General features: G+C 45.3%; 35 protein-coding genes. 22 read left to right on the top strand and 13 right to left on the bottom strand.

Annotated features, from left to right (window positions below):
• Positions 1 to 212 precede the first annotated feature (212 nt).
• From deoA to deoD, 3 genes are all read left to right on the top strand, one after another.
• Complete coding sequence (gene deoA / locus L2755_RS16020) at positions 213 to 1,544, top strand: thymidine phosphorylase (RefSeq protein ID WP_248981684.1); 1,332 nt, start codon at positions 213 to 215, stop codon at positions 1,542 to 1,544.
• Positions 1,545 to 1,557: 13 nt separating this feature from the next.
• A complete protein-coding gene (locus L2755_RS16025) occupies positions 1,558 to 2,778 on the top strand; it encodes a phosphopentomutase (protein ID WP_248981685.1) in 1,221 nt (406 codons plus the stop codon).
• 98 nt (positions 2,779 to 2,876) lie between these two features.
• Positions 2,877 to 3,587 carry a purine-nucleoside phosphorylase gene (gene deoD / locus L2755_RS16030; RefSeq protein WP_248981686.1) on the top strand — a complete coding sequence of 237 codons (711 nt, stop codon included), beginning with the start codon at positions 2,877 to 2,879 and terminating at the stop codon, positions 3,585 to 3,587.
• Positions 3,588 to 3,711: 124 nt separating this feature from the next.
• Here deoD and L2755_RS16035 read toward each other — a convergent pair whose 3' ends face one another.
• Complete coding sequence (locus L2755_RS16035) at positions 3,712 to 4,419, bottom strand: YtjB family periplasmic protein (RefSeq protein ID WP_248981687.1); 708 nt, start codon at positions 4,417 to 4,419, stop codon at positions 3,712 to 3,714.
• A gap of 78 nt (positions 4,420 to 4,497) precedes the next feature.
• On the opposite strand from L2755_RS16035, the gene serB reads away from it, so the two are divergent.
• Positions 4,498 to 5,469 carry a phosphoserine phosphatase SerB gene (gene serB, locus L2755_RS16040; RefSeq protein ID WP_248981688.1) on the top strand — a complete coding sequence of 324 codons (972 nt, stop codon included), beginning with the start codon at positions 4,498 to 4,500 and terminating at the stop codon, positions 5,467 to 5,469.
• Between the two features lie 274 nt (positions 5,470 to 5,743).
• A complete protein-coding gene (locus L2755_RS16045; protein ID WP_248981689.1) occupies positions 5,744 to 6,652 on the top strand; it encodes an alpha/beta fold hydrolase in 909 nt (302 codons plus the stop codon).
• Between the two features lie 100 nt (positions 6,653 to 6,752).
• Here L2755_RS16045 and L2755_RS16050 read toward each other — a convergent pair whose 3' ends face one another.
• Entirely contained in the window at positions 6,753 to 7,361 is a 609-nt protein-coding gene (locus tag L2755_RS16050) for a response regulator transcription factor (protein ID WP_248981690.1), read from the bottom strand.
• Between the two features lie 198 nt (positions 7,362 to 7,559).
• Between L2755_RS16050 and L2755_RS16055 the strand changes: the two genes are divergently transcribed.
• The 4 genes from L2755_RS16055 to nrfD all read left to right on the top strand — a co-directional run bounded on the left by L2755_RS16055 (position 7,560) and on the right by nrfD (position 13,462).
• On the top strand, positions 7,560 to 9,368 hold the full coding sequence (locus tag L2755_RS16055) for a sensor histidine kinase (RefSeq protein ID WP_248981691.1): 1,809 nt from the start codon (positions 7,560 to 7,562) through the stop codon (positions 9,366 to 9,368).
• Between the two features lie 288 nt (positions 9,369 to 9,656).
• Positions 9,657 to 11,933, top strand: coding sequence for a thiosulfate reductase PhsA (gene phsA, locus L2755_RS16060; RefSeq protein ID WP_248981692.1), 2,277 nt, complete (start codon positions 9,657 to 9,659; stop codon positions 11,931 to 11,933).
• 12 nt (positions 11,934 to 11,945) lie between these two features.
• On the top strand, positions 11,946 to 12,518 hold the full coding sequence (locus L2755_RS16065) for a 4Fe-4S dicluster domain-containing protein (protein ID WP_248981693.1): 573 nt from the start codon (positions 11,946 to 11,948) through the stop codon (positions 12,516 to 12,518).
• On the top strand, positions 12,515 to 13,462 hold the full coding sequence (gene nrfD, locus L2755_RS16070; protein ID WP_248981694.1) for an NrfD/PsrC family molybdoenzyme membrane anchor subunit: 948 nt from the start codon (positions 12,515 to 12,517) through the stop codon (positions 13,460 to 13,462). The genes L2755_RS16065 and nrfD overlap by 4 nt, the downstream gene beginning before the upstream one ends.
• Before the next feature lie 130 nt (positions 13,463 to 13,592).
• On the opposite strand, the gene L2755_RS16075 is transcribed toward nrfD, so the two are convergent.
• Positions 13,593 to 16,004 (bottom strand): PilZ domain-containing protein, encoded by a 2,412-nt coding sequence (locus L2755_RS16075; RefSeq protein ID WP_248981695.1) that lies wholly within the window; start codon positions 16,002 to 16,004, stop codon positions 13,593 to 13,595.
• Positions 16,005 to 16,164: 160 nt separating this feature from the next.
• Between L2755_RS16075 and radA the strand changes: the two genes are divergently transcribed.
• On the top strand, positions 16,165 to 17,538 hold the full coding sequence (radA, locus tag L2755_RS16080; protein ID WP_248981696.1) for a DNA repair protein RadA: 1,374 nt from the start codon (positions 16,165 to 16,167) through the stop codon (positions 17,536 to 17,538).
• Between the two features lie 57 nt (positions 17,539 to 17,595).
• Here the strand turns inward: radA and L2755_RS16085 are convergent, their stop codons facing one another.
• Positions 17,596 to 17,967 carry a PilZ domain-containing protein gene (locus tag L2755_RS16085; RefSeq protein ID WP_248981697.1) on the bottom strand — a complete coding sequence of 124 codons (372 nt, stop codon included), beginning with the start codon at positions 17,965 to 17,967 and terminating at the stop codon, positions 17,596 to 17,598.
• A gap of 158 nt (positions 17,968 to 18,125) precedes the next feature.
• A complete protein-coding gene (locus L2755_RS16090) occupies positions 18,126 to 18,671 on the bottom strand; it encodes a YgjV family protein (protein WP_248981698.1) in 546 nt (181 codons plus the stop codon).
• Between the two features lie 639 nt (positions 18,672 to 19,310).
• Between L2755_RS16090 and L2755_RS16095 the strand changes: the two genes are divergently transcribed.
• Positions 19,311 to 20,543 carry a DEAD/DEAH box helicase gene (locus L2755_RS16095; protein WP_248981699.1) on the top strand — a complete coding sequence of 411 codons (1,233 nt, stop codon included), beginning with the start codon at positions 19,311 to 19,313 and terminating at the stop codon, positions 20,541 to 20,543.
• 99 nt (positions 20,544 to 20,642) lie between these two features.
• On the opposite strand, the gene L2755_RS16100 is transcribed toward L2755_RS16095, so the two are convergent.
• The gene (locus L2755_RS16100; protein WP_248981700.1) at positions 20,643 to 21,338 is read right to left on the bottom strand and encodes a 2OG-Fe(II) oxygenase; all 696 of its coding nucleotides are present in this window, start codon (positions 21,336 to 21,338) and stop codon (positions 20,643 to 20,645) included.
• Between the two features lie 316 nt (positions 21,339 to 21,654).
• On the opposite strand from L2755_RS16100, the gene L2755_RS16105 reads away from it, so the two are divergent.
• The 4 genes from L2755_RS16105 (at position 21,655) to L2755_RS16120 (ending at position 29,260) form a co-directional block, all read left to right on the top strand.
• Positions 21,655 to 22,881 (top strand): efflux RND transporter periplasmic adaptor subunit, encoded by a 1,227-nt coding sequence (locus L2755_RS16105; RefSeq protein ID WP_248981701.1) that lies wholly within the window; start codon positions 21,655 to 21,657, stop codon positions 22,879 to 22,881.
• Positions 22,881 to 26,015 carry an efflux RND transporter permease subunit gene (locus L2755_RS16110; RefSeq protein ID WP_248981702.1) on the top strand — a complete coding sequence of 1,045 codons (3,135 nt, stop codon included), beginning with the start codon at positions 22,881 to 22,883 and terminating at the stop codon, positions 26,013 to 26,015. Before L2755_RS16105 ends, L2755_RS16110 begins: the two co-directional genes overlap by 1 nt.
• On the top strand, positions 26,008 to 27,522 hold the full coding sequence (locus L2755_RS16115; RefSeq protein ID WP_248981703.1) for an efflux transporter outer membrane subunit: 1,515 nt from the start codon (positions 26,008 to 26,010) through the stop codon (positions 27,520 to 27,522). The genes L2755_RS16110 and L2755_RS16115 overlap by 8 nt, the downstream gene beginning before the upstream one ends.
• 379 nt (positions 27,523 to 27,901) lie before the next feature.
• Positions 27,902 to 29,260: an NCS2 family permease gene (locus L2755_RS16120; RefSeq protein WP_248981704.1), complete on the top strand. Its 1,359-nt coding sequence runs from the start codon at positions 27,902 to 27,904 to the stop codon at positions 29,258 to 29,260.
• Positions 29,261 to 29,454: 194 nt separating this feature from the next.
• Here L2755_RS16120 and L2755_RS16125 read toward each other — a convergent pair whose 3' ends face one another.
• Positions 29,455 to 30,732, bottom strand: a complete 1,278-nt coding sequence (locus L2755_RS16125) for a YjiH family protein (protein ID WP_428847807.1) — start codon at positions 30,730 to 30,732, stop codon at positions 29,455 to 29,457.
• 431 nt (positions 30,733 to 31,163) lie between these two features.
• Positions 31,164 to 32,708, bottom strand: a complete 1,545-nt coding sequence (locus L2755_RS16130; RefSeq protein WP_248981706.1) for a methyl-accepting chemotaxis protein — start codon at positions 32,706 to 32,708, stop codon at positions 31,164 to 31,166.
• A gap of 334 nt (positions 32,709 to 33,042) precedes the next feature.
• On the opposite strand from L2755_RS16130, the gene L2755_RS16135 reads away from it, so the two are divergent.
• Positions 33,043 to 33,726, top strand: coding sequence for a DUF998 domain-containing protein (locus L2755_RS16135; RefSeq protein ID WP_248981707.1), 684 nt, complete (start codon positions 33,043 to 33,045; stop codon positions 33,724 to 33,726).
• 9 nt (positions 33,727 to 33,735) lie between these two features.
• On the opposite strand, the gene L2755_RS16140 is transcribed toward L2755_RS16135, so the two are convergent.
• Both L2755_RS16140 and ubiU read right to left on the bottom strand, forming a co-directional pair.
• Complete coding sequence (locus L2755_RS16140) at positions 33,736 to 34,599, bottom strand: U32 family peptidase (RefSeq protein WP_248981708.1); 864 nt, start codon at positions 34,597 to 34,599, stop codon at positions 33,736 to 33,738.
• A 29-nt stretch (positions 34,600 to 34,628) separates the two neighbouring features.
• Positions 34,629 to 35,630 (bottom strand): ubiquinone anaerobic biosynthesis protein UbiU, encoded by a 1,002-nt coding sequence (ubiU, locus tag L2755_RS16145; RefSeq protein WP_248981709.1) that lies wholly within the window; start codon positions 35,628 to 35,630, stop codon positions 34,629 to 34,631.
• Between the two features lie 133 nt (positions 35,631 to 35,763).
• Here ubiU and ubiT point away from each other — a divergent pair, with 133 nt between their 5' ends.
• Positions 35,764 to 36,276, top strand: a complete 513-nt coding sequence (gene ubiT / locus L2755_RS16150) for a ubiquinone anaerobic biosynthesis accessory factor UbiT (protein ID WP_248981710.1) — start codon at positions 35,764 to 35,766, stop codon at positions 36,274 to 36,276.
• Positions 36,277 to 36,367: 91 nt separating this feature from the next.
• Here ubiT and L2755_RS16155 read toward each other — a convergent pair whose 3' ends face one another.
• Together L2755_RS16155 and trhP are read right to left on the bottom strand one after the other, a co-directional pair.
• Positions 36,368 to 36,622: a YfhL family 4Fe-4S dicluster ferredoxin gene (locus L2755_RS16155; RefSeq protein ID WP_248981711.1), complete on the bottom strand. Its 255-nt coding sequence runs from the start codon at positions 36,620 to 36,622 to the stop codon at positions 36,368 to 36,370.
• Between the two features lie 57 nt (positions 36,623 to 36,679).
• Positions 36,680 to 38,059 carry a prephenate-dependent tRNA uridine(34) hydroxylase TrhP gene (gene trhP / locus L2755_RS16160; protein WP_248981712.1) on the bottom strand — a complete coding sequence of 460 codons (1,380 nt, stop codon included), beginning with the start codon at positions 38,057 to 38,059 and terminating at the stop codon, positions 36,680 to 36,682.
• Positions 38,060 to 38,346: 287 nt separating this feature from the next.
• Between trhP and L2755_RS16165 the strand changes: the two genes are divergently transcribed.
• Together L2755_RS16165 and L2755_RS16170 are read left to right on the top strand one after the other, a co-directional pair.
• Positions 38,347 to 39,189 (top strand): HDOD domain-containing protein, encoded by an 843-nt coding sequence (locus L2755_RS16165; RefSeq protein WP_248981713.1) that lies wholly within the window; start codon positions 38,347 to 38,349, stop codon positions 39,187 to 39,189.
• Positions 39,190 to 39,335: 146 nt separating this feature from the next.
• Positions 39,336 to 40,829 (top strand): putative bifunctional diguanylate cyclase/phosphodiesterase, encoded by a 1,494-nt coding sequence (locus L2755_RS16170; protein ID WP_248981714.1) that lies wholly within the window; start codon positions 39,336 to 39,338, stop codon positions 40,827 to 40,829.
• Here L2755_RS16170 and L2755_RS16175 read toward each other — a convergent pair.
• Complete coding sequence (locus L2755_RS16175) at positions 40,826 to 41,272, bottom strand: thioesterase family protein (protein WP_248981715.1); 447 nt, start codon at positions 41,270 to 41,272, stop codon at positions 40,826 to 40,828. The genes L2755_RS16170 and L2755_RS16175 overlap by 4 nt on opposite strands.
• A gap of 190 nt (positions 41,273 to 41,462) precedes the next feature.
• Between L2755_RS16175 and L2755_RS16180 the strand changes: the two genes are divergently transcribed.
• The 3 genes from L2755_RS16180 to L2755_RS16190 all read left to right on the top strand — a co-directional run bounded on the left by L2755_RS16180 (position 41,463) and on the right by L2755_RS16190 (position 46,819).
• Positions 41,463 to 41,903 carry an OsmC family protein gene (locus L2755_RS16180; protein WP_248981716.1) on the top strand — a complete coding sequence of 147 codons (441 nt, stop codon included), beginning with the start codon at positions 41,463 to 41,465 and terminating at the stop codon, positions 41,901 to 41,903.
• 336 nt (positions 41,904 to 42,239) lie between these two features.
• Positions 42,240 to 45,335 carry an EAL domain-containing protein gene (locus L2755_RS16185; RefSeq protein WP_248981717.1) on the top strand — a complete coding sequence of 1,032 codons (3,096 nt, stop codon included), beginning with the start codon at positions 42,240 to 42,242 and terminating at the stop codon, positions 45,333 to 45,335.
• Between the two features lie 158 nt (positions 45,336 to 45,493).
• The gene (locus L2755_RS16190; protein ID WP_248981718.1) at positions 45,494 to 46,819 is read left to right on the top strand and encodes a DEAD/DEAH box helicase; all 1,326 of its coding nucleotides are present in this window, start codon (positions 45,494 to 45,496) and stop codon (positions 46,817 to 46,819) included.
• The last annotated feature ends 352 nt before the right edge of the window (positions 46,820 to 47,171 follow it).

The raw sequence follows: 47,171 nt of genomic DNA on the forward strand, positions 1-47,171 counted from the left end.
TGCATACGCTTGAGCTAGGTGATGTAGCAAAAGGACCACAAGGTTACTAATCTTTACTGATTAAACTTGTTGTTAAGTGTGATCTAAATCTAATTAGGTGTATCAAAAGTCCGTTAGTATGTAACTATATTACGACTTTTGATTCCCTTTAGCAGGTTGTTAACTGAAAACATCTAAAAATGGGAATTCAGTTACACTCTTGGAGGTAGTACATGTTTTTAGCTCAAGAAATTATTCGTAAAAAACGTAATGCTGAAGTTCTTTCAACTGAAGAGATCCAATTCTTCGTTAACGGCATCACCAATAACACTGTTTCAGAAGGTCAAATAGCGGCGTTTGGCATGGCTGTTTACTTCAACGATATGAATATGGACGAGCGTATCGCGCTGACCACTTCAATGCGTGATTCTGGTACCGTTCTAGATTGGAAATCTCTCGATCTTAACGGTCCTATTATTGATAAGCACTCAACTGGCGGTGTGGGGGATGTCATTAGTTTGATGTTAGGCCCAATGGCTGCAGCTTGTGGTGGTTATGTACCGATGATTTCAGGTCGTGGACTGGGTCATACCGGTGGCACACTCGATAAGTTTGACGCTATTCCTGGTTACAACACCGAACCCGATAGTGCACTGTTTCGTAAAGTTGTAAAAGAAGCTGGCGTGGCAATTATTGGTCAGACTGGCGACCTTGTTCCTGCCGATAAACGTTTTTATTCTATTCGAGATAACACCGCTACTGTCGAATCTATCTCGCTTATTACTGCTTCTATTCTTTCCAAAAAGCTAGCTGCTGGTCTTGATGCTCTTGCAATGGACGTTAAAGTTGGTACTGGCGCGTTCATGCCAACTTACGAAGCCTCTGAAGAGCTAGCGCGCAGTATCACTGCAGTCGCCAACGGCGCTGGTACTAAGACTACCGCGTTATTGACCGACATGAACCAAGTCTTGGCTTCTTGTGCGGGTAATGCCGTTGAAGTAAAAGAAGCGGTCGACTTTATGACCGGCGCATACCGTAACCCACGTCTTTACGAAGTTACCATGGGCCTTTGTGCCGAAATGCTGATTCTCGGTGGTATTGCCAGTAACGAAGCTGAAGCACGCGCTAAGTTGAACCAAGTACTGGATAACGGTAAAGCGGCAGAAATATTTGGCCGTATGGTGTCAGGTCTTGGTGGCCCGACAGACTTTGTCGAGAACTACGGTAAATACTTGCCAGACTCAAAGATTATTCGTCCTATTTATGCTGACCAAGCAGGTTTTGCTACGGGCATGGATACACGTGAGCTAGGCCTTGCTGTTGTGACTTTAGGCGGCGGACGTCGCAAGCCCGGTGATGAGCTTGATTACAGCGTAGGTCTTACCAAAGTGTGTGCACTCGGCGATGAAATTAGCGCTGACAAGCCAATTGCATTTATACACGCTCAATCTGAAGACGCCTTTGCTGAAGCGGCAGCTGCAGTTAAAAAAGCGATTCATATTGGCGATACCAAGCCAGAGAAAACTCCCGAGATATATCGTTATATCCGCGAGTCAGATCTGTAACGGAGCACAGTTTATGAAACGTACTATAATCATGATGCTTGATTCATTTGGCGTCGGAGCAGCGCAAGATGCTGCAGCCTTTGGCGACGTTGGATCTGATACCTTCGGGCATATTGCACAAGCATGTGCTGAAGGTAAAGCAAATGATGGTCGTGAAGGACCACTAAAATTACCTAACTTGGCGCGTCTAGGCCTAGGTCATGCATCTAAAGAGAGCACGGGCGAATTCCCTGCTGGATTTGGCGATGACGTTGAGATCATCGGTGCTTATGGCCATGCAGATGAATTAAGCACTGGCAAAGATACCCCTAGTGGGCATTGGGAAATGGCGGGTGTACCTGTTTTGTATGAATGGGGCTACTTTAGCGATTTAACCAACTCTTTTCCCCAGGAGCTTACAGACAAAATTCTTGCTCGAGCGGGTCTGACTGAGTTTATGGGCAACTGCCACTCTTCAGGAACTGTGATCTTAGAGCAGCTTGGCGAAGAGCATATGCGCACGGGTAAGCCAATTTTCTATACCTCTGCCGACTCAGTGTTCCAAATTGCTTGTCATGAAGAGAGCTTTGGTCTTGAGAAGCTTTATGAGCTTTGCATTATCGCTCGTGAAGAACTTAGCGACTACAACATTGGCCGCGTTATTGCGCGTCCATTTGTGGGTACTGGCCCAAGTGATTTTGAGCGAACTGGTAATCGTCGTGACTATGCGGTTGAGCCACCAGCACCAACGGTGCTCGATAAGCTCAAAGCCGCCGGCGGTGAAGTGGTCAGTGTCGGTAAGATTGCTGATATTTATGCCCATTGCGGTATTACTAAAAAAGTAAAGGCAACAGGGCTTGAAGCACTGTTTGACGCGACATTAGAGCAGGTTAAGCAAGCGGGTAATAATACGATAGTATTTACCAACTTCGTTGATTTTGACTCGCATTTTGGCCATCGCCGTGATGTCGCAGGTTACGCACGTAGCCTAGAATACTTCGATTCACGTTTACCTGAAATTCTAGCCTTGCTAGATGAAGATGATTTCTTACTGCTAACCGCAGATCACGGTTGTGATCCAACTTGGCCAGGTAGTGATCATACGCGTGAAAGAGTACCCGTTCTTGCTTATGGCGCAGGTTTAGCGCCTGGATCGCTTGGACTACGTAGTAGCTTTGCCGATATGGGCCAATCAATTGCGAGTTATTTCGAGCTTGAACCTATGGATTATGGCGAATCATTTATTCGCTCGTAAACCAACAAATTCTGAATTTTGCGGCTCAATTTGGGCCGCTTGCAAACAAAGACTCTAGTATTAACGACGGTCTGAAAAATATAAATAGGGGTTTTCTGATGGCTACACCACATATTAATGCCGTAGACGGTGCATTTGGCGATACAGTTCTATTTCCTGGCGATCCACTACGCGCTAAATATATTGCTGAAACGTTTCTAGAAGACGTTGTGCAAGTTACCGATGTTCGTAACATGCTAGGCTTCACTGGTACTTATAAAGGTACTCGCATTTCAGTTATGGGTTCAGGTATGGGTATCCCATCTTGTTCAATTTATGCAACTGAATTGATTAGAGATTATGGCGTTAAAAACCTAATCCGTGTTGGTACTTGTGGTGCGGTTAGCACTGACGTTAAAGTACGTGACGTGATTATCGGTATGGGCGCCTGTACTGATTCTCAAGTGAACCGTCTACGTTTTAAAGGTCAAGACTTCGCTGCTATCGCTGATTACGGCCTACTTAGCGCCGTGGTTAAAGCCGCTGAAGCTAAAGGCACTAAATTCCGCGTTGGTAACGTTTTCTCTGCTGATCTGTTCTACACGCCAGATCCAGAGATGTTTGACGTTATGGAAAAGATGAACATCTTGGGTGTCGAAATGGAAGCTGCTGGCCTTTACGGTGTTGCTGCTGAGTTCGGTGCTAAAGCATTGTGTGTTTGTACTGTATCTGATCATATCCGTACGGGTGAAAAGACCTCTTCTGATGAGCGTCAAACCACCTTTAACGAAATGATCGAAATGACACTTGAAGCTGCAATCACTCTTTAATGAGTGATGCTGTAACGTGAATAGACCTGCTTGACAGTTCTATTGGTCATAAAAAAGCGGACATATTGCTGTCCGCTTTTTTGTATCTATAGCTTTTTGTATATAACGACTAACCGATAATGAATTACTCTTTCTTCGGCTCATTGTCGGTCGATGTCACCGTTTCATCGTCTTGGTTATTTGTCTCTTCTTGCCGGTGTTTTGCATTTCGTTTACTGAGTAGTTGCCGTAGTTTTACTTTGGCTTTGCGTCTATCAAAATCGGCACGCTTGAACGACAGTGCCCGTGATAACAACATGCCTATCAGCCCAGCAATGACAAGCATCATCTGCTGTTGTTCCATGTTGATTTGATGGGCTTCTTTAATTTCGTTAAAAAAGTATTTTGGCTCCAGTCTCACTTCCACATAACCCAAGTTTTTCCCATCTTGAGAAACGGATTCGACATAGGGTGGATATTGCTCAAGCAGCAGAGTCATCTCCTCTGAATCGGCTTCATAGTCCTCTTGGGTAACACTTTGTGCGAACGATAGCCTTACGCCATCTTCGCTGAAAATAGTGGCAGACATCACTTTAGGGTCAAGTACTAAGGCGGTTGCTAGCCACTGCAGCTGTTCATCATTCTCTAATTGCAGCGCAGGAGCCGCGCCATAGGCTGTTTGCTGCACCAATAATCTCGCCATCTTTTCAGTTTGGGACTTTAGAAGCTGTTGTCCTTGTAGTAGGCTAGTTTCCCACAACTGATCCAGACCAATGAATAATGCAATAGCGACAAGGATCTGCAATATCCTGCTTATTCGATGGCTCTTTTTTAGGCCTTTTAAATAAAACACTGAAACCCTTAATTTGTAGTGTACTCACTTAATCATAATTGATTATGTCGCTACTCGGTAGTTGGAGAGTCATAACTAATGGAAAATTTGAGCCAATCCACTGTTTTTGAATGGTTAAGCAGTGAAAGTAGCATGCCTTTTAGTGCCGGGGAACAAAGTTTCTCTCGCCATGTTGAGACTCTTTTTCCATCGGGTCAATATCGTTATCGGATCCTGTTTGCAGATAGTCAGCATCTAGTGCCAGTGCAGAGCTACTTAGTGTCTCAGACCCGGGAGCTAAGCCTTGCGCTAATCTCACGGACGACAGGGCTTAGCTGCATTGAAGTTTGCGCTATTGAACCATTGGAGTTTGATACATTAACGAACGTGCCGCAACTTGAAGTATTTGAAATAAAAGCCGATGCGCCGGTTCTCAATCAACCGGGGTTGCTGGTGATGGACATGGATTCAACCGCGATTGAGATAGAGTGTATTGATGAGCTTGCCGAAATGGCCGGTGTTGGCGCTGCAGTGGCTGCGGTTACTGAGCAAGCGATGCAAGGTGAGCTCGATTTTGAAGAGAGCTTACGTGCCCGAGTGGCACAGCTGACCGATGCCGACACGGAGATAATAGAGCAATTGTGTGCTGAGCTTCCCTTGATGCCGGGGTTAACTGACAGCATAAAAGAGTTGAAGCAGTATCACTGGCGCACAGTTGTGGCTTCAGGAGGCTTTACGCCTTTTGTCAATCATCTGCAGCAGCTGTTAGATCTTGATGCTGCCTTCGCAAACGAGTTAGATATCGCCGACGGAAAACTTTCCGGTACAGTATCTGGTCAAGTTGTCGATGCTCAATTTAAGGCTGATACCGTGGTTAATTGTTCAAAGAGATGGGGTATAGAGGCCGGTCAGAGAGTGGCGATTGGTGATGGTGCCAATGATATTGATATGATCAATATTGCCGACTTTGGTATCGCTTATCACGCTAAGCCTAAACTCGCGGCAGCGGCCGATGCTAATATCGGCAAACTAAATCTTAAGGTGCTTCCCTATTTATTCCAGCTTAAGTAAGCGGGCTGGCTTAGTGCTATGGCTTAGTGCTATGGCTTAGCGATATTGCTTAACGATATGGCTTAGCGATATGGTAAAGGGATAGTTCACCGATAAGCCTACAAAGCGTCATTTTGTGGGCTTTTTATTTTCTGTTTTAAAACCTAGCTATCAGCCTGATTAATAGCGTTACTTTACTACTTAACTTGTTTGAATTATCGAGTTAGAGTTATTACTCTTGTTTTTCTGGCATGACCTCAGTAGTTTAGTTGTTAAAAAACATGAGTGTTAAGGCGTGAATATCCAACAAAAATCTTTCTATGTGGCATACAAAAATGGTCATCTTCACTTAAGACAACTGCTCCCTGACAATGCCGATATGAGTCACCCCCCCTTGCTGATGTTACATGGCGCTATGTCTAATGGACGGGTTTTTTACAGCGATTCAGGTAAAGGTCTTGGCTGCTACTTAGCGGAGGCTGGCGTTGTGGTTTACGTGCTGGATACGTTAGGTCGAGGCCTTAGTACCCCCAAACTTGGTCCTGGGTTTACAGTCGGGCAGGGTGAGGTTATTCGCGAGCAGCTACCGCTTATTCAGCAGTATGTTCTCTCTCTGCATCCTAAAACGGAAGTTGTTCATTGGTGTGGTCACTCGTGGGGCGGCGTGCTGATGGCCAGTGCTATCGCTCGCTATGATTCGCTGCAGCAGTCTGTCGCCTCACTCGTCACTTTTGGCAGTAAGCGGAGAATCGAAGTGAAGTCATTGAGTAAGTGGTTACAAGTGGATCTATTCTGGAATCGACTCGCGCCCTTTATTGCTTGGAATCGTGGTTATCTTCCCGCGAGTAAGTTGAAAGTCGGTATGGATAACGAGTCACGTTCCTCACTATTGCAAAGCATTGATTGGGTACGTGGTCACTGGATCGATCATGATGATGGTTTTGATTATAGCCAAGCAGCCAAAAATGCTAAATGGCCAAAGTCTTGGTTTATCGCAGGCCAGGGGGATACCGTTTTAGGTAACCCTAGTGATGTGAAGCGGATGATCAGCGAATGCCAGATGCAACAGGTCGACTATACACTGTTATGCCGTAAGCATGGTTTTAAGCATGATTACGATCATGCGGGCATGCTGACCCATAAAGATGCTGTGCAAGACCACTTCCCTAGAGTGCGGGATTGGTATCGTCACTTTAACGGCTAAGGTTACCGCTTGGCCAAGCGACAATATGTTGTCAATACAAGTCTGTTAAATTGAGCTTCTTAATACCTAATGTTAGTTTGCTAACACTTGTTTGTTAATATCAGTCCTCTGAACTCATCAGTGGCGCCAGCTTGAGTAATTCCGCTAAGTTGGCGGCGCCTAGTTTACTCATCAGTTTTGATCTATGTACTTCAATGGTTCTAATCGCGACACACAGAGAGTTCGACATCTGCTTATTGGTGTTTCCAGCAATGATTAATTCAAAAATCTGAGTTTCGCGTTCTGACAAATGTTCAATCTTCTGCTGATGACTGAGCTGGCAGTGCAGTTGCAGACTATTTTGTAGCCCCTTGGCTATTGATTGCGACAGTACTTTCCCCTGCACCGGCTTCTGGAAAAAATCGAAAGCGCCATTTTTGAATGCATCGACTGCCATGGGGACATCACCGTGGCCGGTCAAAAATATAATCGATAAGGGACTCTTAGCCTCGCTCAGCAATTGCTGTACTTGTGGGCCGCTGAGACCCGGCATACGCGCATCTAAAATGACGCAACCTGATTGAGTGAGATCGACGCTGGCTAGAAAGTCATTTCCGCTGTTGAAACTAAGCATTTTGTAGCCATAACCATCCATTAGGAAAGTGATGGAATCAACGATAGCGTCGTCGTCATCGACAAGGTAGACAGGCCCATTAATCAATTGTGGCATTAGCCATCCTCTTTCACTCGTTAGCTACCCTACAAGAGTGCTGAAATGAGCACATTGAGGTAGCTGGGTGTATAAGATAAATATCTCAGTTCAGCACTTAATGCGAACATCTTTTTTACAAAGCATGAGTCCCATCACATTGAGGCCACATCGGGCTATCGTAAGCTTAAGCTTGGTGGTTAATGTGAGGCGAGCCGAGTGTATCGGATACTATTTTTTATATTGCTGTTGTGTTGCACTTCGAGTGTTTGGGCGCAGTCTCAAGCGCTGTATGTTGGTGTGCTTTCTAATTGGGGCAACCAACAAGCGATGGAGCGCTGGGAGCCATTGATGCAGTATTTAGAGGAGGAGGTGCCCGGGACTCAGTTTCATGTTTACCCCGGCAATTTTGAAGCACTAAATCTGGCAATGGCGTTAGGTCAGATCCAGTTTATTATCACCAATCCAGGTCAATACCTCTATCTTTCCAACCAATACCCGCTGTCTTGGCTGGCAACCATGCGTTCAAGGCGCCATAACGGTGCTACCTCGGCAATAGGCTCAGCGATTATCGTTAAAGCTGAAAGTAACTATCGCACCCTATATGACTTAAAAGACAAAGTGATTGCCGCTAGTGATCCTCATGCGCTGGGCGGTTATCAGGCGACTGTTGGCTTGATGCACAAATTGGGTATGGACTCTGAAAACTATTTTGAAGAGGTTAAGTTTCTCGGTTTCCCGCTAGATCCTTTGTTGTACCAAGTTCGAGATGGCAATGTTGATGCGGCGATTACGCCGCTGTGTACCTTTGAGGATATGATAGCGCGGGGCTTAATCAATGGGGCTGATTTTCGTATTCTCAACCCGAGCCGACCAGAAGGGTTTGATTGCCAATGTAGCACCCATCTTTATCCTAACTGGTCTTTTGCTGCCAATGAAAGTGTCAATATTGGTTTGAGTAAACAGATCACTCAAGCCTTAATGCAGTTGCCAACTGAACACCCCGCCGCGATAAAAGCGCAGCTGATGGGCTGGACATCACCCATTAGCCAGCTAGCGGTGATCCAGCTTTTTAGTGAACTGCATGTGAAAGGCACTGATCGCAGCCGCTGGGAGAGTGTACAGAACTGGCTCAAGGATAATCGCCATTGGGGGATCTTTGCTATTTTTGTTTTTGTGATAGCAACCCTCTATCACTTGTGGATTGAGTATCGATTCCATCAAAAGAGTGAGTCGTTAATCGAAACCGAAAGACAGCTAAAGCAACAAGCTATCGCACTTGAAAGATTACAAAGCGCCTCCATTATTGGCGAGATTGGGGCGGGTTTAGCCCATGAGATCAATCAGCCCATTGCCGCCATTACCAGCTATAGCGAGGGCGGTATTATGCGGTTGCAGGGAAATCAAGCGGGCGATGTCGCATCGAGTATCGAACTGCTGGAAAAAATTCATCGACAATCAACCAGAGCGGGAGAGGTGGTGCACCGAATTCGCAGTCTGCTTAAACGGCGAGAGTCGGTAATGGATGACGTCAATATTCTCAGTCTTGTGGATGAGTGTGTTTCACTGTTGAAGCTAGAACTACAGCGCAGAGATATTCTAATCAATAAGCGCATTAAAGGAGAGCCCTTCTTCATTACAGCTGATCGCGTCGGCTTGCTACAGGTGCTAATTAACCTGACTAAAAACAGCTTAGATGCTATTGCAGAATCTCAGTCTCAAACCCAAACTCAAACCCAAAGCTCAGGCAAGGGGGAGATAACCATTGAACTGATATTTAAAGAGCATCAAGTTGACGTGTTGATTATCGATAATGGCACCGGATTATCGCAGAATTCTGATTCTGTCATGGCCACTTTTTTTACCACTAAAGAGGATGGTTTAGGCCTAGGGCTGGCTATATGTAATGAAGTCGTCAGTGAACATGATGGTGCATTCTCGTTAAAAAACCGAGATGACAAGCAGACAGGCTGTATTGCTAAAATCAGCTTAAAGAAGCGAGGTTGTCAACGAAAGGTAGAAGCTTGATGTTGAATAACTTTGTAATTGGTTGATTTTAATTATCTAAACGCTATTTATCGTCAAGAAGTGTCGATATGTGGTTTACCACAATAGACAAGTTAACCTCTTTTGTGGCTGCATTTTTTGAATTGTGAACGGGCTCACAAAGCTTACATCATGAGTGTCGATATGTGGTTTACCACAATATTCAACGTTTAACGCCTAGCAGACAATAGTGAAAAGTTTAGGACGAGTCACCTAGCTAAAACTCCTCCTTCAACGCACTTAGTACCATTGTCTACTGGGAGAATAACCATGAAATTAGATCGGCGAACCTTTATCAAAGGAGCTGGAGCGGGCACCGCGGGTTGCGCACTCGCAACGCTGCCAGGCTCCTTAGCTGCTCTAGGGCATTCCACATTGAAGGGCAGCGCTGAATCAGTTGCCAGTATTTGTGAGATGTGTTCAACCCGTTGCCCTATCACTGCTCGAGTCGTTAATGGCAAGAACGTTTCAATACTGGGCAATAAAAATGCAAAATCTTATGGCGGAGCAGTCTGTGCCCGCGGCGGTGCAGGGCATAGCCAGCTATATGATAAACAACGTATCGTTAAGCCATTAAAACGCGTTGGCGAACGAGGAGAGGGAAAATGGGCTGAAATAGAGTGGGATGAAGCTTACGGGATTATTGCCGAAAACCTCAATAAGATTAAAGCACAACATGGCGCTGAGTCGGTGGCTTTCTCCTCGAAATCTGGCTCACTTTCTGGACATTTGTTTCACCTTGCTAAGGCGTTTGGTAGCCCGAATACGTTCACTCACGCAACGACCTGTCCAGCAGGTTATGTGGTCGCCGCTAAGGCCATGTTGGGTGGCAAGGTTAAACGTGATTTAAGTAACTCTAAATACATCATCAACTTTGGTCATAATCTCTACGAAGGCATCAACATGTCTGAAACCAGAGCCATGATGAATGCACAAATGGAAAAAGGCGCCAAGTTAGTGGTGTTTGAGCCACGCTTCTCGATTGTGGCAGATAAAGCCGATGAGTGGTATGCAATCAAGCCAGGTACTGACGTCGCCGTAGCATTAGCCATTTGTCACACCCTCATTGAAGATGATTTATATGACAAAGCATTTGTGGCTGAGTTTGTCTCAGGTTTTGCTGAGTTTGCCAAAGAGGTCAAAGCCTATACCCCTGAGTGGGCTGAATCTATCAGTGATGTTCCTGCTGAAGATATTCGTCGTATAACCCACGAATATGCCGCTGCCGCGCCCCATGCTCTGGTCGATTTTGGTCATCGCGCATCATTTACCACCGAAGAGTTTGAGATGCGCCGTGCGCTATATGCCGCCAACGTGCTGGTGGGCAATATTGAGCGTAAAGGCGGATTGTACTTTGGCAAAAAGGCCGCTAAGTATAATAAGTTTGCGGGTGAGAAAGCCGCACCAACACTGGCAAAACCCGGCGTTGAAGGTATGCCTAAAATCGATGCTAAACGAATCGATATGGTCGATGAGCAATACTCGCTGATTTGGTCATCTGGTGGAGTGTATCAAACTATTCTCGATGCCACGCTCACTGCGACGCCATATCAGTTACACGCATGGGTGATGAGCCGTACCAATCCAATGCAGACCATGACAGACAGAGCTCGGGTCGTTGAAACGATGAAGAAGCTCGACTTTGTGGTGGCTTGTGACATCTATATCAGCGAAAGCGCCGCCTATGCTGATATTTTCCTACCAGAATCTACCTACCTAGAGCGCGACGAAGAGATTGTCGATAAGTCAGGCAAGAACCCTGCTTATTACGTGCGTCAGAAAGTGGTTGAAACCATAGGTGATACCAAACCGAGTTGGCTTATCTGGAAGGAGCTTGCCGACAAGTTGGGTCAAGGCCAGTTCTTCCCTTGGGAGAACATGGAAACGCTACAACTGTTTCAAGTGGGCAAGAATGTTTCGCTACTCAATAAAATTAAGAGTGAAGGTTGGGTAAGCTACGGTAAGCCACTGCTGTTACGTGAACCTGCAATGGTGAAGCAGTTTGTTGAAAGCTATCCCAATGCCAAGCCATTGGATGCTGATGGCACCTATGCCAGCCAGCTTAGCTTTAAAACACCTTCAGGTAAGATTGAACTGAGTTCGAGCAAGGTCGAGAAGATGGCGCCGGGTCGCGGGGTGATTAAGTACCGTGAAGTGAATATGAAGAAAGCCGACGAGCTGTTTTTTATTCAAGGCAAAGTGGCGGTGCATACCAACTCAGCGACGCAAAACGTGCCCTTGTTGGCTAACTTGATGTCAGACAATGCGGTGTGGATCCATCCAATCACAGCAGGACTGCTTAATATCAGCAGTGGTGACAAAATTCGAATATACAACGACACCGGCAGCGAAGAGGGTCATGCCCTAGTCACCCCTGGTATTCGTCCAGACACTGTCTTTGCCTATATGGGCTGCGGTTCAAAGAACAAAGAACTGGCGCGCGCCACCGGCAAAGGTGTGCATTGCGGCAACTTACTTCCTCATGTTACGTCGCCTGTCACCGGTATGAACCTGCATACCACTGGCGTCAAAATTGCCAAGATTTAATCGGAGATCATTATGACTAAGCGTTATGTTCTGGTGCACGATGAAAACAAGTGCATTGGCTGCCAAGCTTGCAACGTGGCTTGCCGCAGTGAAAATAATGTTCCTGAGTCGGTGACCCGACTACAGGTTCGAATCGAAGGGCCCTATGGCAACTTCCCCCATTTACACTTTAAGTACAACCGTGTTTCCTGTGAACAGTGTGAAAATGCCCCATGCGTTAAAGTTTGCCCTACAGGTGCAGCCTATGTAAACGATGATGGCATTGTCTCAGTCAATGAAAACAAGTGTGTTGGCTGCCTCTATTGTGTTGCAGCGTGTCCTTACAAGGTGCGCTTTATCAATCCTGAAACTCGGGTGCCAGATAAATGCGATTTCTGTAAAGACAGCCGCTTAGCCCGCGGCGAACAACCAGCTTGTGTCAGTGTTTGTCCAACTCAAGCGCTCACCTTTGGTGATGCCAATGATATGACCTCAGAAGTGCGCAGGGTGTTAGACACTAAACCTAATTACCAACAGAAGGTAAATCTTGGTACTGAGCCAAGAGTTTATCGAATACCAAGTCGTAGAGGAGGGATCAAAGCATGAACAATATATGGGGCTCAATGGAGCAATATGATCCCGTAGTTTGGAACTGGATCATCGCAGTATACCTATTCATGGCTGGTCTCTCAGCTGGCTCCATGCTAGTTGCGATAGGACTTAAATGGTACAGGCAAAGTCGAGGCTTGCCGACAGAAGGTTTGCCAGTAATCAAAGCGGCCGCCGTGATTGGTCCAGTAGCGATCTGTTTAGGAATGGCGTTATTAGTACTAGATTTGACTAAACCATTTGAGTTTTATCATATCTTACTCAATTACAATCTTACCTCGGTGATGGCTTGGGGAGTCATAGCGCTACTGGTTTATATTCCATTAGTGTTTGTATTTGCCGCCTTAGTCTTTGAGAAACAAGTGTTGCACTATGCCCCTTGGCTTGCTGGGGTGCTAAAGGTCTGTGGTCTGCTTGAGGGCAGTCTCAATAAGCTTATCTTTGCGCTGGCGTTAGGTGTTGGGGTGTATACTGGCTTTTTACTGTCGGCGATGATCAGTTATCCGATTTTGAATACCGCGGTGTTACCAGCACTGTTCTTAGCATCGGCAATGTCGGCCGGTTCAGCGGGCAACATCTTAGTCGCAACGCTCTTCTTTAGTAAAAAGGAGTCCGACTGTATTGAGCAGGTACATCGCATCGAATATCCGGTGGCCTTTAACGAAGCACTTTGTCTGGTGCTGTTATTTGTCGGACTCAACTTTTCTGGCCCCGCAGCGCAAGCGGCTACAGCGGCAATTACCACAGGTACATGGGCAAGTGTGTTTTGGATTGGCGTTGTTGGTCTAGGACTGGTGGTCCCGGTATTAGCGAGCACGTTCGCACCCAAAGCGTGGCGTCATACCAAGGGATTCTTGATTACCGTTTCCTGTAGTACAATTCTAGGGGTATTAGCGCTGAGACATTTTGTGGTCTATGCGGGACAAAGCTATATCAGCTAATACACAATGGATGCTGGTTTAGACGATGTAACTGTCTGCACTCGCACGGTGACTGAAACAAAAAAGCCCAAGTTATCTGTGGGCTTTTTCATACTTTTTTATGCAGGCATCGGTTAATATCGAGGCACTTTTAGTCACACTCGTTAAGTTCAGGAAAACGCAGTAACACCTCAGGGCTAACATCAAGTAGCTCTCCAACACCGATTATGCGCCAGAGTTGCTCTTCCAGTTTTTTGCCTTTGTGCTGTGCATGTATCTTTATGTATTCCCGCTCGCGGCGGATATAATCTAAATCTGGTTTGCCAGTCGCACCGCGATAAACCCGCAGCGCTAGGAACTCACCTAGATGTTGGCTTTGCTTAATAAAGTGCATTAACTGATCCATATCTTTAAGATCGGTATCGGTAATACAGCGTACTTTTACCTTTCCTTGTGATAGCCGAGAAATTTGCACATATACTTCATAAAAAGATAGCCCATTTTGTGGCTTCATGGTCCGAATAGGCACTATGATATCGCGCTTGAGTTTGCCGTCTTTGAACAGCGGCGTTAAGTCATATTCCAATGGGCTTTTGCTGCCCGTGGCGAAAATATTGGCGATATGGTTTTGTTCTACCCCTATGGCTACGACTGATACGTAAGCTGTCTTTACGGTTTTTTCTAGATAGAAAGGCACCGATACTAGCTTTCGCATCAGCAAGTTCTTCATGCCATCGGCGAGCTCTTTTACATCGTGGTTATTCTCGGTTAGTTTTTCAAACTTGTCTTTATTGTGCTCAATCAGACGGTTAAGAAACTCAACGCCTACGTGTGGTGTATGACCAACTTGCGCTGCAAGATGTAAGGTGACACCGTTCTTCCTAGTACGGATCAGCCGATAGGGTAAATGCTGCAATGAAGTTTTTCCGGCAATGGTTTGCAGCTTTGGAAAGCTCAGGCTAATCGGTGCAGTCTGGTTAAACTCAACGGGAGTGTCCGTTGTGAGCTGCATTCCTTTGCTGGAAATATCTTGGGTGTAGGCCGTCGTGCTGAGGTCTCCTTGGGTCATTACAACCATTGTTTTGAATGCAAATCGCGCTTCATTACGGCGTTCACTAAATTGCATTGACACCTGTTTTAATCCAGCTTGGTTTAACTTCTGTTGGCCAAATACTTTGAGCTCGTTAACGTTGCTGTTATTAAGCGTTTTCCAAGCTTGATACTGCTCATTAGCAGCGTCATTGGTGACATCAATTAATTGAACAACATGGGTAAATGCAGCGAGTTGCGTTTCGGTCAATGCATTGTAACGGGCATCATCGCCCGGCAATAGGCTGGCTCTGTAAGCTTGGTTGTGATCGATTGTCTGGCGTGCCACATGAAATATTCGCCAACTGGGCTTGGTTGCGCCAAAGCTAAAAAATAGCGCTTGTAGCTGTTTATCTTGTAATTCTGCCAGCGTCGCTGAATAGAAATACTTGCCACCTTGAGCTTGAAAGGTAAAGCAAAATAGCTGGCCATGGGGACTTTTTTCATCAGAGCCTATGATTTTTTCCAGTCTTGATGGGGTTAATAATGCGCATAGTTGGCTGATGCCAGATTCATCTTTGAAGTACTGTGAAATGGCTTGATTATCTCGACCGAGCAACAGGTGAGTTGCTTGATATAAGGCGGCCGCTTCCATTGATGCGTCATGTTTTTTATTTTCAATAAATAGCGCTAGGTGAGGTATATGGGGTAAATAATGGCGCTCGAAACCTAAGCCTTTTGCAGTGACTAACACATCATTTACGTCGACCTTATAGCGATACTTATAACCTCGAATGAGTTTGCCGAGCATTTCAGCTAAGGCGTCGCTGCCGGATATTCGTTTAAGCCGCAGCCAGTTATATTCTTGATTACCTTCAATATCGACAATTTGATATTCAACACCTTGTTGCAGGTCACGGTGGTAATAATCATTGCTAAGCTCAAGCAGTTTCACTCTAATGGGGTGTTTAGCATTAAGGATATGCTTGGCTGGCAGACGAATTCTTGCGCCACTGACCGACAGATCTACAGTGATCCCCATGCATTGCTGCATCGACTGAGTGACTTCAATCTTCATGCTGTAATTCATGCGCTCTTCGCAACGGGCAAAGTAACTACCTAGCACAACTCCTTGGGCGAGATAGCGCTCATCGACAGTGCTTACACCATTATCGACATTCGTGCGGGCTTTAGTTACGCGATCTTTATGGGCCGTTATAACTTGTTCGTAGACCCCGAGGGTATATTGCTGGCGGTAAAGGGCTAATGCTGCAACAAAACTGGCTCTTGCGGGCTGATCAATAAAATGAGTTTGAGCGCCGAATTCGAAAGACTCGCAATCAAGGTCTGTTTTGTTGCGCAGATCGATAACTCGGCTACAATTTGAAGCCAGTCGATTGAGCTCCATTTTGAGCAGGAATCGAGTCGAATTTGATTCTTCTGCTGTGAGTTGTTCAAACAGCTCATGGAAATTAGGTTCCATTAACAAAGGCTTCAGTTGTTCAATTAGCGCATTATGCAGATCTAAACTCATCTATTACTTCTTTTGGGATGCTTATTGGGCCAATGGCTGATAGTCTCATAGCCAAGATTTTGTGGGATAATCCCAATTTACAGTACTCACTTCTTTATACCCATAGTTATCGGCTGAAAACGTCGATACTTTATCGACTTTATACTATCTAGAAATAATCATGGCAAAGAATAAAACAGCTTACGTATGTAATGAATGTGGTCAAGACTTTCCTCGCTGGCAGGGCCAGTGTAGCGCTTGCAAAGAATGGAATACCATTAGCGAACTCAAGATCTCTATCGCAAAACTCACCACGGCGACCCGTTCTGGTTACGCAGGCTCTGTGGGCGGCGGCTCCAGAAAACTCTCCGAGATAGAAGAGGTCGATGCGGAAAAGAGATTGACCGGCATTGGTGAGCTGGACCGCGTATTGTGCGGCGGCCTAACAACAGGTTCGGTCAACATTATCTCTGGCGATCCCGGGGCGGGTAAAACCACGCTGTTATCTGATTTAGTGTCGCGCATGTCGCAATTAATGCCATCGCTTTATTGTACCGCTGAAGAGTCGCTGTCACAGTTTAAGAATCGGGTAAACCGCTTAAAGCTCAATTTCAATGAAGATAACCTTTACCTTATGGCTGAAACCAGTGTTGAAGCGATCATTGCTGAGCTAGAAGCTAAGCAGGTGAAGTTTGCGGTGATTGACTCGATTCAAGCTGTCGTCACTGAAATGGCTAACGGTAGTCCTGGTTCACCTTCACAAGTGAAGGGCAGTGCACAAGCACTGACGCAGTATTGTAAGCAAAACAATGTCACCATGTTTTTGGTCGCTCACGTTAATAAAAACAATGAAACGGCAGGGCCACAAACGCTTATTCACATAGTGGACTGTTTAACTCATATTGAGTGTAACGACGGCCAAATTCGTACGCTTAGAGCCAATAAAAACCGTTTTGGTGATGTCGATACCGTGGGTATATTTCGCATGACTGAGCGAGGTATGTTAAGTGTTGATAATCCAAGTGAAATATTCCTTTCCGGCTCGAGTACCGATTCTGCTGGCGCCGCGATTACCTGTATTCGAAAGGGCAATCGCAATCTGTTGCTTGAGATCCAATGTTTAACCACTGAAACCGAGGGCGAGTTTCCCCAGCGAGTTTGCGTGGGGCTCAATATGAATCGGATTAAGATGTTAACCGGGATTTTGCGTAAGCACACTAAAACCAAGATTTTTCACGATACCTACTTTAACTTGGTGGGTGGCTTAAAAATAGATGAGTCAGAAACCTGCATCGATCTAGCGCTAGTGGCGGCTTTACTGAGTAGTTTAAACGATTTTATTGTGCCGAGAACGACCTGTATCATGGGCGAACTCAGTCTTAATGGTGACGTTCGGCCCATAGACAGTGGCGTACCGAGAGTTAAAGAGGCGGTGCAGCATGGCTTTACCGAAATTTACATCCCCTTTAGAAACTACCATAAATCAATGGAAGGATTAGGGGCGACGATTCATTCTGTTAAAACCATTCATGAGCTCATCGAGCTCATCAACTAGCGATGCGTGATGCAATTATGAGACGTGCATTTTAGGGAAGTGCCAGCTGAAACGTGGTTACTTTCCTTGGTTGTGCATGTCAATAAATAGCGCCAGCTCCCGATCAAGTAAAGTCGGATCACCGACATTGAGTTCTATCAAGCGTCTTAAATGGCTAATACTTTCAACATCAATATGGCTGCAAGCTAAACCCAGTAAGTTGTCTTGTTGATGAACAAGCTGAGTATCCATATGCAGCTGAATATCGCTGTCAGCAATAGAGAAACTAAGATGGATTTGTTGGCAGCTCGGTGCAAACTGCTTTGGTCGTTCAATGAGGGCACCATTGAGACTGATATCTAGTAGTGTTGTTTGCCAGATTTTATCTTGGCATCGTATCAGTGCTTTATTTGCAAATAAAACCCGTGAAAATTGTCGTCTTTCATCCATAGTGACTCCCTTGCTGAAAATGCCTTGTCGTATCACTTAAGCATCGCTTTAGATTGTTTCTAAAATGGCTACTTAAATAATAGTTTAACTCAAGATTAGCGTAAAAAAGGACTTTTTTTTAGACTCAACTTAACCATAAAACGTCAGTTTAATGCTCGTTAAGTGGTGCGCTCTAATGGGTAAGATTGCTGCTTTAGCGCAGGCAGCCCTTTTAAAATAATGGCTATAGTGACGAGTTGATAAGCGATGCCGGACCAAGAGAGCAGGTGTATCGATAGCGTGAGGTTCAACAAGTTACTCAGCAACATGGCATAACGTAGCCGGGTTGAACTGCAATAAAACAGCGCATAGCTCATTAAGACTGCTGCAGCTACAGCAGCCCATTCAGACCCATGCTCAGCCCAAATAAGCCCTTGTGTCACAGCTAGTGCAGAGAATACGAAAGGCAATAGTGTAATGCGCCAGCCACAACGGGCTTTTTCGCTACGGCAAGTTGCAAAGCGGCCAATATTAAGCAGCTGAGTCATCATCCCTAAAGTGCTGCCTAGCAAACCTAAGTGCACAGCGGTTATGCTGGATGCTAGCAGGTTACCTGAAAATAGTTTTTGGTCGCTTAATTGGGCATTTGCCCACCAACCAATGGCCATCGACACAAAGCCTAATGCCTGAACCCAAAGTAAAGCTTGATGTGATAACTCGAACACTGAACGACCAACAATAACAACAATATTAAACCGGCAGCTATTGTCGTTTTTTTAGCCGTTCACATTGTGACCTAATCGTCACTTTAGGGTTTGCTTTATCATGCTTCGCTTTAGTTTGTGATCTGGATCATGCTTTATGGTCCTTAGAACCCAGTCCCCAGGTTAACGTACCATGCAAGGTCTTCAGGACCTTTGCCAACAGAAGGTTCGGTTATTTGCTCCCTCATTAACGAATTATGGGTATATACCCAAACCACCTGAAGATGCTCGTTTCAGAGCTCCCGTAGGATAGCTGAACAAGGCAGTGATTGAATCAATGGTTATTCCCTTGTTGATATCGCTAACGTAGTGCAAATATTCTACGGGAACTCCCGCAGGGCAAGGCGAGAAGCAACATTTTTCAGTGTTATGAAATATTGAATTCGAATAACGAGTACTGCAATTTCATGCCTTGAACTCTGTCACTTCTCGACATGCTGAATCCTGCATCTTGAAGTGGTTTGGGTATAAGCACTGCGCGCTAGAATATTCAAACAAGTTGTCTTCATTGAATAGCATCCTTGGGCTGGGGAGCGGTAAAACACTCGCGCTATTTTCTGTTAATATGCGCTGAATATAACGAATTTTAGGAATATGCTGGTGTCTTTTTCATCTTTATCATTAAGTGATGCGTTACAGAGCCTATTAAAGCAAAAGGGCTATGTGGAACCTACACCCATCCAAACCGCAGCTATCCCTGTCATTTTAAAGGGTAAAGATCTTATGGCCAGTGCCCAAACGGGTACCGGAAAAACCGCAGCATTCACCTTGCCTTTACTGCAAATGTTAGCCAGTAAACCGATTGATAAAGAAGCTCAGCGTATTCGCGCACTCATTTTAGTGCCGACGCGCGAACTCGCAGTGCAAGTGAATAAGAGTGTTACTGAGTACGGGGTCAATACCTCGATAAAAAGCATGGTCATTTATGGTGGCGTTAGCATCGATGCGCAGGCTCAAACCTTAGCTGATGGCGTTGATATTGTGGTTGCCACACCTGGAAGGTTGCTCGATCACCTTCGTCGTGGTTCGCTGTCATTAATGGCAATCGAAACACTGGTTTTTGATGAAGCCGATAGAATGCTCGATATGGGGTTTATGGATGAGATCAATGCCATTTTAAAGCAGCTACCAAAGCAGCGACAAACCTTACTCTTTTCAGCCACCTTGTCAGAGGCGGTATTTACCTTAAGTAAAAAACTGCTAAATCAACCGCTTCGAATCGAAGTTAACAAGGCCAATAGCACCGCCGATAGTGTCGAGGAGGTTGTTTATGCGGTCGACAGTGAGCGAAAGACGGAGCTCCTAAGCCACCTTATCAATAAATATGATTGGCAGCAGCTACTTATTTTTAGCCGAAAGAAGCAGACTGCAGATACCATTACCAATAAGTTGATTGCAGCTGGTGTTGAGGCCAAGGCATTTCACGGCGATTTGAGCCAAGGTGCTAGAGAGCAGGTGCTCAATGAGTTTAAAAAGGGCACCGTTAAGGCGCTAGTGGCGACAGATGTGGCCGCAAGAGGGCTCGATATTGTCGAACTCAATTACGTGGTTAATTACGAAATTCCTTTTATTGCTGAAGACTACATTCACCGCATTGGCCGAACGGGGCGGGCGGGAAAAACCGGTAAAGCCATTACCTTATACAGTGAGGATGATGCGTTGTTACTCGAAGAGCTCGAATCACTATTAGATAAACGTCTACCGCAACAATGGTTAGCGGGTTTTGAACCCGATCTTACTAAAGTCGAACCCGTGAGCCGTAAAAACAGTAAGTCAGCACAAAGACAGCGCGCCAAGAAAAGAGCGTTAGCTGGGAGCAAGCGCAAACGTTAATGTTTCATGTTTTGCTAAGGTGTACAGCGCTTGCGCCCGCTGTTGATTTCATAAAGAGTCAGCTCCTCAGCGCCCCGGTGAAATGTATGAAAAACGAATTTACTCAGACCAATACCAACTGGTCACGTTATAGCGATATTCGTCGCTATATTCAGCATTGAGCTTTTCCACCCAATGTTCAGAGCCCTCTGAGGAGGGGTCAAACAAAATACAGCGGTTATATAAAGGGGCAATACAAATAGGCTCATTGTCCTTGCCTATAAAAGTGAGTTCACCGCCAGCATTGTCGTGCCACTCTTTATTTAAATACACTAGCATACAGATCTCTCTTCCAGGAGAGTCATCGGCGTGTAGTTCAACAAAGTCGGCAGCGCCTAAGCGAAAATAGTTGGTGTTGATTAACGGGTTAGCCACATTCATATCGGTGATTTGCACCTTAAAAATAGCGGACAACAGCGACATGAACTCGTCTCCACGCAAAAATGACAAAAAGTCTTGCGCTATATTGGACGCGCTGCTGTTGGAGTTAGCCGCTCTACGTTGCCAAACATCTCGCCGTACAAAGTGTTGATCTGTGCTGGTATTTTCCCATTGGGCGTTATCGACATATAAAGCAGAATAAGTATGTTTTTGAGTTTGCCAGCCGTGCGGTTGCTGCAACACCTTCAATACCTCATCGAGTCTGTCTTGATTAAATAAGTTATCAATCACGATATGATTGGGGCAAGAGTTCAATAAAGACTCTCGATAAGCACATATCCTAGCATCGCTTAGCTGTTCATCATTCAACCACATTAACACTACCTACTTGTATCTTTAGATCATCAGCTAAAGATATTGATAATACAGGGCTGCATAATAACGCCACTCACTGGTTCTTTAAAATCATTAAAAGTAAATTAAACAGTAAATGGCTTACCTATAAGTTTGAGCCATAGGTTTATGTGTCTACAAATTTTAATTGCGTTAACTATTGCTGTTGCCTATACATAGAACCTACACTGTGGTTACATCTTTATTACAATGATAATTGGTGCAAATTCAATTACATCTAATTGATTTTTAAAGTGCCATTTAGCGAACCGTGAATAACACATTTCGGGACGAACCTATGCCAAATTATCTCAACTGCACAGCATTCAAATTAGCACTGTTTTTTTCATCTGTGGCAATGATTGCTGGGTGCGAAAAAGAGCCAGTTAAAATCACCCCTAAATTAGTCGTTGTTGAGAAAGTGTCTACTACAACAGTGCCGCTCTATGGCAATTATGTGGGTGTCACCAAAGCATCATTGGATGTTGAGGTGAGAGCGAGGGTAGATGGGTTTGTTGAAAACAAAAGTTTTATTGAAGGCAGTGCCGTTAAAGAGGGGGCGCTGCTTTATCGCATCGATAATCGTCCCTATGTTGCAGTGGTTAATCGCTTAAGTGCCAACGTTGAATCTCAACAATCAGCACTTGAAAAGGCACAGCGTGATGTCAAACGTTTAAAGCCGTTGTATGAGCAAGATGCAGCCAGTCAGTTAGATTTTGATAATGCCCTTTCAGTTCAGTCCCAAGCAAAATCCAGTGTCGCGGCAAGTAAAGCGGAGCTTGAAGAGGCAAAACTTGAGCTCAGTTATACCGAGATTAAGTCACCCATTAGTGGGTTGGTGAGCCGCTCTGAAGTTGATATCGGTGCGTTAGTCGGTAGTAGTGGTCAATCGTTATTAACGCGGGTGAAGCGGGTCGACCCTATTTATGTCACCTTCAATATGTCAGCGCTAGATTACCTTAATGCGCGTCGCCGCATGACCAGCTATAAAGAACAACAAGCCGCTGAATCAGAAGGTAAAGCGGTTGAAGGATTCGTAACGATTACCTTGCCAGATAACAGCGAGTACCGCTATTTGGGGGATGTCGGTTTTACTGATCCCTCTGTGAATCCTGAAACCGGTACTTTTCAGGTAAGAGCCGAGCTACCCAACCCCGATAAAGAGTTACTGCCGGGCCAATATACCAATGTCAGAATTAAGCTCAGCGAAGTGAGCGATGCCATCGTTATTCCACACAAAGCCACTCAGGTTGAGCAGGGGGGCGTCTATGTGATGGTTGTGCTGCCCAACAATAAGGTTGAACGGCGCTTTATTGTGATAAAGCATCAAGGTGAAATGGGAGTGGTAGTGCAAAGTGGTCTAAAAGCGGGGGAACTGGTGATTGTTGAAGGCATGCACCGTGTCCGTCATGGACAACTTGCTGAGCCATTAACTGCCGAGCAGTATCATCAAAAAGAGGATGTTAAACAGAAAGAGCAAGCATTGAAGCAACAAGAGCTTGAGCAGGAACAGGGGGATAACTAATGGCACAGTATTTTGTTAATCGCCCGGTTTTTGCCAGTGTCATCTCTATTGTGATTGTGTTGCTGGGCTTAATCGCGATGTTTCAATTACCCATTGACCAGTACCCTTACATTACGCCGCCCCAGGTAAAAATATCCGCATCCTACCCAGGTGCAACATCAACTACAGCAGCAGAGTCAGTGGCCACGCCGTTAGAGCAAGAGCTTAATGGTTTGCCAAATATGATCTATATGAGCTCCAAGAGCACCAACTCTGGCAGCTCCAATGTCACTATTACCTTCGATGTTGGCACCAATCCAGATCTTGCCGCTGTCGACGCGCAAAACTCGACTCAACAAGCGACGGGTAGCTTACCAATTGATGTGCAAACCGAAGGGGTGTCGGTTTCCAAAGAGGCCTCTGTTGAGCTACTCAAATTAGCATTAACCTCTGAAGATGAACGATATGATGAAATCTATCTCAGTAACTATGCCACCATTAATATCCAGTCAGCGTTAAAACGGATCCCGGGTGTGGGCCGAGTCAGAAATACCGGTTCCCGCAGTTACTCCATGAGAGTGTGGTTAAACCCCGACACGATGGCGGGTTATGGGCTAACAACATCTGATGTTATTGATGCGATTAAAGCGCAAAACAAAGAGTCACCAGCGGGCAGTATTGGCTCACAACCCAATGCAGACACCTTGAGTATGACGCTGCCGATCACCGCTGCGGGTCGAATGAGCAGTGTGCCGCAGTTTAATGAGATTATTGTCCGTGCCAGTGTCGATGGTGCGATTATACGTTTGCGTGACATTGCCGACATTGAACTCGGTTCATCGTCTTATACGCTGCAGTCTCAACTCAATGGTAACAATGCCACCATCTTGCAGGTGTACTTATTGCCCGGTGCTAATGCGCTAGAGGTAACCCAAAAAGTCAAAAGTGAGATGGCGAAACTGGCACAGAAATTCCCTCAAGGGATGAATTGGGAAGTGTTCTTCGACGCCTCTGTGTTTATCCAGAACTCCATTGATGAGGTAGTCAAAACCCTAGTTGAAGCGCTGGTATTGGTTATCGTCGTGGTGTTTTTGTTTCTGCAAAATATTCGCGCCACACTTATTCCAGCCATTGCTGTACCAGTTTCTTTAATCGGTACCTTAGCTGCGATGCTGGCCTTTGGTTTTACCATCAATACCGTCAGTCTGTTAGCCCTGGTGCTGGCAATCGGTATTGTGGTCGATGATGCCATTGTGGTGGTGGAGAATGTTGAACGTCTAATGCACGAAAAGGGGCTTAGTTCAACTGAGGCAACCAAGGTCGCAATGAAAGAACTCTCTGGTGCACTTATCGCCACCAGCCTAGTACTTGCCGCAGTGTTTGTACCTGTGTCTTTCTTGTCGGGGATCACAGGTATTATGTATCGTGAATTTGCCGTAGCGATTACCGTAGCGGTACTTATTTCTACTGTGGTCGCGCTGACACTTTCGCCGGCGCTTTGTGCATTATTGCTCAAGCCGGGCGATAAGGCGACCTCTGGCTTTTTCAAATGGATGAATGATCGTTTAGACACTGCAACCACTAAGTATGTCGGATTGGTGGTGTTGACAAACAAGCACGCCAAACGCAGTTATCTGTTGTTTGCATTGATGGTAGGCGGCGTGTATTTAATAATGAGTTCGCTGCCGTCGAGCTTTATGCCTGATGAAGATCAGGGGCGATTCTTTATTGATGTGTCACTGCCTAACGGGGCAACGGTTAATCGTACTCAAGCTGTACTTAAGAAGGCTGAAGCTTTAGTACTTGCCCACCCAGCGATAGCTTACTCGTTCACCTTGGCGGGTGAAAACAGACGCTCAGGTTCGAATCAAGCCAACGGTCAGTTTGAGATTATTCTCAAGCCTTGGTCTAAACGCGTCGACAGTGATGCAACCGTGCAGCAGGTGATGAACGATATTAAGCAACAGCTGCATGATGTGCTCGAGGCTGAATTCAAAATTTATTTACCTTCAGCTGTCCCCGGTCTAGGTAATGGTTCCGGTGTTGAAATGGAGCTACAAGATACCTCAGGCAGTAACTTTAAAGGCTTAATGGAAACCGCAGATGAATTGGTTGAAGCCCTAAAGTTGCAACCTGAGATCGCGACGGCTGGATTATCCCTGCAAACCGCGATTCCGCAGTTACACCTTAATGTTGATGAAGCCAAAGCCATGGCCATTGGGGTCAAGGTGTCAGACATTTATGGCACCATTAAAACGTTTACTGACTCATCGACAGTTAACGACTTCAATCTATTTGGTCGAGTGTATCGAGTGAAAGTACAAGCTGCAGAGGAGTATCGTCAATTTCCTGATCAAATCGAGGACTACCATGTTCGCTCCTCATCGGGCGCTATGGTGCCAATTGGTGTATTAGCTAACTATGATTATTCGGTTGGGCCTGCTGCGGTAACGCACTACAACATGTTTACCAGTGCTTCGATTAATGCCTCTCCTGCACAAGGTTACGCCTCTGGCGATGTTATCCGCGCTATTGAACGGGTGGCGACCCCCATGCTGCCTGACGAATTTAGTTACGAGTGGACTGGCATAACTTATCAAGAGGTGCAGTCCGCTAACCAAACTGCTATTGCGGTTACCTTAGCGATGGTATTTGTGTTTTTGTTTCTCGCAGCGCTTTATGAAAGTTGGACGTTGCCGATTGCGGTACTGCTCATCGCCCCCATTGCGATGCTAGGTGCATCACTGGGTACCCTAGTGAGTGGTATGGAAAGTAATCTCTTTTTCCAGGTGGCGTTTATTGCGCTCATTGGGATGGCGGCAAAAAACTCGATATTGATTGTCGAGTTTGCCAATCAATTACATAAAGAGGGCAAGAGCCGACTAGATGCAGCCATTGAAGCGGCTAATATGCGCTTTAGACCGATTTTAATGACTTCGTTAGCCTTCATTTTAGGCGTACTGCCACTGGTGCTTTCTGTCGGACCTGGCGCTGTCAGTAGGCAAAGTATCTCTATTCCTATTTTATGCGGCATGATTTTCGCGACAACCATCGGCATCGTGATGGTACCGCTGTTTTTTGTGACCACTGCAGGCTGGGTTCGTTCTAAAATCACTGGCAAAGCCGATACCGCGGAGGTCTCTACTCATGCTTAAGCCTTTAATATTGAGCGCAGCAACAGGCATTATGCTGCTTTCTGGTTGTGCCATGGGGCCTGATTACCAAAGACCAGATCTTGACATTCCGGACCAATTTCACCAAGAGTTACAGCAAACAGATGGACAGAACGTTGGCCTTAAACATTGGCGAGAGTTTTATCTCGATCCTGAGCTACAGATCTTGATTGAACATGCACTTGATCAAAACCTCGATTTAGAGGGAGTTCGCTCAAGACTGTTAGCCGCAAGAGCGGGGGTCAAGATTACCGATGCTGCACTGTTTCCAGTCGTAGGACTTGATGCAAACGGTGAGCGAGCATTAGACAGCGCATTGACGAATACCGATCCTGTGAAAGAAGATACTTTTTATGTAGCGGGTACTGTTTCGTGGGAGCTGGATCTTTGGGGCGTTAATCGCCGCAGAAGCGAAGCTGAGTTTGCCAACTTCATCTCATCTCAAGAGGCGCTTAATTTAGCGACTATCAGTTTAATCAGTGATGTTGCCAGCCGTTATTATGAGTGGCTCGATATTGAGCAACGTTATCAAATTTCGCTAAACACGGTCGCGCTTCGTAAGAAGGAGCAAGATCTTGCCAGACTGCGTAAACAAAATGGCGTGATATCAGGTTTGCAAGTTAGGCAGGCTGAAGTGGAATATCAAAGTGCCAGAGTCACACTGCCTGATCTTGATTATGAGCGCAGTGAAAAGGCGAATCAGTTACGGATCTTACTGGGCGAATTTAAATATCCCCTTAACCCAAAAACTGCAGCGCAGCTAAAAGCTGATAGTGCCTTGTTTCCGGACTCATTCGCTGTTGGCATTCCATCACAGATGTTGTCACAACGCCCTGATGTTAAATCTGCAGAGCAGGCGCTTGTTGCTGCCAATGCTAATGTCGGCGTCGCTAAAGCAGCGTTCTTTCCCAAATTTACCATTAGCGGCAGTTATGGATCTGAATCTGAAAGCCTCAGTGACATATTTGATAGTGAAGGGCTGACTTGGTCGCTTTTAGGTGGCATTACTGCACCGATATTCAACGCTGGTAGTATCTCAGCGCAATATGATATTGCCCAGGAAAACGCGATACAGGCGATGCTCAGTTATAGAAGCACAGTGCTGGGGGCTTACTTTGAAGTTAATGATGCGATGAACAGTTTCAGACGTTCTGAACTGGCTATTGAAGCTCAGAAGGAGTTAGTCGTAGCATCAACTGAATATACGCGCTTAGCAACGTTACGATATCGAAATGGTGTGTCTAGCTCACTAGATCTTATGGATGCACAGCGAAGCCTGTTTAGTGCCGAACTGACCTTAAGTCAGGTGAAGCGTGACCGATTATTATCGATGATCACACTTTATCGTGCACTGGGTGGTGGCGTACTTTCCAGTGATGAGATGAAGGCAGCGCTTGAACAAACGTCAGCCGAGCAACAAATTGAAGAGGTCACTAATGAAACAACTGTCACGACCAATACAGAGCAAAAAGCTATCACGTTAGATTAAAGAGTAAAAACTATCGCAATTGATAACGCTACCACCATAGCGGGTCACTTTTATTGTGCGCCATACAGAATAAGCTGTTTTGCTTAGGGGCCATTTTTTACATTTGTAGCATAAAAACGTTAGCTGCTTCCTGTTTCCTCATTGTCGATTGTTATAAACTCCGCGCCAACAAAGGCTATGTTGGTAAGAGTAAATTTTACCAGACTATGTGTATAACAAATTTGTTTACAACAATACTCGCAGGTCACTAACGCGTTAAGCGCCAAGTGGATCTCTCACCCAAGTCTGTCTCGTTTGGGGCTCTACCTGCCATAGCCGTGTCGCCAGTGAATGACCATTGGTTAACTCATATTTAAGAGATCATAAAGGTATAATAACTATGAAGTCTGAACAGACTCTCTCAAACTCGACAGTTGTCTCGGGTCCATTTCTGGATCGCTATTTCAATATTTCTGCCCGTGGCAGTACCCTAAAACGTGAAGTCATTGCTGGCTTTACCACGTTTTTGGCGATGGTTTATTCGGTGATCGTGGTGCCAAATATGCTGGGGGCTGCAGGTTTTGATCCTGCTGCAGTATTTACCGCGACCTGCTTAATTGCCGCTTTTGGTTCATTGTTGATGGGGTTATGGGCTAATCTGCCGATGGCCATTGGTTGTGCTATCTCACTCACGGCGTTTACTGCTTTTAGTATGGTGCTTGGACAGGGAATATCGATCCCCGTGACCTTGGGCGCCATTTTCCTGATGGGTATCGTATTTACTCTGGTGAGTGTTACTGGAATACGTCAGTGGGTACTGACTAACTTGCCAAAAGGTATCGCTCACGGTACCGGCATTGGTATTGGGCTTTTTTTACTGTTAATTGCCACTAATAGCGTGCAGTTGATTGTAGCGAATGATGCTGGTTTGCCGGTAAAGCTGGGTGATATTAATAGCTTGCCTGTTATTGCGACGATAGTGGGCCTCGCGGCGACAATCGGGCTTGAGCGCCGTGGTATGCCCGGTGGCATATTACTGGTGATTGTTGGGCTATCAATTTTTGGTTTAATATTTGATCCAAGCGTGACCTATCAAGGCTTATTCGCACTGCCAGATCTCATGTCTGAAACATCGCTCATTGGCCAGCTCGATATTATGGGCGCATTAAACCCAGTGGTATTGCCCATTGTGTTGGCCTTGGTGATGACGGCAATTTTTGATGCAACTGGCACAATACGAGCGGTTGCGGGCCAAGCGGAACTGCTTGATGAGGAAGATAACATTGTTGGCGGCGGTAAAGCGCTGACGTCAGATTCTGTTAGCAGCATTGTTGCCGGCGTCGTCGGCGGTGCTCCTGCCGCTGTTTATATTGAATCGGCGGCAGGAACCGCAGCGGGTGGCAAAACAGGCCTGACTGCAACCATCGTTGGCTTGCTGTTTCTATTGATGATGTTCTTGGCGCCGTTAAGCTTTTTAGTGCCCGCTTATGCAACCGCTCCCGCGTTGATGTATGTTGGACTATTGATGCTAAGCAATGTCACCAAGCTTGATTTTGACGATAAAGTGGACGCGATGGCAGGCTTAACCTGTGCTGTATTTATCATCTTAAGCTGTAATATCGTCACCGGTATTATGCTGGGTTTTGTTACCTTGGTCATTGGCCGTATATGCAGTGGTGAGTGGCGTAAGCTGCGACTTGGCGTTATCGCTATAACCCTAGGTTTAGTTGCTTTCTATATGGGTGGCTGGGCGATTTAATAGGGTTACAGACTGAACATTAAGGTCAGCCATTGAGCTGGCCTTTTTATTGGCGTAAATATAGTTGCTGTAAAGGTGGATGTTCAATGCGCCTGTAGATGGCGAGATGATCGAGTTTTGGCATGTTGATGACAAAACAAAAAAGGAGCGCTAATGCGCTCCTCATATTGATCTTGCCCAGTTCTAACCAGAGGCTAGAAAATCAGGTGGGCGATACCGGCAATCACAGGCAAAGTCACTAGCGTTCTTAAGATAAAGACCACTGCAAGCTCAAGGAAGTTGACCGGGATTTTACTGCCCATCAGTAGTGCGCCAACTTCACTCATATAGATAAGCTGAGTCACAGACAGCGCCGCAATAATAAAGCGGGTCATGTCAGACTCAATGGAGCTGGCAAGAATCGCCGGAATAAACATATCCGCAAAACCAACCACAATCGTCTTAGACGCTTCAACAGCTTCCGGTACTTGCAGTAACTCTAGTAGCGGAATAAATGGCATGCCAAGATAGTTAAAGATTGGCGTGAATTCGGCAATCATCAAGGCGATGGTACCAATGCCCATAACCACGGGAATGACACCAAAAATCATATCAACAACGTTCTTAACGCCATCCGTCAGTGTATGTTTAATGCCGCCAGCACGAGAGGCTTTTGTTAACGCTTGCTCTAAGCCCCAAGACATCACGCCATGGCCTGCTGGGATGACTTCATCATCCTTATGGCGAGGTGTTTCATCAATGTAGAGGTCTTTTTTCCACGACAGTGGCGGCAGCTTAGGCACGATAATCGCGGCAACAAAACCTGCAAAACACACTGTGAGGTAAAAAGGCACAAACAGATGTTCTAGCTGTACTTGGGAGATAACCACAAGTGAAAAGGTGATCGATACTGCTGAGAATGTTGTCCCAATAACAGCGGCTTCTCGTTGTGTATAGAAGCGGGCTTCATATTGTTTGCTGGTCATCAAGATCCCGACGCTACCGTCACCTAACCAAGATGCCATGCAATCGATAGCACTACGTCCAGGCAGGTTGAAGATCGGGCGCATGATTTTAGTCAGCATGGTGCCTAATAGCTCTAGCAGGCCAAAGTTAAGCAACAGTGGCAGTAACATTCCAGCAAATAGAAAGACTGAAAATAGCACGGGTAGGAGGTCGTTAAGAACGAGTGCCCCAGTACCACCAGAGCGAATGGCTTCAGGGCCGACATCGAAGAAGGTTAAGCTGATAAAAATTGCGCCGAGTATGCGGATCACCAACCAAACAGGAGTGACATTAAACAGTGTGTTTAAAAAACTGTTTTCAGTCACTAATTTGGGTTTTACCATTTTTGTGAGTAATGATGCCAAGGCAGTAAAGATAACAATACCGGTAACGATGCCAATGAGAGCATCGCCTAACAGATTCTGCAGACCTTTAGAGATGATCGCAATGGGAATTGTTATCGCGTCTTGGTAACTGATAGGGGTCATGAATAACAGTAGACCGATCAGTGATGGCACAATAAACGTAAGTATAGTTTTAATGCTGTGGGTTTGTTTTTCTGACACTTTTTTTACCCTAAATATCGAGTTTTGCTTTACAGCCTTAACGCTGAGTTTGTACTTAAGCAAATAATGTATTGAATATTCATTCAACTGCTAGCAGGCGAGGTTACCGCCTTAAAACATCTAAGTAAAACGATTCTCTTGTGATATAGAATATCTCAAGACTAGCGAATAGTTATTAACTCAAAATGACTATTTATATTGTATCGGAATAAGCAGCAAAAACACAAAATATTTTTTTGTGTAAATTACATTAAAACAATGTGTTACTTGTGTTTTGTTGTTGTTGGTTTTTAGTGTGCACCTGGTTGTCGTTAGCAAAAGTTGTAACGACAACCTCTATTGCAGGGTGAAAGCTAACTAAATGTTTTTCTCAAAGATTTTGCCTTTTCAGCATTGAGCTTTAACTCTTTAACTGACATTTCAACCACATTAATCGCATTCAAATTTTCATTTGATGCTTGGCTAATGTGACTGATATTTTGGTTTATTTCGCCCACGACGACAGTTTGCTGCTCTGCTGCAACGGCATTTTGTTGCGCTAAGTCATGAATATTTCTTACCGCTTGGTAAATAGTGTCTACTTTTTGCGCCGAAACTTCGGCATCTTCAGTGCATAGTAATGCTTGTGACTTGCTCACTTCCAGCTGCTTTGACCATTGAGTCAACATTGAAAACATCTTATTGACACTTTTAGAGATGCTTTCTGTGGACTGATGCGTGCGGCTCGATAGTGCGCGAACTTCATCGGCAACCACCGCAAAACCTCGCCCTTGTTCTCCCGCCCTTGCGGCTTCGATAGCGGCATTGAGCGCCAATAAATTGGTCTGATCGGCAATCGCATCAATCTCCGACATTGCGCTGGCGACACGCTCAGCTTCTTTGTTTAGCAGCTGTGCATTGGCAGCAGCTTCGGTCACTGATTCGGTTAACTCACTAATGCTGGCTGCACTTTTTTGCATTTTGTCACGACTGTCATGACAAAGCTGGTAAGTGTCTTGAATGCTGTCAGAGGTCGATTGGATGTTTACAGCAACTTCGGTAATGGTGGCGGCCATCTCTTCGGTAGCGTTGGCTATTTGCTCTATTTGTTGGCTTTCAATATCGAGTCCTACGTGAGCTTGCTCGGCAGCGGTAATTAATTGAGAGGATATATCATCAATATGCTCAGCGTTATCTTGAGAACGTCCCAGCACCCCTTGCAGTTTGGCATCTTTCATCATTAACTGAAAATCAAGCAGCGAAGAGGTGTCACGACCACAATAGATAAAGCGGCTAACGGAGTCATGCTGTTGCTTCATCTGCATCAATCTAGCGGGAATACGAAAGGCTTCGTCATAAAAGATGGCGAGGTTAACCCCCATTAATAGCATTCCGGCTAAGATCACGCCCCAGCCCCAAATATAGCCGGCCGCTGCTAACCCTAGGCTGGCACAAAGCGCCGACAGCAGGCGCTTATTGGTTAAGCTGATGGGATCACTAACGCTTTTCCCTTGATTGAGTCGCTGATAAATCTGTTGTGCTTTAGTGATGTACTCGGCTTTGGGGGCAACTCGAACAGATTGGTAACCGACTAAGTTTCCCTGCTCAAATAGCGGTGATACGAAAGCATCAACCCAATAAAACCCACCGTTTTTACAGCGATTTTTAACCATACCACGCCATGAGTCTCCCGCTGCAAGTTTTTCCCACATCTCTTTAAAGGCGGCTTTGGGCATGTCGGGGTGACGTACCATATTATGATGATGACCGAGGAGTTCTTTCTCTGTATAGCCAGAGACTTCGACAAATCGTTGATTGACGTAGGTGATAAGGCCTTGTTTATCGGTGCTTGAGATCAATTGATCTGCAGGGGTTAGTTTGACTTCCTGGCTAACTAAGGTTGCATTGTTTTTGGTCATTATTCATCCATGTTACAGCAAATGGCAGGATAAAATATAACATTAATACACTTACTTTTACTCAGGTCATCTAATTAATTTAACGAAATATTAGCAAACGGTATAGGTCACTTTTTTACTGTAACATTTTGGGTTTATTCTCTTTTTTATTAATATTAATGAGATTGTTTCAGAACTTTAACTTGAAAGTTTTGGTTGCAGCCTATAAGAATAACATAGGCGTTACATTTTTCTTGTGGCAGTGGTTATTAGAAATCTGAGCTAGACCTCTTTAACTAAGGTGATTTCGATATACATTAGACGATGCCATTAGAAAATATAATAATAGGAATATATGGTAGCTCGAACGAACAATAAGGTTTCTACACTCGCATTTAGATTCGGTATGCTCGGGATCTTCGGCTTATTGCTGGGTCTGATCTTGTCAGTGCTGACATTTGAGCAGTATGACGGCAAAGGCTTTAATTTTTTGAACCACACCTTGAGTGAGTTAGGTAACTATGGGCACTCTTATTTTGCGGTGATTATTAATGGCGGGCTGTTTTTCGGCAGCTTGAGTGCGCTACTCTTTTGTCTTTTTTCGTTGCAAATCGCTGATTCACCTTGGTCTTACCCATTTTTTACATGCTTAGGGCTGACGTTCTTTAGTTTAGCGGCCATCGGCTTGTTTCCCATCAATGTTTATCATTTACATACCGTGGCGCTTAAGTACTTCTTTATCTTCGGTAGTGTCAGTTCGATATTTTACGGACTGTACTTACTCGTTGGAAGAGGGCGCTTATTCTCGCGTGTTACCAGCGTTTTAGCCATTATCACCTTTGTCAGTATGTCGGCTTTCTTATTGCCCCCTCTGCTAGGTTTGGAACTAACAGAGGGCGGTAGAGCTTTCTATCATGAAATGTTGGTCGAGATACATCGCCCAGCTATCTGGTGGCCAGCCATTTTTGAATGGGTTGGCATCGCCAGTTTTGTCAGCTGGAGTACCAGCGTGATGCTAAGCTTGCGACCTAAAGTCTAAAGTTTGCGATTACAAATGCACTAGACCGGCGGTTTGGTGCCAATATCCATTACAGGTGAGTGGCTCAGTTTTTGCTGTGCTGGTTAAGATATTCTCGGCCAGCTCAACACTTTTTAAGCTACTGGGTGACACTCTAAAGTAATTCACTCCCATCTGCTGCATCTGTGCGATTTCGCTGGATAGATCTATCTGGCTGGCTGATTGCGTTTGAATACCATTGATCCTCAATAACGGCTGTTGATCTTGGGTTTGTGCAAGCAAGCCCTTTGAGTGCGATAGGCACACTGTTTGGCAGTTATCTTTAGGCAAATTTTGCTGCTTGGCGGTAAAGCAGCGTGCAGAATGTGCTAATGGCATGTATCCATGAGCAAACACTTCAATCTCAAACGGCAGAGGTGCCCCTGTCGCCGTAACTTCAGCTTCAATAACCTTAGTTAACCAAGATTTTGACAGCTCGATTGGCATTACAAAGCGTTGCATTCCCCACTGGTGGAGTTTTTTTAGCGTCGCTAGGTTGTAGTTATTGATGGTTGGCCCACAAACAAATGGCAGCCCAATCTCTTTAGCGGCTTGCACGGCACCGATATCATTTGCTTCAATGATAAATTCGCCATTATTAACCTGCTTTTTAAGCTCGGTATACTCAGAGGGTGCCTCTAATAGCGCTAAGGTCGATAAGATAACCTCTTTGCCTGACTCTCGTAGCATATGCGCTAACGCTAGGTAATCAGCAAACTTGACCTGTCTTCTTCTACTGCAAACTGTTTCGCCAAGATAGACCACGGGAATGCTACTTTCAGCCACTTGCTGATAAAACTGAGTCACTTTTTCTTTTGACCAGCAATACTGTAATGGTCCTAGAGTTGTTTTCATTGCCTTTCCTTGTTGATAAAGCAAATGGCCTATTGCCAGGTTCGTTCGTATGCGCCGAGTGTAGTGGTTTGCCCTTCTGACACTTTTGCCAAGGCTGCATTCCACTCTTGCTGTGTTTGGTACTTCTCCGGCGCGCTGAGATAGCTATCGATTGCCGTACGCCACACCCGCGTCACTTGTTCTACATAAGCTGGGCTGCGTTGACGCCCCTCAATTTTCAGAGACACGACATTCGCTTTGGCAAGCTCAGGCAATAAGCTTAAGGTGTTTAAACTGGTCGGCGCCTCCAGTATATGGCTAGCGTTGCTATTCTCATCGGTGGTGTAACGGCCTTTACATACAACCGGGTAGCCCATCTGTTCATCGACCCCAGACTTATCAATAAGCACATCGTTTAGCCAAGTGAGGCGACTGCCGCCATCTTCTTGCCAACGTACATGTTTTGCCGGTGAGCATGAACCACCAGTATTGGGTGATTGCCCAGTCACGTAAGAGGAGAGATGGCAGCGGCCTTCGGCCATGATGCATAAACTGCCGAAAGCAAAAACCTCTAGATCAACCGGGGTGACTTTAGACAGATCCCGGACCTGCTTCATCGACAGTACGCGTGGCAATACAGCGCGTTGGATATTAAAAGCTTCTTTATAAAGGGTAAGTGCACCAAGGTTGGTTGCACTGGCTTGCACTGACAAGTGCAGCGGCAGATGCGGGTAACGGCTGTGGGCATAATCTAATAGGGAAATATCGGCCATGATAAGCGCATCAACGCCAGAGGCGGCGGCTAAATCAATGGCTTGGTACCAGCGGCTCTCTTCACCAGGTTTTGGAAACGTATTGATGGTTAAGAACACTTTCTTGCCGCATCTCTTAGTATACTCAACAGCCTGTTGCAGTTTTTTAGGCGTAAAGTTCAGCCCTGCAAATGAACGGGCATTGGTATCATCTTTTAATCCTAGGTAGACCGCATCGGCGCCAGCATTGAGGGCGACTTTTAATGATGCGAGGTTACCCGCGGGGCAAAGCAGTTCCATAGATTCGGTTCCATTAATAAGGAAACAGGAGTTTAAAAGGGAATGAAGATCAAATTTTTGATGTAAAACAGGTTTTAGATCATAAAACCTAGGTAAGATCAGTTTCTTTGTATCAATGCTGGAGCATTTCTAAATGCAAGGTTTACTTCCTAATAATTTGGCGGAAAAGATTCTGCGTATTGGCCCTAAGGCTCTGTCGCAACCCTTAGCGCTTATTCCGTTTTCGCTTAAAGCTGACTTATTAAAACGTATTTTGGGCTTGATGCTTGCCGAGCAGGCGAAAGATGAAGAGTTAGACTTTCTGCTTGACCGCTGGGTTGCAATCAATATTGAAGACTTAGGCTTAACGTTTGAGGTGAGCTACAACGGTCATTGGCAGGTGCGCCCTCTACAGAGTGCTGAAGTGACTTTTAAGAGTAACTCTAAAGCACTGTTATTAATTGTTGCGGCAAAAGAAGATCCCGATACATTGTTCTTCCAACGTAAACTGAGTATTGAAGGCGATACAGAGCTTGGGCTTGAGGTGAAAAATTTATTGCTTAGTGTCGAGTTTGACTCTATGCCAACGGCGATTAGCGCCGCGGTCACCAAGCTTGCGGAAGCGCTGCAATCTTTGCAGAGAAAAGCTGAGCTACAACTGGCCTAGTCATAATACTAATACTAAGACATAAAAAAAGGTGCTAATAAGCACCTTTTTTTGAATCAAATATTGACGCTGTTACCGTCTCGGCCGCTGATTAAACGGCTTTGCCAGTAATGATCTGGTATTTCACTAACAGTTCATCATCTGACTCTTTGTTGTCCGGGTCAATGGCAATGCAATCAATAGGACAGACCGAAATACAGGTGGGTTTATCATAGTGACCTTTGCATTCAGTGCACAGCAGCGGTTCAATCTCATAGATCTCTTCGCCCATGGTGATCGCCTCATTGGGGCATTCTGGTTCACACATGTCGCAGTTGATACAGCTGTCGTCGATTAATAGTGCCATCGTTTACTTAATACCCTTATCAAGGCGCATTATGTAGCGCCTCTTTGTTTGTTCAGTCTATTTCGCAGCAGCGTCAGTGGCTTTATGCGGATTACGGGTATCTTGCCCTTGTGGCAGGTTACGCAGCAATACGGCTTTATCTAATGCTACGCCAGCGGGCACTTCTAAAAAGACAAAGTGTCCAGAACCTAGACCGGCCTCAACACTCTCGCCTTTACGATTAACCAGTGAGTCGATGTTGAGGGTTAAGTTGCCCTGTGGCGTCATGATTTCAACGCTGTCGCCAACACTAAACTTGTTCTTTACATCAATCTCGGCTTGTCCAGCATCGTTGCGCTCTCCAGTAAATTCACCGACAAACTGCTGAGTATCGCTAATTGAATAGCCATAATCATAGTTCTGGTACTCATCATGCACGTGACGACGTAAAAATCCTTCGGTGTAACCTCGGTGTGCTAGCCCTTCTAAATTGTGCATCAGGGTTCGATCAAAATCTTTACCCGAGGCCGCATCTTCAATCGCTTGACGGTACAGTTGAGCGGTACGGGCGACATAATAGAAAGACTTTGTACGACCTTCAATTTTAAGTGAATTAACACCCATTTTAGTTAAGCGGTCTACATGCTGAATGGCACGAAGATCTTTAGAGTTCATGATATAGGTACCATGTTCATCTTCGAATGCTGGCATATATTCACCAGGTCTGCCGGCTTCTTGCAATAACACCACTTGGTCAGAAGGTGCGCCTGCGCCTAAGGTCGGCGTTTCAATTTGCACATCTGGGTTAACGGCGACGATATCGCCAGTCTCCGTTTGCTTAGCTTCATGTACGTCGTATTTCCAACGACAAGAGTTAGTGCAGGTCCCTTGGTTGGGGTCGCGTTTGTTGATGTAGCCTGACAGCAAACAACGGCCTGAATACGCCATGCATAAGGCGCCATGAACAAACACTTCTAATTCGATATCTGGGCAGCGCTGACGGATCTCTTCAATTTCATCCAGTGAAAGCTCACGAGAAAGAATGACACGCTTAATCCCTTGCGACTCCCAGAACTTAACCGATGCCCAGTTAATGGCATTGGCTTGTACTGATAAATGCACCACTTGATCGGGGAAGGCTTCACGCACCATCATGATAAGCCCTGGATCTGACATAATCAGCGCATCAGGCTGCATAGCCACAACGGGCTCCATATCTCTGATATAGGTTTTTAGCTTGGCGTTATGGGGGGCAATGTTACTGACCACGTATAGCTTTTTATTTAGGCTATGGGCTTCCTTAATCCCTGCCGCAAGATTTTCCATTTTAAAGTCGTTATTACGTACACGAAGACTGTACCTTGGCTGGCCGGCGTAAACAGCATCAGCGCCATAGGCAAAGGCGTAACGCATATTTTTAAGGGTTCCGGCTGGGGACAGTAGTTCAGGTTTAAACATAATAACTTCTCTGTTAACGGGTAAGGAATAGGCAAACGGCCGCGCATTCTACTTAATGCAAGGGGGCTAATGCAAGGAAATCAGCCGCACATGATAAGGGCTATGGAGGCGACCTGAGTCGTTTATCTTGAATTCTTGTGAGCTTGTTATCACTTTTTGCACAATTTAAGTATTATTAAAGCCATTATCTAAGTATTAACCCTATATTGCTATTTTGCACGTGCCCGTATGCTTTCTGCTGATATACTCGACGAGCTGTAAAATTAATACGAGTAATGGGAGTAAAGATGTCAAAAGAGCATCAAGTATTGGTTGGTTTGTTGAGAAAATTAAAGGCAGATTCGTTAGTGCTGCCAACCTTGCCTGAAGTGGCTATGCGTGTTCAGGAAGTTGTCGGCCGAGAAGACGCTAGCTTAAAAGATGTGGCTAATATCATTGGCCAAGACCCCGCCATTTCTGCACGAGTTATTCGCGTCGCCAATAGCGCTATATACAGCCGCGGCGTTCCTGCGGGGAATGTTAATGCCGCCATAAGCCGTATTGGCTTGGCCCAGATTAAGACTATTGTGACCTCTATTGCGATGGAACAGCTGTTCATATCAACTAATGAGATGGTATGGGAAGTGATGGATGAAGTCTGGGGCACATCCATTGATGTGACCTCCGCCGCGGTGGCAATGTTGCAGATCTATAACCGTACTCATCCACATAGTGGCCTAAATGCCGACACCATGACACTCGCGGGTCTGGTGCATAATATTGGTGCTTTACCGGTATTGACCGAGGTTGAAGCCGATCCAGAACTCATCAATGGGATTGATCAACTGCGTGGGTTAGTGCGTAAGTTACAAGGGCCCATTGGTCGAGCCGTGCTTAAAAACTGGGCTTTTTCACCCTGTGTTATGGAAGTCGTTGAACGTTGGGCTGACTTGTCTTACACCTCAGAGCAGGTTAGCTATCTTGATTTTATTCGAGCCGCGGCATTCTATACCGGAGAATTGCGTTCAGGTAATGAGTTACAAGAGAGGCTAGCAGCGTTTAGCGCTAAAGGAGTGCCAGTGTCGCCAGAAGTGTTAGCCAGCGATGCCTTTTTAGATACATATCACTCCATAAAGAACAGTTACGAGTGACGATTGATGATAGAGACTAAGCTATAGTCAAAGAGATTGATTTTAGGAGGCTATCCGTTGTTATTTACCTCCCAGTGAGCCTGTTTAAAATAGGTTGATAGAACACATTTAAACGCAGTAAATTGAAAACGGTAAAGTTATCATTTATGGATGAATCTGGATTACTCTCGATAATATGCACTGTACTTATAGTACTGCTAGTGGCACTGTTTTTGCGTTTTTTAGCTTATCGTCGTCATCTGAGGCGATTGTGTTTACCCTTTAATAACCAATCTAATGACCGCCGGTTAACCGTATCGAGTGTGGCAAAGACTTTGCGGGAAATTGAAGCGCTGGTATCGCAGTTACAACAGCAATTACATCAAACGGGCCACGACAAATTAACCGGACTGGGCAATCGCTTAAGCATGAAGCAAAAGCTTGCTGAGCTGATGCCATTAAAACAGGGCAGTCTAGTACTACTTGATATCTATCGATTCCGCTATGTAAACGATCTGTTCGGTTTTGATTTTGGGGATGAGCTGCTAAAACAAATTTCCTGCAGGATTGAAACTTATTTCCCCAAAAACACCACCATTGCCAGAATGAATGAAGATGAATTTCTCATCTATATCCCCACGGGTTTTACCGACGCGGACCTAATGGCGTTAATTGCCTGTTTACAGCATCCTTACACCGTTCTTGAAAGTCCAATGACCGTGCGTATTCAGCTAGGGCACCTTGAACTCGAACGTTTTCATGGCGAGATCAGTACCATGTTACGTCGACTCGATCTGGCGCTTAAAAAAGCAAAGTTGTTGAACCTAGGACTGGCCCATTATTGTGCGGGTGATGACGAGGTGCAGATAAGAGAAGTGTCGATTATTAATAGCTTGGCTAAGGCGTTACAAGACGGTGAGCTTTATATGGTTTACCAGCCAAAGCAAAACTGTGCAACGGGCCGTTGTGATCAGGTCGAAGCGTTAATGCGCTGGACACATAAAACCTTGGGGGTTATCTCTCCGGCTGAGTTTATCCCACTCGCTGAGTACGCGGGGATGATCGATATGGTGAGCCAGTGGGTATTAGATCAAGTGGTATTGCAGCAAGCTAAATGGCGCGAGATTGGGGTCGTTTTGCAAGTGGCGGTCAACCTGTCAACCCAAGACTTAAAAAACCAATCTTTGATTGAAGAGATAGAAGCCAGATTGGAAAAGTTTCAACTGCCCGCCAATGCATTATCAATCGAATTAACTGAAAGTAAACTGATGGAAGATATCGATAACGCGGTTATTGCTATCAATCGGTTGCGTCACATTGGTGTTGATATTGCGATTGACGACTTTGGTACTGGCCACTCATCTTTAGCCTATCTCAAGTATTTACCCGTCGATGAGGTCAAGATAGACAAAGCCTTTATTGAAGGCTTAGACACCGATGAACACGCCAGGCATATTATGGATACCAGCATCCGCTTAGCCAAAGGGTTAGGCTTTAAGGTCACCGTAGAGGGCGTGGAAACCGAATCGGTACGGCAGATCATTATTCCAATGGGAGTCGATAAAATTCAAGGTGATATATTTGCCAAACCACTGACTCCGGCCGAGCTTGAAATCAGCTGGCCGAAGCTTAGTGGAGTATCGCCCGAAGCCACTTGCTAGAAAGTGACGGGTTGAGAAAAGGCCTCGGCTAGACGCTTTATCAATATCGGTGGCATTGGGCTTAGTTGGCGATTTTTATTCATGCACACCATCTCAATTTGCGCCGTTACCGCTGCTTTTTTAGCATTTGGGCGCCAAACTTCCTGTAGCCAAACCGTGCGATATTTACTTTCAAAGTAGAAACGCGTCCTAATGTCGATAATATCAGCAAACTCCACCCCATCATGGCAAAGCATATCGCTACGATAAACGGCAAAGCCCAAATCGTGCTCATCCCATAAGCTTGCAAGGCTTTTTGCACCAATCACATGCTCTCGGGCCCGTTCAAAATATTTTAAGAAATTAGGATGGTACACAACACCCGAAAAATCGGTGTCTTCATAGTAAATTTGTACCGGGAAATTAAAGGTTTTACTCTGCTGTACTGACTTAGTTGCGGGCATATTTATTCTGGTCTAGTCATAAATCGTGATGAAAGTGGCGCTAGCTTATCATAGGAAGGCCTGGGTGTTTTAATCTCACACAAGAGCAATACTTTTATTAATGCTGAAAAGTGTGAGATTAATTTGAGTTTTTGATTTTGCATCCATTAGAATGTCCTCATTGAAATAAATCTAATGGAACGGGATGGATATGGCGGACAAGGTTATAGAAGTAAATACTCAAATGGGAGAGGGCTGGAAAGTCAGCGCGCAGATCCGTGAGCATCAATTAGTCATCGATCAACCTACCGCGGGCAATGAAGGTGCTAATCCACTGGAGACCTTTATTTTTTCATTGGCGGGCTGCATTTCAACCATCGCTAAAATGGTGGCTAGAGAGCAAAAAATTGACCTGCAACAATTTAACATATCAATGAAAGCTCAGCTTAATAGTGCTGGATTGTTGGGTAAGCCTTCGGATGATCCCGTTGGTTTTAAAGTGATTGATATTATCGCTACAATGGATGCAGCCAAAGATGATATTCAACTAAACCATGAGCAAAAAAGTACCTTTTTAGAGACTGTTTGCCACCGTTGTCCGGTTCACGATAATTTACTTAAACCCACACTGGTCACCCACGGAGCTGCTTAGTCCCCGTGTAGACTTGTTAGCCCTATTGCCCACAGCGCAGTAGGGTTGTTTATCTAATGTATTACCTCCCTAATTAAGTCGATTCCAAACTGCTAAATTACTTCTCAGCTAACCACTGGTATTTTTTGAATTATCTAGTTAATTTAACCGTTAATGTCGTCATTCTTAGTTATCTAATCTATCATAAGTGTTATTTTTGGGTGACTATAAAACGAACAATCACTTTTAAATGGCTTGAATATAAAATTGGGTTGCGCTAGAGATATTATTTCAGATCTATTCTGCTAGAATCTTTGTAACCCTTGGTCAATTGTCTACACGGATGAATCGTACTTTATGGAGCAAAGTTTAATTTTCTCGCTTATTCAAAATGCAGCATTGCTATTGGCAATGGTGTTCGTTTATGACGCGTTTCCCCGCAGCCATAAACGAGAGCTGGACGTGCTCTGGAGAATCGGCATCGGTGCCCTTGTTGGGGTTATTGCTGTTTCAGTGATGCTAAGCCCTTGGCAATACAGTGATGGTGTTTTCTTCGATTCGAGAACCGTTATTCTTGGTATTTCAGGCATGTTTTTTGGTGGTGTGCCGACATTAGTTGCCGTGCTAATTAGTGGCCTGTTCCGCTTAAGTGAGGGCGGGGTTGCGGTTTGGTCTGGTATTGGCACGATAATGACGTCGGCGTTGGTGGGCTATTTGTGGGGCAAGTATCGCAAAGGCGATATCGGGGATATCCGCTTTAGAGAGCTGCTGTTATTTGGTTTTAGTCTTAACGTATTAGCTTTGCTTTGGGGGCTAGTGATGCCTCTAGACATGGCTTTTTCAATGCTTAAGCAGATCACTTTACCCTTTTTAATTGTCTTTCCAATCACCACTGCTTTGTTGGGGATGTTGTTATCTCGACGGATTGAAATAGAGAGAGATCAAAAGATAAAACTGCAAGACCATCTGTTGTTTAAGTCTCATTTTCAAGCTGGCAGCATGGGCATAGCGATCACAGATAATCAACACCAGTGGATAAAAGTAAACCCAAACTTATGCCATATGTTGCAATACAGCGAATCCAAGCTGCTTGAGCTATTGTGGTCAGACTTGATCCATAGCGATGATTTTAACCTCTATCAGTACTACTTCTCAAACATGTTGATGGGGGAGAGTGATGAGTTCGAACTTGATATTCGATTTATCGCCAGCGATGACTCAATTGTTTATACCCATATGACGGTGGCGTGCCAAAGAAACCAAGGCAAAGTGGAATTGGTGATTATTGGTTTGTTAAATAGAAGTTCGCAAAAGCAAGCTGAAATGGCAATGTTAGCCAGTCAAGAGCAGTTGGCTTTGGTCCTAGAAAGCAGTGAGTTAGGTTTTTGGGATTGGGATATTGTTAATAATAAGGTCGAACGCAATGAACTCAGCGCCAACTTACTTGGCTGCGACGTAGCGACCCTCAATAATAACCCCAAGCTTTGGATGCGTGCTATTCACCCTAAAGATAGAGTGCGGGTGCTTAGCTCGATAGATGAACACATAAGAGGCGTCAGTGACCAGCATAAAATTGAATACAGAATGTACTCATACACTGGAGAGATCCGTTGGATTTTGGATTCAGGCAAAATCGTTAGCCGCGATGAAAATAATAAGCCATTACGTATGTGCGGTGTACATGCAGATATTACCGATAGTAAACGGGTTGAAGAGTCATTAAAGCTAGCAGCATCGGTTTATAATAACAGCAGCGAAGCCATGAGTGTGCAAGATGAAACAGGCACTGTCATCAACACTAATGCCGCTTTTTCTGATATTACGGGCTATAGTGAAGCTGAAATTAAGCATCAGAATATTCAGCTTTTACAATGTAATCGAAACAATCGTAGTGCCTATGAGCAGATGAACTCATCGGTAGAAGCAACAGGCCGCTGGCAGGGCGAGATGTGGTTAAGGCGCAAAAGCGGTGAAGAGTTTGTCGTGTGGTTAACGGTTAATACATTGTTTGATTCGGAGGCTCAAACAGAGCGTCGAGTGGCCTTGTTTTCAGATATCACCGATAAAAAGCAGGCTGAACAGATCATCTGGAAGCAGGCAAATTATGATCCTCTTACCGGGTTACCTAATCGCCGAATGTTGCTCGACTATCTTGCTGGCGAGATCTTAAAGTCCGATCGGCGAGAAAAGCACTTTGCCTTGATGTTTATAGATCTCGATTACTTTAAAGAGGTCAATGATACTTTAGGCCATGATATGGGTGATTTGTTGTTAACCGAAGCGGCGAAGCGCCTGAAGAGCTGTATTCGAGATAGCGATGTTGTTGCGCGGCTCGGTGGTGATGAATTCACCGTGGTACTTGCTGGGATCACCGATATAGAAGGGGTTGATAAAGTCGCTCAGAACATCCTTAGCCGCATTGCAGAGCCTTTTAACCTCGGTGAAGAGAGCGCCTATATAAGTGCCAGTATTGGTATTACACTTTACCCTGATGATGCCGCAAATATTGAAGGGTTATTGAAACACGCCGATCAAGCGATGTATGCCGCTAAAGATCAAGGTCGAAATCGATTCCACTACTTTACCCCGTCGATGCAGCGTAATGCTAAATATCGTATGCGGCTAATTCAAGATCTCAGATTGGCAATTTCAAACCAAGAGTTTGAGTTATATTATCAGCCGATCGTTTGTTTAGGGGATGATCAGTCGATAAAGGCGGAAGCACTTATTCGTTGGAACCACCCGAAGCGTGGCCTAGTGTCACCGATAGAGTTCATCTCTGTCGCTGAAGAGACAGGGTTGATTGTCGAAATCGGCGATTGGGTTTTTCAACAAGCAGCGCGTCAATGTGCACTTTGGCGTGATAGGTTTGGGGTGGAAGTACAGATCAGTATCAATAAGTCACCGGTGCAGTTTCGGGATGAGGGCGACAGTTTTGAATCTTGGATCTCATTGCTTAAGACGCTAAAACTCAGCCGAAACTCTATCTGTATCGAGATCACCGAAGGCTTGTTGCTTGATAACAATGAGACTATTTTTCATAAACTAGACCAATATCGTGCTGCTGGAATGCAGATATCTCTTGATGATTTTGGCACCGGCTATTCCTCATTAGCCTACCTTAAAAAGTTTGATATCGATTTCTTAAAAATAGATCAGTCATTCACTCGCAATATAGACAGCAGTAGTGATGACTTTACTTTGTGTGAAGCGATTATTGTGATGGCGCATAAGCTCGGGATGAAAGTGATTGCAGAAGGTGTTGAGACCGATTACCAGCGACAAGTGTTAGCAGACGCAGGTTGTGATTATGGCCAAGGGTACCTGTACTCAAGGCCTGTGCCAGCGGAGCAATTTGAAACGAGCTGTATTATTCCAGCGACAAAAAAGCGGCTGGCAGAATCACAAGGTAGTAAAGTCATTGCTGTAGAGGCTTACGCTCAGCATAAGTGATTTAGGATTGCCGTTATCTTTGGGGGATAGCGGCTTAGGTAAAATGGAGAGTTACCACTGTTTCACAGCGCCCGGCTATATTATCTGCGCTGGGTTTTTGGTAGACTCCGCGCTCACTTTTATTCCCTGTACTCCAATCTACAAAAATTGAGCTAACCATGAACTTTGATGCATTCGATTTACATCCCCACATTTTAGATGCAGTCTCTGCGCGCGGTTACCAAGCGTTAACAGAAGTACAAGTGCAAGTATTGCCAGTGGCAATGCAGGGGAAAGATATCATGGCATGTGCCCAAACTGGCACCGGCAAAACCGCAGCATTTGCGTTACCTCTGCTCAATACCTTATCTAAGCAGTTGGAACTTCAGCAAAGTGACGCAGCAGTGGAGTCGCTTGGCGAACACAAGGCTGAGCTGAGAGTGTTAGTACTCACACCGACTCGTGAACTTGCGATTCAGGTTGCCGAAAATATTCAAGCCTATGCACAGTTTTTACCTTTCAAAACGGCGGCTGTTTATGGCGGAGCAAACATGAATCCGCAACGTAAAGCAGTGCAAGCTGGCGTTGATATTCTTGTGGCGACTCCTGGTCGATTGTTTGACCTTATCGGTCAGTTTGATTTGGACCTGTCCAATGTTAACCATCTAGTGGTTGATGAAGCAGACCGTATGCTAGACATGGGTTTTGTTAGAGATATTGAAAAAGTGAAAAAGCTGGTGGCCCGAGAGCATCAGACACTGTTTTTCTCGGCAACCTACAGCGATGACATTAAAACGCTAGCGCAGAAGATGCTTATCGCACCTGAGTGGATTAATGTTGCCACCGCGCCAACGGCCAGCAGAATTACCCAAGAGGTTTATTTAGTCGATAAGCGCCGTAAATCGGAGCTTTTATCTGAACTTGTGGGGCGTAATAACTGGCAACAGGTTTTGGTCTTTGTCAGCACCAAAGAGGGCGCAGAACATCTACACACAGAGCTTAAACTTGATGGCGTAAAAAGTGCTGTATTTCATGGTGATAAAACGCAAGGTTCAAGAAACCGCGCCTTAGAAGAGTTTAAATCAGGCAAACTAAGGGTCATGGTGGCGACCGACGTTGCCGCTCGTGGCCTCGATATTGAAGCACTGCCCTTGGTGATTAACTTTGAGCTGCCTTTTGCTGCCGAAGACTATGTCCATCGAGTAGGTCGTACCGGTCGAGCGGGTTTGTCTGGCCGTGCCATATCATTTGTATCACCGCAAGATAAAGACATGCTGCAAGAGATTGAGCAGATCATCGAGCTGACGCTGCCGTGTATTACATTACCGGGTTATGAAGAGGGCGCACCTTTACCCGCCCGTTATCGCGATGTGGTGACCAAGGCAGTGAAAGAGAAGAGTCATAATAAGCGTAAATATCAAGAGAAAAGACGCAGTGAGTCAAAGCCACGACAAGGTGATGGTGATAAAAACCGTTATGGCCGTAGTAAGAGTAAAGCCAAGTAGTAACGCGACTACGATGAGGCATAGATGTCTCATCATTGTGTTGTCACTAATTGCCACCTAGGTTGTGTGATTACCTAGGTTGGCTAACAGGGTTTTGGACAGAAATGAGATAGCTTAGCAGAACAACTTGGGAATAATTGGGAGTCATCTCGGCAAGGCTTCTGGGCCGGGGTCTAGTGCCATTACCTAAAACATCTACTTATGATGGAAAGCAGCTCATCCACTATGTTCCTTTGCAAGTCGCCGTGAATACCTCCATGTAGGCTCTGCTGAAAAATCCCTTTTTCAGAAGCTTGCACGTTCCACAGCAGATGATCTGCCAGCGAGTTCAGAGTAGCGTCTAGCTCATTTC

Source organism: Shewanella abyssi, assembly GCF_023284025.1.
GTDB lineage: Bacteria > Pseudomonadota > Gammaproteobacteria > Enterobacterales > Shewanellaceae > Shewanella > Shewanella abyssi.

What these genes read in the sequence shown, in the direction of transcription:
- L2755_RS16175 (WP_248981715.1), bottom strand. Translation starts at nt 41,272, where the DNA reads ATGCCCGCAACTAAGTCAGTACAGCAGAGTAAAACCTTTAATTTCCCG.
- L2755_RS16130 (WP_248981706.1), bottom strand. Translation starts at nt 32,708, where the DNA reads ATGACCAAAAACAATGCAACCTTAGTTAGCCAGGAAGTCAAACTAACC.
- deoA (WP_248981684.1), top strand. Translation starts at nt 213, where the DNA reads ATGTTTTTAGCTCAAGAAATTATTCGTAAAAAACGTAATGCTGAAGTT.
- L2755_RS16085 (WP_248981697.1), bottom strand. Translation starts at nt 17,967, where the DNA reads ATGGATGAAAGACGACAATTTTCACGGGTTTTATTTGCAAATAAAGCA.
- L2755_RS16105 (WP_248981701.1), top strand. Translation starts at nt 21,655, where the DNA reads ATGCCAAATTATCTCAACTGCACAGCATTCAAATTAGCACTGTTTTTT.
- L2755_RS16185 (WP_248981717.1), top strand. Translation starts at nt 42,240, where the DNA reads ATGGAGCAAAGTTTAATTTTCTCGCTTATTCAAAATGCAGCATTGCTA.
- L2755_RS16115 (WP_248981703.1), top strand. Translation starts at nt 26,008, where the DNA reads ATGCTTAAGCCTTTAATATTGAGCGCAGCAACAGGCATTATGCTGCTT.
- trhP (WP_248981712.1), bottom strand. Translation starts at nt 38,059, where the DNA reads ATGTTTAAACCTGAACTACTGTCCCCAGCCGGAACCCTTAAAAATATG.
- L2755_RS16190 (WP_248981718.1), top strand. Translation starts at nt 45,494, where the DNA reads ATGAACTTTGATGCATTCGATTTACATCCCCACATTTTAGATGCAGTC.
- L2755_RS16140 (WP_248981708.1), bottom strand. Translation starts at nt 34,599, where the DNA reads ATGAAAACAACTCTAGGACCATTACAGTATTGCTGGTCAAAAGAAAAA.
- L2755_RS16180 (WP_248981716.1), top strand. Translation starts at nt 41,463, where the DNA reads ATGGCGGACAAGGTTATAGAAGTAAATACTCAAATGGGAGAGGGCTGG.
- L2755_RS16075 (WP_248981695.1), bottom strand. Translation starts at nt 16,004, where the DNA reads ATGAGTTTAGATCTGCATAATGCGCTAATTGAACAACTGAAGCCTTTG.
- L2755_RS16065 (WP_248981693.1), top strand. Translation starts at nt 11,946, where the DNA reads ATGACTAAGCGTTATGTTCTGGTGCACGATGAAAACAAGTGCATTGGC.
- ubiU (WP_248981709.1), bottom strand. Translation starts at nt 35,630, where the DNA reads ATGGAACTGCTTTGCCCCGCGGGTAACCTCGCATCATTAAAAGTCGCC.
- L2755_RS16110 (WP_248981702.1), top strand. Translation starts at nt 22,881, where the DNA reads ATGGCACAGTATTTTGTTAATCGCCCGGTTTTTGCCAGTGTCATCTCT.
- serB (WP_248981688.1), top strand. Translation starts at nt 4,498, where the DNA reads ATGGAAAATTTGAGCCAATCCACTGTTTTTGAATGGTTAAGCAGTGAA.
- phsA (WP_248981692.1), top strand. Translation starts at nt 9,657, where the DNA reads ATGAAATTAGATCGGCGAACCTTTATCAAAGGAGCTGGAGCGGGCACC.
- L2755_RS16155 (WP_248981711.1), bottom strand. Translation starts at nt 36,622, where the DNA reads ATGGCACTATTAATCGACGACAGCTGTATCAACTGCGACATGTGTGAA.
- L2755_RS16165 (WP_248981713.1), top strand. Translation starts at nt 38,347, where the DNA reads ATGTCAAAAGAGCATCAAGTATTGGTTGGTTTGTTGAGAAAATTAAAG.
- ubiT (WP_248981710.1), top strand. Translation starts at nt 35,764, where the DNA reads ATGCAAGGTTTACTTCCTAATAATTTGGCGGAAAAGATTCTGCGTATT.
- L2755_RS16025 (WP_248981685.1), top strand. Translation starts at nt 1,558, where the DNA reads ATGAAACGTACTATAATCATGATGCTTGATTCATTTGGCGTCGGAGCA.
- radA (WP_248981696.1), top strand. Translation starts at nt 16,165, where the DNA reads ATGGCAAAGAATAAAACAGCTTACGTATGTAATGAATGTGGTCAAGAC.
- L2755_RS16050 (WP_248981690.1), bottom strand. Translation starts at nt 7,361, where the DNA reads ATGCCACAATTGATTAATGGGCCTGTCTACCTTGTCGATGACGACGAC.
- L2755_RS16120 (WP_248981704.1), top strand. Translation starts at nt 27,902, where the DNA reads ATGAAGTCTGAACAGACTCTCTCAAACTCGACAGTTGTCTCGGGTCCA.
- L2755_RS16125 (WP_428847807.1), bottom strand. Translation starts at nt 30,732, where the DNA reads ATGACCCCTATCAGTTACCAAGACGCGATAACAATTCCCATTGCGATC.
- deoD (WP_248981686.1), top strand. Translation starts at nt 2,877, where the DNA reads ATGGCTACACCACATATTAATGCCGTAGACGGTGCATTTGGCGATACA.
- nrfD (WP_248981694.1), top strand. Translation starts at nt 12,515, where the DNA reads ATGAACAATATATGGGGCTCAATGGAGCAATATGATCCCGTAGTTTGG.
- L2755_RS16135 (WP_248981707.1), top strand. Translation starts at nt 33,043, where the DNA reads ATGGTAGCTCGAACGAACAATAAGGTTTCTACACTCGCATTTAGATTC.
- L2755_RS16100 (WP_248981700.1), bottom strand. Translation starts at nt 21,338, where the DNA reads ATGTGGTTGAATGATGAACAGCTAAGCGATGCTAGGATATGTGCTTAT.
- L2755_RS16170 (WP_248981714.1), top strand. Translation starts at nt 39,336, where the DNA reads ATGGATGAATCTGGATTACTCTCGATAATATGCACTGTACTTATAGTA.